At 34.4% G+C, this 57,671-nt stretch carries 56 protein-coding genes, 1 tRNA gene and 1 pseudogene (2 of these 58 running past the window's edge); 34 read left to right on the plus strand and 24 right to left on the minus strand.

Translation table 11 applies throughout. The annotated features are described in order from the left end of the window. The 8 genes from AC4FQ5_RS02010 to AC4FQ5_RS02045 form a co-directional block, all read left to right on the plus strand. On the plus strand, positions 1 to 319 hold the final stretch of the coding sequence (locus tag AC4FQ5_RS02010; RefSeq protein ID WP_491140827.1) for a TCR/Tet family MFS transporter. It extends 899 nt beyond the left edge of the window; only the last 319 of its 1,218 coding nucleotides appear in the window; its start codon lies off the left edge, out of view; its stop codon occupies positions 317 to 319. A gap of 82 nt (positions 320 to 401) precedes the next feature. Next, positions 402 to 1,160, plus strand: coding sequence for a YHYH protein (locus AC4FQ5_RS02015; protein ID WP_491140828.1), 759 nt, complete (start codon positions 402 to 404; stop codon positions 1,158 to 1,160). After that, on the plus strand, positions 1,132 to 1,704 hold the full coding sequence (locus AC4FQ5_RS02020; protein WP_491140829.1) for a toxin-antitoxin system YwqK family antitoxin: 573 nt from the start codon (positions 1,132 to 1,134) through the stop codon (positions 1,702 to 1,704). Before AC4FQ5_RS02015 ends, AC4FQ5_RS02020 begins: the two co-directional genes overlap by 29 nt. Further along, positions 1,676 to 2,314 (plus strand): SCO family protein, encoded by a 639-nt coding sequence (locus AC4FQ5_RS02025; RefSeq protein ID WP_491140830.1) that lies wholly within the window; start codon positions 1,676 to 1,678, stop codon positions 2,312 to 2,314. The genes AC4FQ5_RS02020 and AC4FQ5_RS02025 overlap by 29 nt, the downstream gene beginning before the upstream one ends. 74 nt (positions 2,315 to 2,388) lie before the next feature. Continuing rightward, the gene (locus AC4FQ5_RS02030) at positions 2,389 to 2,721 is read left to right on the plus strand and encodes a Sec-independent protein translocase subunit TatA/TatB (protein ID WP_491140831.1); all 333 of its coding nucleotides are present in this window, start codon (positions 2,389 to 2,391) and stop codon (positions 2,719 to 2,721) included. Between the two features lie 2 nt (positions 2,722 to 2,723). Next, positions 2,724 to 3,284, plus strand: a complete 561-nt coding sequence (locus tag AC4FQ5_RS02035; protein ID WP_491140832.1) for a phosphatase PAP2 family protein — start codon at positions 2,724 to 2,726, stop codon at positions 3,282 to 3,284. Between the two features lies 1 nt (position 3,285). Beyond that, positions 3,286 to 4,101: a tetratricopeptide repeat protein gene (locus tag AC4FQ5_RS02040; RefSeq protein WP_491140833.1), complete on the plus strand. Its 816-nt coding sequence runs from the start codon at positions 3,286 to 3,288 to the stop codon at positions 4,099 to 4,101. Positions 4,102 to 4,315: 214 nt separating this feature from the next. Next, entirely contained in the window at positions 4,316 to 4,777 is a 462-nt protein-coding gene (locus AC4FQ5_RS02045; RefSeq protein ID WP_491140834.1) for a tRNA (cytidine(34)-2'-O)-methyltransferase, read from the plus strand. 8 nt (positions 4,778 to 4,785) lie between these two features. On the opposite strand, the gene AC4FQ5_RS02050 is transcribed toward AC4FQ5_RS02045, so the two are convergent. After that, positions 4,786 to 5,259 carry a 23S rRNA (pseudouridine(1915)-N(3))-methyltransferase RlmH gene (locus AC4FQ5_RS02050; protein ID WP_491140835.1) on the minus strand — a complete coding sequence of 158 codons (474 nt, stop codon included), beginning with the start codon at positions 5,257 to 5,259 and terminating at the stop codon, positions 4,786 to 4,788. Positions 5,260 to 5,356: 97 nt separating this feature from the next. Here AC4FQ5_RS02050 and AC4FQ5_RS02055 point away from each other — a divergent pair, with 97 nt between their 5' ends. Then, positions 5,357 to 6,391: a DUF4421 family protein gene (locus tag AC4FQ5_RS02055; RefSeq protein WP_491140836.1), complete on the plus strand. Its 1,035-nt coding sequence runs from the start codon at positions 5,357 to 5,359 to the stop codon at positions 6,389 to 6,391. Between the two features lie 3 nt (positions 6,392 to 6,394). Beyond that, positions 6,395 to 7,423, plus strand: coding sequence for a YihY/virulence factor BrkB family protein (locus AC4FQ5_RS02060; protein ID WP_491140837.1), 1,029 nt, complete (start codon positions 6,395 to 6,397; stop codon positions 7,421 to 7,423). Between the two features lie 122 nt (positions 7,424 to 7,545). Here AC4FQ5_RS02060 and nhaA read toward each other — a convergent pair whose 3' ends face one another. The 14 genes from nhaA to AC4FQ5_RS02130 form a co-directional block, all read right to left on the minus strand. Beyond that, positions 7,546 to 8,724 carry a Na+/H+ antiporter NhaA gene (gene nhaA / locus AC4FQ5_RS02065; protein ID WP_491140838.1) on the minus strand — a complete coding sequence of 393 codons (1,179 nt, stop codon included), beginning with the start codon at positions 8,722 to 8,724 and terminating at the stop codon, positions 7,546 to 7,548. A gap of 2 nt (positions 8,725 to 8,726) precedes the next feature. Further along, positions 8,727 to 10,931, minus strand: a complete 2,205-nt coding sequence (locus AC4FQ5_RS02070; protein WP_491140839.1) for a RelA/SpoT family protein — start codon at positions 10,929 to 10,931, stop codon at positions 8,727 to 8,729. A 123-nt stretch (positions 10,932 to 11,054) separates the two neighbouring features. Further along, positions 11,055 to 11,420 carry a hypothetical protein gene (locus AC4FQ5_RS02075; RefSeq protein ID WP_491140840.1) on the minus strand — a complete coding sequence of 122 codons (366 nt, stop codon included), beginning with the start codon at positions 11,418 to 11,420 and terminating at the stop codon, positions 11,055 to 11,057. Between the two features lie 164 nt (positions 11,421 to 11,584). Next, positions 11,585 to 12,547, minus strand: coding sequence for a DUF6438 domain-containing protein (locus AC4FQ5_RS02080; protein WP_491140841.1), 963 nt, complete (start codon positions 12,545 to 12,547; stop codon positions 11,585 to 11,587). A 67-nt stretch (positions 12,548 to 12,614) separates the two neighbouring features. Next, complete coding sequence (gene acs, locus AC4FQ5_RS02085) at positions 12,615 to 14,606, minus strand: acetate--CoA ligase (RefSeq protein ID WP_491140842.1); 1,992 nt, start codon at positions 14,604 to 14,606, stop codon at positions 12,615 to 12,617. Between the two features lie 75 nt (positions 14,607 to 14,681). After that, entirely contained in the window at positions 14,682 to 15,146 is a 465-nt protein-coding gene (locus tag AC4FQ5_RS02090; RefSeq protein WP_491140843.1) for a GNAT family N-acetyltransferase, read from the minus strand. After that, the gene (locus AC4FQ5_RS02095; protein ID WP_491140844.1) at positions 15,143 to 17,032 is read right to left on the minus strand and encodes an AMP-binding protein; all 1,890 of its coding nucleotides are present in this window, start codon (positions 17,030 to 17,032) and stop codon (positions 15,143 to 15,145) included. The genes AC4FQ5_RS02090 and AC4FQ5_RS02095 overlap by 4 nt, the downstream gene beginning before the upstream one ends. Before the next feature lie 108 nt (positions 17,033 to 17,140). Then, the gene (locus tag AC4FQ5_RS02100) at positions 17,141 to 17,506 is read right to left on the minus strand and encodes a response regulator transcription factor (protein WP_491140845.1); all 366 of its coding nucleotides are present in this window, start codon (positions 17,504 to 17,506) and stop codon (positions 17,141 to 17,143) included. Between the two features lie 11 nt (positions 17,507 to 17,517). Beyond that, on the minus strand, positions 17,518 to 20,211 hold the full coding sequence (locus AC4FQ5_RS02105; protein ID WP_491140902.1) for an ATP-binding protein: 2,694 nt from the start codon (positions 20,209 to 20,211) through the stop codon (positions 17,518 to 17,520). Further along, positions 20,204 to 20,398 (minus strand): hypothetical protein, encoded by a 195-nt coding sequence (locus AC4FQ5_RS02110; protein ID WP_491140846.1) that lies wholly within the window; start codon positions 20,396 to 20,398, stop codon positions 20,204 to 20,206. The genes AC4FQ5_RS02105 and AC4FQ5_RS02110 overlap by 8 nt, the downstream gene beginning before the upstream one ends. Before the next feature lie 96 nt (positions 20,399 to 20,494). Further along, the gene (locus tag AC4FQ5_RS02115; protein ID WP_491140847.1) at positions 20,495 to 20,722 is read right to left on the minus strand and encodes a DUF6814 family protein; all 228 of its coding nucleotides are present in this window, start codon (positions 20,720 to 20,722) and stop codon (positions 20,495 to 20,497) included. 39 nt (positions 20,723 to 20,761) lie between these two features. After that, a complete protein-coding gene (locus tag AC4FQ5_RS02120) occupies positions 20,762 to 22,381 on the minus strand; it encodes an MFS transporter (RefSeq protein WP_491140848.1) in 1,620 nt (539 codons plus the stop codon). A gap of 51 nt (positions 22,382 to 22,432) precedes the next feature. After that, entirely contained in the window at positions 22,433 to 23,812 is a 1,380-nt protein-coding gene (locus AC4FQ5_RS02125; protein WP_491140849.1) for a porin, read from the minus strand. A gap of 259 nt (positions 23,813 to 24,071) precedes the next feature. Beyond that, positions 24,072 to 24,488, minus strand: a complete 417-nt coding sequence (locus AC4FQ5_RS02130; protein WP_491140850.1) for a transposase-like zinc-binding domain-containing protein — start codon at positions 24,486 to 24,488, stop codon at positions 24,072 to 24,074. A 158-nt stretch (positions 24,489 to 24,646) separates the two neighbouring features. Here AC4FQ5_RS02130 and AC4FQ5_RS02135 point away from each other — a divergent pair, with 158 nt between their 5' ends. The 8 genes from AC4FQ5_RS02135 (at position 24,647) to argH (ending at position 33,305) form a co-directional block, all read left to right on the plus strand. Continuing rightward, positions 24,647 to 25,246, plus strand: coding sequence for a GNAT family N-acetyltransferase (locus AC4FQ5_RS02135; RefSeq protein ID WP_491140851.1), 600 nt, complete (start codon positions 24,647 to 24,649; stop codon positions 25,244 to 25,246). Continuing rightward, entirely contained in the window at positions 25,218 to 26,414 is a 1,197-nt protein-coding gene (gene argG, locus AC4FQ5_RS02140; protein ID WP_491140852.1) for an argininosuccinate synthase, read from the plus strand. The genes AC4FQ5_RS02135 and argG overlap by 29 nt, the downstream gene beginning before the upstream one ends. A 66-nt stretch (positions 26,415 to 26,480) precedes the next feature. After that, entirely contained in the window at positions 26,481 to 27,467 is a 987-nt protein-coding gene (gene argC / locus AC4FQ5_RS02145) for an N-acetyl-gamma-glutamyl-phosphate reductase (RefSeq protein WP_491140853.1), read from the plus strand. Between the two features lie 234 nt (positions 27,468 to 27,701). Further along, positions 27,702 to 28,841 carry an aspartate aminotransferase family protein gene (locus AC4FQ5_RS02150; protein ID WP_491140854.1) on the plus strand — a complete coding sequence of 380 codons (1,140 nt, stop codon included), beginning with the start codon at positions 27,702 to 27,704 and terminating at the stop codon, positions 28,839 to 28,841. A gap of 59 nt (positions 28,842 to 28,900) precedes the next feature. Then, positions 28,901 to 29,878, plus strand: a complete 978-nt coding sequence (locus tag AC4FQ5_RS02155) for an N-acetylornithine carbamoyltransferase (protein ID WP_491140855.1) — start codon at positions 28,901 to 28,903, stop codon at positions 29,876 to 29,878. A 42-nt stretch (positions 29,879 to 29,920) separates the two neighbouring features. Next, positions 29,921 to 30,715: an acetylglutamate kinase gene (gene argB / locus AC4FQ5_RS02160; RefSeq protein WP_491140856.1), complete on the plus strand. Its 795-nt coding sequence runs from the start codon at positions 29,921 to 29,923 to the stop codon at positions 30,713 to 30,715. Next, entirely contained in the window at positions 30,690 to 31,772 is a 1,083-nt protein-coding gene (locus AC4FQ5_RS02165) for a M20 family metallo-hydrolase (protein WP_491140857.1), read from the plus strand. Before argB ends, AC4FQ5_RS02165 begins: the two co-directional genes overlap by 26 nt. A 228-nt stretch (positions 31,773 to 32,000) precedes the next feature. Further along, on the plus strand, positions 32,001 to 33,305 hold the full coding sequence (argH, locus tag AC4FQ5_RS02170) for an argininosuccinate lyase (RefSeq protein WP_491140858.1): 1,305 nt from the start codon (positions 32,001 to 32,003) through the stop codon (positions 33,303 to 33,305). Between the two features lie 11 nt (positions 33,306 to 33,316). On the opposite strand, the gene AC4FQ5_RS02175 is transcribed toward argH, so the two are convergent. Next, positions 33,317 to 34,762: a hypothetical protein gene (locus AC4FQ5_RS02175; protein ID WP_491140859.1), complete on the minus strand. Its 1,446-nt coding sequence runs from the start codon at positions 34,760 to 34,762 to the stop codon at positions 33,317 to 33,319. A 10-nt stretch (positions 34,763 to 34,772) separates the two neighbouring features. Further along, positions 34,773 to 35,234: an Lrp/AsnC family transcriptional regulator gene (locus tag AC4FQ5_RS02180; RefSeq protein ID WP_248392595.1), complete on the minus strand. Its 462-nt coding sequence runs from the start codon at positions 35,232 to 35,234 to the stop codon at positions 34,773 to 34,775. Positions 35,235 to 35,477: 243 nt separating this feature from the next. Here AC4FQ5_RS02180 and AC4FQ5_RS02185 point away from each other — a divergent pair, with 243 nt between their 5' ends. The 7 genes and pseudogenes from AC4FQ5_RS02185 to AC4FQ5_RS02215 all read left to right on the plus strand — a co-directional run bounded on the left by AC4FQ5_RS02185 (position 35,478) and on the right by AC4FQ5_RS02215 (position 43,134). Continuing rightward, positions 35,478 to 36,368 (plus strand): aspartate carbamoyltransferase catalytic subunit, encoded by an 891-nt coding sequence (locus AC4FQ5_RS02185; protein ID WP_491140860.1) that lies wholly within the window; start codon positions 35,478 to 35,480, stop codon positions 36,366 to 36,368. A gap of 161 nt (positions 36,369 to 36,529) precedes the next feature. Next, positions 36,530 to 37,615 carry a carbamoyl phosphate synthase small subunit gene (locus AC4FQ5_RS02190; RefSeq protein ID WP_491140861.1) on the plus strand — a complete coding sequence of 362 codons (1,086 nt, stop codon included), beginning with the start codon at positions 36,530 to 36,532 and terminating at the stop codon, positions 37,613 to 37,615. Between the two features lie 42 nt (positions 37,616 to 37,657). After that, positions 37,658 to 38,009: pseudogene (locus tag AC4FQ5_RS02195) on the plus strand (four helix bundle protein). Between the two features lie 58 nt (positions 38,010 to 38,067). After that, positions 38,068 to 41,250 carry a carbamoyl-phosphate synthase large subunit gene (gene carB, locus AC4FQ5_RS02200; protein ID WP_491140862.1) on the plus strand — a complete coding sequence of 1,061 codons (3,183 nt, stop codon included), beginning with the start codon at positions 38,068 to 38,070 and terminating at the stop codon, positions 41,248 to 41,250. A gap of 154 nt (positions 41,251 to 41,404) precedes the next feature. Continuing rightward, complete coding sequence (locus tag AC4FQ5_RS02205) at positions 41,405 to 42,010, plus strand: DUF2911 domain-containing protein (protein WP_491140863.1); 606 nt, start codon at positions 41,405 to 41,407, stop codon at positions 42,008 to 42,010. A gap of 3 nt (positions 42,011 to 42,013) precedes the next feature. Further along, a complete protein-coding gene (locus AC4FQ5_RS02210) occupies positions 42,014 to 42,535 on the plus strand; it encodes a GNAT family N-acetyltransferase (RefSeq protein WP_491140903.1) in 522 nt (173 codons plus the stop codon). Positions 42,536 to 42,765: 230 nt separating this feature from the next. Beyond that, entirely contained in the window at positions 42,766 to 43,134 is a 369-nt protein-coding gene (locus AC4FQ5_RS02215; RefSeq protein ID WP_491140864.1) for a cupin domain-containing protein, read from the plus strand. A gap of 283 nt (positions 43,135 to 43,417) precedes the next feature. Here AC4FQ5_RS02215 and AC4FQ5_RS02220 read toward each other — a convergent pair whose 3' ends face one another. Together AC4FQ5_RS02220 and AC4FQ5_RS02225 are read right to left on the minus strand one after the other, a co-directional pair. Beyond that, entirely contained in the window at positions 43,418 to 44,161 is a 744-nt protein-coding gene (locus tag AC4FQ5_RS02220; RefSeq protein WP_491140865.1) for a dienelactone hydrolase family protein, read from the minus strand. Positions 44,162 to 44,395: 234 nt separating this feature from the next. After that, on the minus strand, positions 44,396 to 44,824 hold the full coding sequence (locus tag AC4FQ5_RS02225) for a type I restriction enzyme HsdR N-terminal domain-containing protein (protein WP_491140866.1): 429 nt from the start codon (positions 44,822 to 44,824) through the stop codon (positions 44,396 to 44,398). 8 nt (positions 44,825 to 44,832) lie between these two features. Between AC4FQ5_RS02225 and holA the strand changes: the two genes are divergently transcribed. From holA to AC4FQ5_RS02255, 6 genes are all read left to right on the plus strand, one after another. After that, positions 44,833 to 45,870, plus strand: a complete 1,038-nt coding sequence (gene holA / locus AC4FQ5_RS02230) for a DNA polymerase III subunit delta (RefSeq protein ID WP_491140867.1) — start codon at positions 44,833 to 44,835, stop codon at positions 45,868 to 45,870. 21 nt (positions 45,871 to 45,891) lie between these two features. Next, complete coding sequence (locus AC4FQ5_RS02235) at positions 45,892 to 46,782, plus strand: hypothetical protein (protein ID WP_491140868.1); 891 nt, start codon at positions 45,892 to 45,894, stop codon at positions 46,780 to 46,782. 128 nt (positions 46,783 to 46,910) lie between these two features. Beyond that, positions 46,911 to 47,852 (plus strand): thioredoxin-disulfide reductase, encoded by a 942-nt coding sequence (trxB, locus tag AC4FQ5_RS02240; protein ID WP_491140869.1) that lies wholly within the window; start codon positions 46,911 to 46,913, stop codon positions 47,850 to 47,852. 163 nt (positions 47,853 to 48,015) lie between these two features. Continuing rightward, positions 48,016 to 48,387 (plus strand): fluoride efflux transporter CrcB, encoded by a 372-nt coding sequence (gene crcB / locus AC4FQ5_RS02245; protein ID WP_491140870.1) that lies wholly within the window; start codon positions 48,016 to 48,018, stop codon positions 48,385 to 48,387. Between the two features lie 139 nt (positions 48,388 to 48,526). Next, positions 48,527 to 48,611: transfer RNA gene (locus AC4FQ5_RS02250), tRNA-Ser, on the plus strand. 272 nt (positions 48,612 to 48,883) lie between these two features. Next, a complete protein-coding gene (locus AC4FQ5_RS02255; RefSeq protein ID WP_491140871.1) occupies positions 48,884 to 50,215 on the plus strand; it encodes a site-specific integrase in 1,332 nt (443 codons plus the stop codon). 115 nt (positions 50,216 to 50,330) lie between these two features. Here AC4FQ5_RS02255 and AC4FQ5_RS02260 read toward each other — a convergent pair whose 3' ends face one another. From AC4FQ5_RS02260 to AC4FQ5_RS02280, 5 genes are all read right to left on the minus strand, one after another. After that, entirely contained in the window at positions 50,331 to 50,609 is a 279-nt protein-coding gene (locus AC4FQ5_RS02260; protein WP_491140872.1) for a hypothetical protein, read from the minus strand. A 1-nt stretch (position 50,610) separates the two neighbouring features. Further along, positions 50,611 to 50,880: a DNA-binding protein gene (locus tag AC4FQ5_RS02265; protein ID WP_491140873.1), complete on the minus strand. Its 270-nt coding sequence runs from the start codon at positions 50,878 to 50,880 to the stop codon at positions 50,611 to 50,613. A gap of 126 nt (positions 50,881 to 51,006) precedes the next feature. Next, on the minus strand, positions 51,007 to 51,414 hold the full coding sequence (gene uraH, locus AC4FQ5_RS02270) for a hydroxyisourate hydrolase (protein ID WP_491140874.1): 408 nt from the start codon (positions 51,412 to 51,414) through the stop codon (positions 51,007 to 51,009). A 6-nt stretch (positions 51,415 to 51,420) separates the two neighbouring features. Further along, positions 51,421 to 51,876, minus strand: coding sequence for a heme-binding protein (locus tag AC4FQ5_RS02275; protein ID WP_491140875.1), 456 nt, complete (start codon positions 51,874 to 51,876; stop codon positions 51,421 to 51,423). Between the two features lie 54 nt (positions 51,877 to 51,930). Then, positions 51,931 to 52,446, minus strand: a complete 516-nt coding sequence (locus tag AC4FQ5_RS02280) for a Crp/Fnr family transcriptional regulator (protein WP_491140876.1) — start codon at positions 52,444 to 52,446, stop codon at positions 51,931 to 51,933. Between the two features lie 272 nt (positions 52,447 to 52,718). Here AC4FQ5_RS02280 and AC4FQ5_RS02285 point away from each other — a divergent pair, with 272 nt between their 5' ends. The 3 genes from AC4FQ5_RS02285 to ccoO all read left to right on the plus strand — a co-directional run. Further along, entirely contained in the window at positions 52,719 to 53,483 is a 765-nt protein-coding gene (locus AC4FQ5_RS02285) for a TspO-related membrane protein (RefSeq protein WP_491140877.1), read from the plus strand. A 169-nt stretch (positions 53,484 to 53,652) separates the two neighbouring features. Further along, complete coding sequence (locus AC4FQ5_RS02290; protein ID WP_491140878.1) at positions 53,653 to 54,276, plus strand: flavin reductase family protein; 624 nt, start codon at positions 53,653 to 53,655, stop codon at positions 54,274 to 54,276. 2,037 nt (positions 54,277 to 56,313) lie between these two features. Further along, on the plus strand, positions 56,314 to 57,671 hold the 5' portion of the coding sequence (gene ccoO / locus AC4FQ5_RS02295; protein WP_491140879.1) for a cytochrome-c oxidase, cbb3-type subunit II. The gene runs 904 nt beyond the window's last position; 1,358 of the gene's 2,262 nt are visible here — the first part of the coding sequence; its start codon is at positions 56,314 to 56,316; the stop codon falls past the right edge of the window.

Genomic DNA, 57,671 nt, shown 5'->3' on the forward strand with positions numbered 1-57,671 from the left:
TGCTTTTGCAACTCAAGGGTGGATGATGTTTGTTTTCCTTATTCCTTACTGTTTAGGGGGAATTTGCGGTCCTGCTCTGCAATCTGTCATCACCAAAAGCGTTCCTTCAAACGAGCAGGGTGAATTGCAAGGCGCATTGACGAGTTTGATGAGCGCAACAGCGATTATCGGACCTCCGATGATGACCAATTTATTTTACTTTTTTACTCATGAAGATGCACCGTTTAAATTTTCAGGAGCGCCGTTCTTTTTAGCATTTATATTGATGGCAATCAGTGTGATTGTTACATATTACGCTTTTCAGAAGAAAAAATCTTAAAACGTGCAGTTTTTTTTAAATTTGAAATTAATTTTGTAATGTATTGTGATATTTTTATATTTTTGATGAAAATAACATAAATATGAAAATTAAAAGAACGATACTTGCGTTGCTTGTGCCAACAATATTTCTAAACTGTAGCAGTGATGCAGAAGTAATTCAGGAGGGAAGTAATAATACGTCTGCGGTTCCCGCAATTTACAGCAAAATTTATGGTGCATCCAGCATTACTTCAGACGGAACCTACATTTATATAAAAACAACAGGTACTCCCGACCATAAAAGCGCTTACTATCCTACGAGTAACAGCCTGTACGAAAATTTTTCAGGAACAACATTCGGTGGTTATACATTTTCAAAAAATCCAAATTCGATTTCCACAAAAAGTTATACTTTCAAAATCCCTGTCAATCCTGTAGTAGCTTCTACTCATTCCGCAACACCTTTGGGACCTATTGGTGTTTCCTTAAACGGTGTTCCGTTTTTCAATCAATATGCTGGTCCTAATCAACCGCTTTCAGGTGAAATTGTTTCTTTCGACCAATATTGGGGACACCCTGCACAAGGTGGAGATTATCATTACCATGTAGAGCCGAAATACCTTACAACTGTTAAAACTTCAAAATCTGCTTTGTTAGGATTTTTATTGGATGGTTTTCCTGTTTACGGACCCGAAGAGAATGGTTCTGCGGTTGCCAATGCCTCTTTGGATGCTTATCATGGCCATACAAGTGTGACAGCAGATTATCCAAACGGAATTTATCATTATCATATTACAGATACAGATCCTTATATTAACGGAAACGGATTTTATGGCACTGCGGGTACTGTCAGCAATTAGTTTTTTATCATTACTTTTTTCTTGTCAGCCTTCTGAGCAGAAATCATTAAAATATTACAACTTCACCGAGCTTCATCTGGAAAACAGTAATGGCTTGGCTATCAATAATGGTCAGCCGTTTACAGGAATTGTATATTCATTTTATCCCGGAACTAAAGATACAGCTGAAGTAATGGGTTTTAATAAAGGAAAGGAACATTGGGAATGGAAAAGATTTTTTCCAGACGGAAAACTGATGCAGCAAAGATATTTTGATAACGGAATAAAAGTTAAAACTTTAAAAGAATGGTGGGAAAACGGAAAACCAAAATTATCTACATCGTTCCTGAAAGGTGAAAATCACGGTGAATTTAAAGAATGGAATAGCGAAGGAAGGCTCGTAAAGCAAATGCATTATAATTTGGGATATGAAGACGGAAGCCAGAAACAATTCTATGATAACGGGAAAATAAGATCAAATTATATTGTAAAAGAAGGCAAAAGGTATGGTCTGCTTGGAACTAAAAATTGTGTGAATGTTAAAGATAGTATTTTTCAGAAGTAGTTTTGCTCTATTTTTAATGTTGCTTTCCTGCGAAAAGGAAAGCTCTGTTCCGTATTACAATACTCCGGATTTCGAACCGCATTTTCTTTCGGAGAAAGAAGCGCTAAAGCAAATTCCGCATACAATTGCCCCGTTCTCTTTTAAAGATCAGGATCAAAAGACAATCACAGATAAGACGATTGATAACAAAATTCACATTGCAAGTTTTATTTTTACATCTTGTGGAAGTATCTGTCCGGTAATGATTGAAAATCTAAGTGTTGTTGACAAAAAATATCAGAAAGACAAAGATATTGTTTTACTTTCCTTTTCGGTAACTCCGTGGATCGATACCCCTCAAAAACTTAAAATTTTTAAAACGGATAAGAAAATCAGCAATCCCGAGTGGCATTTTCTAACAGGAAAAAAAAGTGAAATTTACAGCTTGGCAAGACAATCTTATTTTGCGGAGGAAGATCTCGGTTTTACAAGCGACAGCACAAAATTTCTTCATACAGAGCATATTATTTTAGCAGACCGTAACAAAAAAATAAGAGGAATATACAACGGAACTTTACAGACTGATATCAAACAGCTTATAAAAGATATTGATGTTCTTAAAAAAGAATAATCGTGTGACTTAATATTTTATTAAATCTTAAAATTAGAACATTAAGATTCATATATCTTTTGTAATTTAGCATCATGGAATTAAGCATTGGAGAAATGGCTCTTATTGCCATTGCGATTGTAGTTTTATTCGGACCGGATAAACTACCTCAGATTGCCCGTGATCTAGGATCAGGAGTGAGAAAAATGCGTGGAGCAGTAGAAGACATCAAAACCGAAATCATGAAAGAAACAGATAATCCTGTTTCTGAAATCAAACGTGAGATCGAGAAAGTAAAAGATGCTGCCAAAGATTTTGATCCTGCAAAAAATATTCAGAAAGATATTATAGGAGAACCTTTAGCTGATACAACTCCAAAATTAAAACCTTCAGATGACGATACATACGAAGGCCCAGTAAGCAGATAATAATGGAAGAGATCATTCTTGAAGATAAAAAGGTATTTCTATACCTTAATAATCTTGGAGATACTCCATTTGATCAGTTTTGGATATTGATTTCGGGAACATTTATCTGGATTCCGCTTTATATTATTTTCTGTTATTTTCTTTATAAAAATTTTAAATTAAAATCTTTACTTTATATTCTCCTTTTCGTAGCGATTGGAGTAACGGTTTCTGATCAGTTAGCCGGTGTTTTCAAATATGGCGTTGCCAGATTAAGACCATGTCATGACCCAGGTTTACAATCTTACATGAGAGCCGTAAAATGCGGCGGGAAATTTGGTTTTTACTCTGCACATGCTTCAAATACCTTTTTTTTGGCAAGTTACCTTAGTTTTTTGCTAAAAGACAAATTGAAATGGTTTCCTTATGTTATATTTGTTTGGGCATTAATTGTATCATATAGCCGAATTTATTTAGGAGTACATTTCCCGATAGATATTTTGGTGGGGGCGTTTGTTGGAATTTTATTGGGAGCGGTATTTTTTATGTTCGCAAAAAAAGTCATCAACAAACAAACTATATAAAATGAAAAAACATTTACTCATTATTACTTTAGCGTTTTCATCGCTGCCGTTTTTCTCGGCTCAGGACAAGAAAATTCCAGAAGAATGTATGCAAAAAGCAGATTATAAATGTGCCGAAGAGCAATATTCACAATTGGCAGCCAAAGAAATGATTCAGCAGTATCAGCCTGAGTATTTTAATAATTTAGGAACCGCCCAAAAACGTTTGGGAAAAATTCCTGCAGCGTTTAAATCTTACGAATCTGCTTTGAAGTCAAATCCCAAATCGGCAGCAGTTTATTCCAATTTGGGTTCTTTACATAATCAGAAAGGAAGTAAAACCAAAGCACTTGATTATCTGAATAAGGGCTTAATGATTGATGATCAAAATGCTGAAATGTACCTTACACGCTCAAAAGTTTACGAAAATTTAGGTAAAAAAGATTTAGCTGAAAAAGATCTCAATCAGATTCTGACTTTTGCTCCCGACAATATTTTTGCACGAACGGGTTTGGCAAACCTCAAAAAAAGAAACGGTGATCTTGAAGGTTCACTGAAAGATTACAATAAACTGTTGTCAGAAAAACCCGAATCTTTGTTATACAATGGTAGAGCCGATGTTTATTTAAAACTGAAAAAATATAAAGAAGCTTTGGCAGATGTCAGCAAAGCAATTTCTATTGATCCTAAATTTTCACAGTCATATGTAACCAAAGCGTTGGTTTTATTTGATATGGCAAAAGATAAAGAAGCCTGCACAAGCCTGGATAAAGCTGTTGCCACCGGATATGAAAAAGGCGCTCTTACTGAATTGTATACTAAATGTGTCAAAAAATAATATTATTTGTATTTTAAGATTAAACTCAAATATAAGTCACACTTTTAGATATTATCTTTGTCATTCTGTAGGAATCTCGACAGAGTTTTCATGTTCGTTGCTTAGATTCCTGTGGAATGACAAAAATTCTGTTTATTTTCAAATTTGAAAAAATTTAATTAAGCCCTCAAAATTAAATCTCTTTTAATTATTTTTGAACTTCTAAAAAATATTCATGCTAAACATTGTTCTTGTAGAACCGGAAATTCCCAATAACACAGGCAACATCGGAAGATTATGCGTAGGAACCGAAAGCAAATTACATCTCATCCATCCTCTTGGATTTTTGATTGATGATAAAAATCTCAAGCGTTCCGGCTTAGATTACTGGGTGCATCTCGATGTTACAGAATATGCAAATGTTGACGAATGGATAAAAGTGATTCCTGACTTATCGCGTGTCTTTCTGATGAGTTCTCACGCAGAAAAATCTTACCTCGAAATTGATTTTCAGGAGGGTGACTGGTTGGTTTTCGGAAAGGAAAGTGTGGGTTTAAGCAAAGAGGTTTTAGACCAATTTGATAATCATCTAACGATCCCGATGTCTAAGTTGATCAGAAGTTTTAATATTGCCAATTCAGTTGCATTTGTTGTTGGTGAGGCAAAAAGACAGATTAATCTTAAAAATTTAGTTTAAATATTTTTTTAATCATTATGATAAGGTTTTCCCTGCAAAATCTGATCGGCACGATACAGCTGTTCAACGATAAATAACCGGATCATCTGGTGTGTAAATGTCATTTTAGAAAGTGACATTTTTTCGTTGGCTCTGTTGTAAATTTCATCCGAAAAACCATAAGCACCACCAATCAGAATGTGGATTTTTTTTACCGAAGAATTCATCCAGTTGTCAATTTTCTGAGAAAATTCTCTGCTGGTAAACTGTTTTCCTTTTTCATCTAAAATAGCAATCCAATCATTTTTATCGATATGATTTTGAAATAATTTTGCTTCTTCTTTTTTTAGCAAATCAGGTGAGAGGTTTTTTGCATTTTTGATGTCAGGAATTTCTATAATCTCAAAATTCCAATGTTTGGGAAGTCGGGTAAGATAGTAACTGATCAGAGAAGTGATTTCTTTATCGTCTGTTTTCCCGATGCAAAGTAGGTTGATGCGCATTTTTTGGCTTTAAAAAAGAAAGTTCAAAGATAGTTATAATTAAAAAATAAGAGAATTATTTTAAAATCTGTATTTTTACGTGGCCAACACAATCAAGATGAAGTTTTCTTCTTACTCATTATTGTTTTTGATTTTTTCGGGAATGACTTTCTGTCAGAAAGTTAGCGATTCTGCGGAGATTAAGTATCTTGAAAAAGACCGGAATAAAATTTCTCTTGTAGGAGGTGTAAGTTATGTTGATAATTCTTTTGGACTGTATTACGAAGGTCAGACTTTTCTACTGAAGCCGAATGATTCTTTTTACACAGAATTTTTTCTGAGATACCGGTGGCTAGATGCAAGTGTTTCGTTTGCCCCAAAGTTTGTAAGGATCAATAACGATGATGACATTAAAGGCAGAACTAAATATTTCAATCTGGGATTTGCATTTTTCCTTGATACGAAACTCAGGCAGGCAGTCAATTATAACCAAGTGAAAGGTTTGTATTTGGAAGATACAAAGCGATTTTTTGAAGCGGTTTTGGATAATGAATTTACACAAGAGCTTAATAACGATTTTATGCAGTTTCCAGATGCAAAATATCAGTCTTTTACTGGTGAAACGAGTTATCTGTGGCTTGGAAAAAAAGACAATTACAGAACGTATACCAACATGACGCATAAGCCATTAAAAAATAATTTTGTCTTGCTTACAGGATTGGTATATCAGTATAATATAATGAGAGATACCGATCGAGTGAACTACAGAGGAATAGAAATTTCAGATTCGCCTGAAGAAAGCTCAGTGACAAAAGATATCAGATTAACGTTAAAAGCAGGCGGCGGAATACAGAGAGTCATAGGAAAAAACTGGTACGCCATTGTAGAACTCTACCCCCAGATTCATTACGGTTACTTGATTGATGAACATTATAATGAGTTTAATTTTGGACTCAATTCATACTCCAGAATAGGATTTGATAACGGAAGATGGTTTTTCGGTGGTGGAGCACAGCTAAACTGGATTAACAGTAACAATGAAAATTTCTATTCATCTACAAACTGGTTGTTGCGGTTTGGATTGGGTTTTAGAATAAATTCCCCTAAATTTGTCAATCAACAGTTTGACAAAATTGATCAAATTTTAAAATAAAAAATGGGTATTAAGATTCCGGGTTTTCTTTTGAAAGTTCAAGATTTTTTTGATGATATACATATTCCGGTTTTGGGAATATCACTTTGGCAGTTGTTTCAGATCTATTTTGCGGGTGTTTTCAAAGGAAAAATAGGCAAAAAAGCAGCAGCAATTTCCTGGAGTTTCACGTTGAGTCTATTTCCTTTTATCTTGTTTCTGCTTTCAGTATTGCCCTATATGCCGCACTATGACAAGCTTCAGTTTTATATTTTCGAAGTCCTGATGCATAATATTTTTCCTTCTAATATAGAAGGCGATGTAAGAGGGTATATTGAAGATAATATTATCCCCAATATGAAGGGAATCAGTAATTTAACGATTCTTATTGCGCTTGTTTTTGCGACCAACGGTACATTTTCTATTATCAATGGTTTTAATGAAAATTCTAAAGAAAAGCTTCCTGACGTGAAAGAGTTTATCCTTTCATTTTTTATCACGATTGGCTTTGTTACCATCGTTTTTCTGGCACTTTTCGGGGTGTATTATTCTGAGGTTGTTCTCAAGCTCTTTACACCGACCTATAATATTTCCTGGCTGGTCAATAATCTCTCAAAAATTATTGGTTTCGTCTCTTTTCCTCTGTTCTTTTTCCTGTTGCTTGCAATGTTTTACTGGCTTGGAACCGTGAAGATTATCAGATTCAGACAGGCCGTTCCAGGGGCGATTCTTACAACGGTTTTATTTATTCTTACCACTTATCTGTTTACTCTTTACGTGAAAAATGTTGCCCGATACAACGTTTTGTACGGGTCTATCGGAAGCATGATTTTACTGATGATTTGGGTAAATGTAAATGTATATCTGCTGCTTTTCGGGAATGAGCTAAATATGGCTCTTCGAAAGCTGAGAGTCGAAAAACTTTTGGCTGATGAAATAAAAAAAGAAGCATCACATTATCATGCAAAAAATGAAGAACCCAATTTGGACAGTGATGAGGAACATATCAGAAGTATTATAACTGAAATAAAAAAGAAAGAGGATGAAAAATAGGCTAATTATAATGTTTATTTAATATAGTCAGTCCTTTTTTCAAAGTACACAAACCTTGCTGAAGTCTTGACTTAAAGGTGCTGTAAATAAATAATTTTAAAGGAGCTTAGATTCTTACCAAACTAATCTTCTTCATCTTCTGTAATTTTGGACGAGCTTAAGTTTAAAATAATATAACCCGAAACTGCTGCAATAAAAGAAGCAACCAGGATCGCAAATTTTGCTTCGTCCTGAATCTGGATTTTATCTTTAAACGAAAGCAATGCGATAAAAATTGACATTGTAAAACCTATTCCTGCTAAAAGTCCGACGCCCAACATTTGTTTCCACGAGGAGTTTTGAGGAAGTGAACTGATTTTCGATTTGATAGCAATAAAAGAGAAAAGGTTGATTCCTATCAGTTTTCCTAAAACCAAACCGCAGACAATTCCTAATCCCAAACCACTGAACAGCCCATCAACCATTCCGTTGGTGAATGTAATATTGGTATTCGTCAATGCAAAAACCGGCATGATGAGAAAGCTCACCGGAAAATGGAGCTGATGTTCCAGCTTTTCTAAAGGCGAAATTTCTGTAGTAGAAATATTTGTAGGAATAGAAAATGCAAGAACTACGCCTGCAATTGTTGCATGAATTCCTGAATGATGCAGAAAATACCAAAGAAAAATACCCGGAATCAGATAAAAAATAATTTTTGTGACTTTTAAATAATTCAGAAGAAACAACAAAACTGATACTCCCAGAGAAAGAAAAATATATAACCAGTGAATTTGCTCAGTATAAAAAACAGCAATCACTAAAATTGCGCCCAAATCATCTACAATTGCCAATGCGGCTAAAAATATTTTGATAGAATTCGGAACCTTTTTCCCAAGCATAGAAACAATTGCCAGAGAAAAAGCAATATCTGTTGCCATCGGAATTCCCCAACCGTTACTGTATTTTGTTCCGTAATTAAAAGCGGTATAAATAATTGCAGGAACAATCATTCCGCCAATTGCTGCGAATATGGGAAGTGATGCATTTTTGAATGATGAAAGTTCGCCTTCAACAATTTCTCTTTTGATTTCAAGACCTACCAAAAGGAAGAAAATTGCCATCAAACCATCATTAATCCAGATGCTTACAGGATATTTCAGATGAAAAAGATTTATACCGATTTTCTGATCCAAAAAATTCTGAAAATTTTCAGCCAAAGAAGAGTTGGCAATTCCGAGTGCCATAGCTACGCAGAGAATTAGTAAAATCCCTGATGACTGACTGCTTTCAAAAAACTTTTTAAAGTAGATGCTTAATTTCATACCTAAATTCTGATGACTTTGGAAACACCGTCAATATCTTTAAGTTTTTTAAATGTCTCGTCAAGTTGACTTCTGTTTTTTACTTCTAAATTGATATTTCCTACAAAAACACCATCGTTTGATTCTATCGACATACTTTTCATATCCATTCCCATTGCGCCGCTGATTACAGTTGTAATATCGTTGATCATACCCATTCTGTCGAGTCCTTCAATCTCAATTTTAATACGGTTTTTGAAGCTTTCTTCGTTCACCCATTTTGCAGGAATGACACGATAATCATATTGTGCTCTCAGATTGATCGCATTCGGACAATTGTCACTGTGAACTTTTATACCTTCCGAAATGGTAATAAACCCAAAAATTTTATCTCCCGGAATTACTGTACAGCATTTCGCATAGCTGTAATTCAGTTTTTCTTCGTCTTTTCCAAAAACGATCATATCAAGATTGATCTCTTTCGGCTCGATATAATGCTGATTTTTAGTCGGTGATTTTCTGAATCTTGAAAGCAAATTGTTAAATACATTTTTACTTTCAATATATTTTCTTAAACTGCTCGCATCCAGCTCATTCGTCTGAAATTTTAAGAATAATTCCTGAGAAGTTTTCAGATTAAAGAATTTCTGAAGTTTATTGATTTCTTCATCATTAAAATTAATCTTGGCATGTCTCAGTTTTCTCTGCAGAATTTCTTTTCCTTCGTCTACCAAAGAGTTTTTCTCAGAATTCAGATATCCTTTGATCTTTGATTTTGCTTTTGAAGTCACCACAAAATCAAGCCAGTCAAACTTTGGCTTTTGATTTTGAGAAGATAAGATGTCTACCTGATCGCCATTTTGCAAAACATAAGAAATCGGAACCAGCTTACCGTTGATTTTTGCTCCCAGACATTTCATTCCCAGATCTGAGTGTACTGAAAATGCAAAATCCAGAGCCGTTGCATTGGTTGGTAAAATTTTTATTTCTCCTTTCGGTGTAAAGACAAAAACTTCTTTTGAATATAAATTGAGTTTAATGTTATCTAAAAGCTCTGACGTCGTAAGATTCTGCTGTTGTTCAAGTACTTCACGGATTTCCGTTACCCAGTTTTCAAAATTTCTGTCGTCGTTTGTCTGTTTGTAACCTTCTTTGTATTTGTAATGAGCGGCAACACCTTTTTCAGCAATATCGTCCATTCTTTCTGAACGGATCTGAACTTCAATCCACTTTTTATCAGGACCAAGAACCGTTAAGTGTAAACTTTCGTAGCCTGTAGAACGGGGTTGGGTAATCCAGTCGCGCATTCTTGACGGGTTACTGTGATAAACATCTGTTACGATAGAATATATTTTCCATGCCAGGAACTTTTCGTTTTTGGCATCAGATTTATAAATGATTCTTATGGCGTAATTATCAAAAACCTCTTCAAAAGAAACGCCCTGCTTCAGCATTTTTCTGTAAATTGATGAAATCGCTTTTGCACGACCTTTGATCGTCACATTCAGACCTTCATCATTCAGTCTTTCAGAAACTTCTTTTTTAAATTCCTCAATATAACGCTCTCTGCTTTCTTTGGCGAGTTCTAATTTTTGAGTGATTTCATTAAAAACTTCAGGATTGTTATATTTTAAAGAAAGATCTTCAAGCTCAGACTTAATATTGTACAAACCCAATCGGTGAGCCAATGGAGCATAAATGTATACTGTCTCGGAAGCAATTTTTTTCTGCTTATCGGGAGCCATACTTTCCAGTGTTCTCATGTTGTGAAGACGGTCGGCAATTTTAATCAAAATCACACGGAAGTCTTCAGAAAGCGTAAGAAGAAGCTTTCTGTAATTTTCAGACTGTACAGAGATATTCTGATGATTCATGATGGAGATCTTCGTCAGTCCATTCACGATAACGGCAATTCTTTCACCGAAAATTTTCTTCAGATCTTCATATGTGTAATCAGAATCTTCAATTACATCATGCAGTAAAGCGCACGCAATTGATGTTGCTCCCAAGCCGATTTCCTTGGCTACAATTTTTGCAACCGCAATCGGGTGATAGATATAAGGCTCACCAGATTTCCTTCTCTGGTCTTTGTGAGCGTCTAATGCAATATCAAAAGCCTTTCGGATGAGTTTATTGTTTTCTTCATCCAAAGTTCTGTACGTGTTAGAAATCAGGTCTTTATATCTTGCTGAGATTTCTTTATTTTCTTGCTCCAAATCGTAACTCATTTGTGTAAAAGGCTTTATTTAGACGAAAATACGAAAAATAAAGCGATTTGTCAATTCCTGCAACCAAAAAAATCCGCAGAAAAAAATTCCACGGATTTCGGTTATTAGTTTTAGTTTAATTTTTCAGAATCTTACTTCAGAATCAATTCCTGTGTGTTGAGATTTTTTCTTCACATCCGGACTGTTGTGAATTTCTGCTTTGCTTCTGGCGTCTATATATTTTTTCACATTGCTGTATGACGCTTCACTGATGCTCATGTTTTCAAATAAATACGTTTTCAGAACAGAATTCTGATGGAAAATATCACGTGCTTTCTGTGACTCTTCGTTATCTTTTATTTCTACACTCGCCAAAAACTGTGAGTGATGGTGATCTTCCGTAAGATAAACAATGTAATCTGAGTTTCCAAATCCGGAATTTTCGAGTTCGTTTTCCAATTTTTTATAATCACCGTTGCGTTCAAATAATCCTGCTAAAATTTGTGACATAATAATCTTGTTTTTTGATATTTAAAGATAAAACTATTTTTTCAAATAATTAGTAAATAATTAATAAATTTTATTAATTATTATTTTATCTATAAAAATTTAATAAAAATTAAGAAACTATCTATTTTAAATGAAATTGTTTTTATTTTGTTGAAAAGTGAATTTTAGAAGCGGTTGTTAGAACCGTTAAAATAAATACCATCAATTTTCTTCCATTTTTGATCGTTTTTGATTGTATCAATTTTTTCATAAAATTTTAGAAGACTCAATGTTCCTTTTTCTCCATAATCGTAGATTTTCTTTGATTTTCCATTATTAAAAATTATTTCTGTTTCCACAGAAGAACAATCTGAACATTCAATACTGTAATTGTCTTTCAAATCACTGAAATTAATTTCATTTAGATATTTTGATAGATTTTTAAAAATTGAACTATCAACTCCGATGTATTTTCCTTTCAAATTTTTATAGAAATCAGATTGAAGAAAAATTGAGTCTTTTTTAAATGTCAAATTGTAAATTCTTCCTGGAGTATAACCACCATTTTGAGTAAAGGTGATTTTCTCTATATGATGATTATTTGTTGAAATAGTAAATTCTGTCAGTTCGTTATTTTTAATCATTAATGTATCATATTGCAACATATCATCTCTGTTTTTTATATGTTTCTTAAAGTTTATTAATTTAATCAAATTCTGCCCTTTATAATGCATTGTTTTGGCTGATATAATATTATGAACCTTTTGTTTTCCTGGGTTTAATAGTTGATAACCATTTGTGCTGCTTAATATCACGAGAGTATTTTTATAATCGTCTTCAGCTAAAATTCTCACAACATTATCGTCATTATTTGAAACAGGGTATCTAAGATTAACTAAATAATCTTTTTTGCCATCGTAGTTAAAATCAGTTTCATAATAAGGTTTAAAATCCTCTTTATCAACGGTTTTTTTGAAGCTTTTTATTGAATCAATATAATCATAACCATAAGAAAAGTCAGTCTTTAATTCTAAATTTTTATATTCTTCATTTGAATGAATGATTTCTAAAATTTCTTTTTCATTAAGGCTTTTTTTCTCACAGGACTGCAAGGCAATATTTCCAATAAGTAGGATAATAAATTTCATCTTTGATTTTTTATACTAAAAAGAAAGCCTGTTTAATTGTAAACAGGCTCTAATTATTTAAATTAACCTAAATTCTCTCATTCTTAATCTCCTCAACAATTTCAGGATTCAAAAGGGTAGAAGTGTCTCCGAAATTGCTGAAATCTCCTTCAGCAATCTTTCTCAAAATTCTACGCATAATCTTTCCTGAACGGGTTTTAGGGAGTCCGGAAACAAACTGGATTTTATCCAATTTCGCAATCGGACCAATCTGATCAGAAATTAACTGATTAATTTCCTTTTTCAGGTTTTCTTTCTGACGACCTGCACCGCTGTCTTTTAAAATGACAAAACCATACAGCGCACTTCCTTTGATGTCGTGCGGGAAACCGACAATTGCAGATTCTGCAACCGCAGGGTGTTCATTAATGCTGTCTTCAATAGGAGCTGTCCCCAAATTGTGTCCGGAAACTATCACGACGTCATCGACACGACCGGTAATTCTATAATATCCAACCTCATCTCTTAACGCACCGTCACCAGTGAAATACTTTCCTGGAAAAGCCGTAAAATAGGTTTCTTTATATCTTTGGTGATCTCCCCAGATCGTTCTTGCAATTCCCGGCCACGGAAAACGGATACAAAGATTTCCAGTCACCTGATTTCCTGTAATTTCGTTGCGTTTGTCATCCATTAAAACAGGCTGAACTCCGGGTAAAGGTAATGTTGCATAGGTCGGTTTGGTTGGTGTTACAAAAGGAATCGGTGAAATCATAATTCCTCCGGTTTCGGTTTGCCACCAAGTATCGACAATCGGACATTTTTTTCTTCCGACATGATCGTTGAACCAATGCCAAGCTTCATCATTGATCGGTTCTCCAACAGATCCAATTACCCGTAATGAACTTAAATCATGTTTATCAACCCATTCTGCGCTTTCTTTTGCCAAAGAACGGATTGCTGTTGGTGCTGTGTAAAATTGGGTAACTTTATGTTTTTCAATAACTTCCCAGAATCTATCGGGTTCAGGATAAGTTGGAATTCCTTCGAAAATAACGGTTGTAGCTCCATTAATAAGCGGTCCGTACAAAATGTACGAATGCCCGGTAATCCAGCCAATATCTGCTGTACACCAATAAATGTCATTTTCCTGATAATTAAATACATTTTTGAAGGTGTAACCCGTGTAAACCATATAACCTGCACAAGTATGAAGCATTCCTTTTGGTTTTCCTGTAGATCCTGAAGTGTATAAAATGAATAAAGGATCTTCCGCATCCATAATAATGGTCACAAAATCTGAAGAAGCTTTTTCGTATAGATCTTCCATCCAGAAGTCTCTGCCTTCTTTCATTTTAACCTCATTTTTGGTTCGTTTTACGACCAAAACTTTTTCTACGGTAGGACATTTTTCTACGGCTTCATCAATGATACTTTTCAGGTCTAAAACTTTGCTTCCTCTGAAACTTCCATCTGAAGTGATTAGCATTTTTGCACCGCAGTCATTCACTCTTGAAACGACCGCCGAAGCAGAAAAACCTGCAAAAATTACAGAGTGCACTGCTCCTAGTTTTGCACAAGCGAGCATTGCAACCGCCAATTCAGGAATCATAGGAAGGTAGATACAAACTCTATCACCTTTCTTAATTCCCATATCTTTCAGGACGTTGGCTGTTTTGTTGACCCTTGTGTAAAGATCGTTGTAGGAAATATGTTGCGACTCTTCTTTGGGATCGTTTGGTTCCCAGATAATGGCGGTTTTCTCACCACGTACTGAAAGATGCCTGTCGAGACAGTTTTTGGTGATATTTAATTTAGCATTTTTAAACCATGTAATTTTTGCTTCATTCATGTCGTATTTTACGACTTTGCTCCATCTTTGATACCACACAAAGTTTTGATCGGCAATATTATCCCAGAATTTTTTAGGATTTTTTATAGACTTTTTGTACTGTTCGTAATAATGTGGTAAATCTTCGATCACGTAATTTCTCATACTTTTTATTTTTTTATTATTATTAAATTTTTGTTTGTATAAATTGTGTCTTCTTGTGTTTTTGATTGTACGCGAAGCGCACAAATTTTTTATGACCCTTAACTACTTTCATGGCTCATAAAACCGTTTTACTTATATAAGGATGCACTGTTAAATCAGTTATAATTTCTTTTCCATTACTGGTAAGAATCTGTTTTTTATTGATGTTTCAATTTGTCCAATCTTCACAAATCCGAAGTTTTCATAAAATTTTTGTGCATTCGGATCTGCTTCGAGAATTATTTTTTTTACTTTAGTTTCTTTAATCTTATTTAAGAAATTATTCATCAACAATTTACCATAACCTTTTCCAATTTCGCTCGGTAAAACAAAAAGATTATCAAGTTTTACACTTTCTTCATCTAAATTAAAATAAGAATAAAATGCTATTGGTATATCGTTTATTGATAAATGACAAACCTCATTAGTTTTAATATATTCTTCTGTAATAGTTAATAAATCAGACCATTCTTCCATCTGCTCTGCCGAATATCCCCAATATGCTTTAGACTTTTTTGTAATATCTGTCAAAACTTTGTGATCATCTGGTTCTGCTCTGCTTATTCTCTCATTTCCATCATTCATTTAATTCTATAATTTTGAATTTTTTCTTTCAGTTCATCAATGATCTTTTCATCATCAATCGTCGACGGAATCTGAAATTCTTTACCGTCAATAATTGTTCTGATCAATTTTCTTAAAGTTTTTCCGGAACGTGTTTTCGGTAGTCTTTTGACCACCATTACACTTTTAAGAAATGCAACTGCACCTATTTTTTCTCTTATTTTTAAGATGATTTCTTTTTCTATATCTTCTTCAGAAATTTCGGATCCATTTTTCAAAACTACACTTGCGAAAGGAACCTGCCCGCGAAGTTCATCATCAATTCCCACAACTGCACATTCTGCAACATCGGGATGTGATGACACTATTTCTTCCATTTCGGAAGTCGAAAGTCGGTGTCCTGCAACATTGATCACGTCGTCAACTCTTCCTGTGATAAAAATATATCCGTCCTCATCTTTTATAGCTCCGTCTCCGGAAAAGTAGTAACCATTATATTGTGATAAATAACTTTTTTCAAAACGATCGTAATCATTCCAAATTCCTAACATTGCTCCGGGCGGAAGCGGAAGTTTGATCACCAAATATCCTTCTTTATGCTCGTCTAGTTCGTAACCGTTTTCATCAAAAATTTTAATATCATAACCGGGAACCGGTTTTCCTGCTGAGGCTCTTTTGATGTGGTAATCATCATCAAAAGTCATCAAACCCAACATTGGCGAACCCGATTCTGTCTGCCACCAATGATCGATTGCGGGAACTCCGATATATTTTTCAAACCAGTCTAAAGTAGCGACATCACATCTTTCTCCCGCCAAAAACTGTTTTTTAAAATGTGATAAATCATATTTTTTCACCAATTCACCGTTCGGATCTTCTTTTTTGATGGCTCTTATTGCAGTTGGAGCAGTAAACATCGCAACAACTTTGTATTCTGAAATAATTCTCCAGAAAGTTCCTGCATCGGGAGTCATGATGGGTTTTCCTTCAAAAATGATGGTTTTGTTTCTGTTAATTAAAGGTGCGTAAACGCTGTAACTGTGACCGACTGCCCAACCAAAATCTGAGGCTGCCCAGAAAGTTTCTCCCGGCTCAATTCCGTAAATGTATTTCATGGAAAATTTAAGAGCCGTTGCATAACCTCCCGTATCTCTTGTGATTCCTTTTGGTTTGCCAGTCGTTCCTGAAGTGTACAATAAATACAAAGGATGATTTGATTCTACTGAAACGCAGTCTGCAGGTTCTGATTTTGCAACCAGTTCTTCATAATCGATCAATCCTTCAAACATTTCATGTTGATTATCGACCAGTTTTCTATTGAAAACAATGATGTTCTCCACTTTATCCTGAGCCAATTCGATGGCTTTTTCAACCAAAGGCAGATAAGGAATTCTTTTTGCGATTTCTATTCCTGCCGTTGCGGTAATCAGTGCTTTTGGTTTGCAGTCGTCAATTCTTACAACCAATTCATTCGGAGCAAAACCTCCGAAAACGACATTGTGAATCACACCAATTCTCGCACAGGCCAACATTGAAAAAAGTGTTTGCGGAATCATCGGCATGTAAATTACCGCTGTATCGCCTTTTTGTAACCCTAAAGACAATAATCCGCCTGCCAATTTTGAAATTTCTTCCTTCACCTGATTGAAGGTGTATTGAATCTTTTGATCTGTAACGGGGGAGTCATAAATAATGGCAGTTTCTTCCCCAAAACCATCTTCAATATGTTTGTCGATGCAGAGATAACACATATTCAGTTTTCCGTCTGAGAACCATTCGGTGTAGTTATTTCCGTCTTTTGAAATAATTTCTGTCGGAAATTCAAACCATGTAATTTGCTGAGCCTGTTCTTTCCAGAATTGCTCTTTGTGTTCTATACTTTGTTTAAATAAATCGTCTGCTTTCATGGTTATTTTTATGTTTTATTTTTTTAACACGAATGACACGAATTTTTTTTCACAAATAATCACTAAAACGAAGTGGATATTCTGCAATTGATTAGTGATATTTGTGTTTTATGAGATGAGTAATTCATCAATCTGCTGAATCAGTTTTTTAATCGAGTAGGGTTTTGTTACATAAGCATCGGCTCCCATTTCCAGACCTTTTTCAATGTCTTTCGGATTGTTTTTGGCACTCAGGAAAATAACTTTTGTCTGGTCTAATTTTCTATCTTGCTTAATGATTTCCAATGTGCTGTAACCATCCAGATTGGGCATCATGATATCGAGTAAAATCACATCGGGAACCAGTGTTTTAAGGAATTCTAAAACCTCTGTTCCGTCTCTTGCGATAAAAACCTCGTAGCCTATTTTTCTGAAACTGTATTCCAGTGACATTAATATTTTATGTTCATCATCCGCAATGAGTATCTTTTTCATGGTGTGTTCCGTTATTGTTCAACTTCATTATTATTTCTTGTTTTTTTTGGAAGAGTGACTGTAAAAGTGACACCCAATCCGCTGTTTTCTGCTTTTATATCTCCGGAATGAGCTTCTACAAGCCTTTTTGAGATGGCAAGTCCGAGTCCGCTTCCGGTAGGTTTTATGATGTTTTGGTTTTTAGACTGATAAAATTTATCAAAAATCATTTCTAAATCTTCTTCAGGAATGTTTTTTCCGGTATTAAATATTTTTATGATTAAAGAATTGTCTTTTTCTGATAATTTGGTCTGAATTGTCCCCTGTTCGTCAGTAAACTTCAAGGCATTTCCCAGGATATTCTGAAACAACTGAATCATTCTCGACTCATCATATTCAAAGATATGCTGATGAAGAAGATCAACCTCGCTTATGTAAATGTTTTTTTGCTGAATCAGATGTAAAATAGGATTTAAGGCCTTTTTATAGGTTTCGATAATGTTGTTTTGCTGAATATGTAAAGCAATTTCACCATGTTGAAGTTTATCTAAATATAAAATATCATTGATGATTTCACTTAATCTGTCAGATTCCGTGATGATATTGTTTAAAAATTCTCGTTTAATATCCAAAGGAATATCGTCATCGTCTGCTAAAATTTCTCCTGCCGAACGAATTGCCGTGATCGGGGTTCTCAATTCATGCGCAACAGAATCTAAAAAATCATCTTTCTGACGGTCTTTTACGATGAGATTTTTGTTGGCAGCAGATAATTCATCTGAAAGCTGCTTTAATTCTTCAGATTTTTCAGTCAGTTTTTTATTTAGAGTAATGTTCTCTTTTGATTCTTCTAAAATATTTAAAACTTCCTTTAAGGAGATTTTGTCTTCTTTGGTAACACCTTCGATCAAAATTTTAGCGGATGCAGTTCCGATTCTTCCTGCCAAAAGGTTTTCAGAAAATTTAATAAATCTTGAGTCTGCTGTTTCGGTTTGCGAATCGATATTGTATTTAATATTGAAAATCCGCATAGCCTGTTCGGTTTTTTTCTTGCCTAAGAAACGTTCCAGAATATTCTGAATATCAGAAACATAAGCAGTTCCTCTCCAGATGAAGGCATTTTCGTGATTTTGAATGTATTTATCGATGTCGACGTACAGTTCGGCGAAATTTCTTTCACGGTAATTTCCTTTCATACTGACTGATAAAATGGTAAACAAGCCGGTATTAATTAAAATTGACCAGAAGAAAATTTCAGGTATTCTTGTTAAATATGGAATGTTGAAAAAATCAAAAGCATCATACATTCCTCTTAAAGCACCTTTAACTTCCTGATTATAAGAAAAATAGTACTGTGGAATGATCAACCCAAAATAGCAGATCGCTAAACCTGCTAAAAGTCCGGCAACTGCACCTTTGTAGCTTCCTCTTCGCCAGAATAATGCGCCAAAAAAAGCGGGAGCCAGTTGTGCGATAATCACAAACGAAATCAATCCTACTGAATCGAGAGAGGTTTTTAAGATAAAATATTTATAAAACCCAAAAGCTAAAATTACCAGACCGAAAATTGAGAATTTTCTGATATTGGTGATATTTCTGGTGTTTCGAATTTCATTTTCAGCTTTGAATTTCCCCAATAATCCGTAAGGGATAATCAAGTTATTTGAAACCATAATTGATAAAGTGATTGCCGAAATGATAATCATTGAAATACTGGAACTTAAGCCTCCTAAAAACACCAGGACTGTAATTAAAGTATTGTTGAAATACTGAGGAATAAGGATTGAATAAAACTCAGGGTTTACATTTTGTCCTTCGAAAATCAACCTTCCGCCCCATGCAATCGGGAAGATGAAAAATGTGAAAATCAAAAGGTATAAAGGGAAGAACCAAATCGCTGTTTTGATATGTTTTTCCTGTCTGTTTTCAATAATTGCGGTGTGAAACTGTCTTGGCAAAATACAAATCGCTGTTCCTGAAATCATGCAGAGAATCATCCAGTTCATTGCACCTTCAATTCCGTTGAAGGTATTTTTTGCTTTAAAATCAGGAAATTTACTTGCCTTTTGGTAAATGTCTGAAAACCCGTCAAATGCAAAATAGATAACGAATAATCCTAAAATAATGATGAAGAATAATTTAAGAAAACTTTCCAAAGCAATCGCAGAGATAATTCCTAGGCGTTTTTCAGAGGCATCCACATATTTTGTTCCGTAATAAGATGAAAATAAGGCGATTAATATGACAACGAATGTTGCATTATCAGTCAGAATATTTTTAGACATCGGAGTTTCTGTCACCAAATGAAAAGTTTCCGAAATGGCTTTGATTTGCAAACCGATGTATGGAACAATCGCAAAAATACAAACCAGAGTGATTATTGCACTAAAACTTCTGCTGTTTCCGTATCGTAAAGAAATAAAGTCGGCTAAACTGCTGATTTTGTTGACTCTCGATATACGGACGATTCTTGTATTAATGTAAATCCAGGCTGGAATAACCATGATTGGTCCTATGTAAATCGGTAAATAATTGAGTCCGCTGGTTGCTGCAACACCGATACTTCCGTAATACGTCCAGGCTGTACAATACACAGCAAGAGACAGTGCGTAGATGTAAGGATTGTTGATCCAGATTTTGCTTTTCTTCTTCTCTGCCAAATGGGCAACTAAGAACAAAAGTGCAAGGTAAATCAACACAACAACAAATAATGCAAAACTACTCATCATATTTTTTTATGATTACAAAAGATACAATGAGGGAAATCATCCAAATTGCGAATATATAAACAAGAATCATTGGGTAACCAAAAACTTCTTTTTCACTATTGAATAATAATGAAATGGGGATACTGAAAGCGATCAGCAATCCGAAGCTCAGGATAATCAGTTTTTGCTCGTGTCTCTTTTTCATTATTAATGAATGATTATTAATAAAAGATAAATGATTATTAATAAAAGATAATTGATGAACAAAATCATTCATCAATTATCAAATATCATTTATAAATTATTGTTTGTCGTCAGAATATTCTCCTATCAAAGAATAGTATCCGAAGATTGCCATTCCACCAGAGACAATCGGTACCAATACGAAGAGTATGATAATACCGAATACCAGATCTTCCTGTTTTCCCGATGCCAGTTTTGGGATTCCCATGATGGTAATTCCGAAGTAAGCTACAGCAAGCGCAACCAAGATCCAGAGTATGCCTAATATTTTTTTTAATCCGTCCATTTTCTTTGTTTTAAAATTAATAAATTTTGAGTGAATAAGCTATAAATCGTGGATATTATTGTTCTTATTTTTCAGATAAAATAATCCTATGATCAGACAGACTGTCGCAACGACAATCGGATAATAAAGCCCATCGAGATACCATTGTGGGTTTGGAATGTCTTTATTAAGTTTTAGGGCAGCTTCATTTGCCTTTTGAGAATTTGTTACCAAGTAAGTTGCAACTGCCGGAAGCAACCCTCCAAACACCCCATTACCAATATGATACGGAAGAGACATCGATGTATAACGGATTCTCACAGGGAACATTTCAACTAAAAACGCAGCAATAGGACCATAAACCATCGTGACAAAAATCACCTGAATAAAGACAAAGAAAACCAAATACCATCTTGTATCATTGTTGATAGTAACTGATTTGGAAACTTTTGGTTCTTCGGCTTTTCCGTCTTTCATTACCGGTCCTGCTGCAGACCAATGAACAATGCTGTCTTTTTTCATCAAAGTTCCGTCTGTGTACAAAGTTTCTTTATGGAATGTTACCAAACTGTCTGTTGTAATATCTTTATGAATTTTAGCAGTTCTTTTTTCTGTAATTCCGTTGGCTGCAACGGTTTTACTTTCCAGATTGACACTTTGGAACATGGTGTCATAAATGGGTCTGTAAGCTAAAATGGCAATCAGCATTCCTGTCATCATCACTGCTTTACGACCGACTTTATCCGAAAGCCAACCAAAAAATACAAAGAACGGAGTTCCCATTAATAAAGCAGTTGCCATTAAATAATCCACCTGCGTAGAATCCACATTCATTACTTTCTGAAGGAAACTCATAGAGTAAAACTGACCGGTGTACCAAATTACACCTTGTCCCATCGCAGCTCCAAATAATGCCAGTAAGACAAACTTGAAGTTGTATTTATTTCCAAAACTTTCTTTTAAAGGATTTGTTGATGTTTTTCCTTCTTTTTTAGCTTTGGCAAACAAAGGAGATTCTTTCATGTTTTTTCTGATGACATAAGAAACTCCCACCATTAAGATTGAGATCCAGAAAGGAACTCTCCATCCCCAAGTGTCAAACTGTTCTGCAGAAAGCGAGCTTTTCGTTAATAAAATCACAATCAAAGAAATGAAAAGTCCTGCTGTTGCGGTTGTTTGAATCCATGAAGTCCAGTAACCTCTTCTGTGCGGTTGTGCATATTCCGCGACATAAGTTGCAGCTCCTCCGTATTCTCCGCCTAAAGCCAATCCCTGCAATAATCTTAAAATTAAAACTAAAACCGGAGCCAGAAATCCTATCGTTTCATATCCCGGAATACATCCTATCAAAAACGTAGAGAATCCCATGATTAATAATGTAACAAGGAAAGTGTATTTTCTACCGATAATATCTCCCAGTCTTCCGAAAAATAATGCACCAAAAGGTCTTACCACAAATCCTGCTGCAAAAGTTGCTAATGTTGACAAAAATGCAGCTGTCGGATTATCTGAAGGGAAAAATTTAGTTGCCAAAACGACCGCCAAACTTCCAAAAAGGTAGAAATCATACCATTCTATAAGTGTTCCCAAAGAGGATGCAGTAATCACTCCCCAAATGGTTTTGTTTTTCTGCTTTTCTGTCATATCCTCAAAGGAGGTTTCGACTTGCTGATTGCTCATATTATTGTTTTTTTTTAGTTATTAAATAAATGTTTTTGAATCAATTGAGACTTATAAATAAATTTGTAGCTGAACAATAAACTCTCCTTTAGAAGTCGGGTTTTCTGTCGGACTTGTATAAACGGGTCTTGTAGAATATTGTGTGGTGATTTTTGCGTGATGACCGTCTATAAACCAGTTGGCTCCCACATCAAACTGTGAGGAAGGCTTATCAAACGCTTCAAAATTTTTGTAAGTATAAGCTGCAAAAGGCTGAATTCTTATTTTCGGTTTTTCGGCCTTACTCGGTAGTAATAAACCTGCTTGAGCGTAAACTATATTTCCTGTTCCGATCACGGGTTGAAGGTTTCCGGGACCAGCCAAAGCTCGCTGTCCAACGTAGTTCGGATCATTGGATGCGATATTCATTGTTCCTAAATTTCTTACATAATTTGGTCCGAAATTATAGTTGAAATATCCTGCATAAGCCGAAACTGCCATTTTATTTTTAGCTTCTCCCAAAGGAATATCAGCAAAAGCATCTACAGAAAGTAGAGTGATGTCGTGTTTTTCTATGTTTGAATTGACTGAAGTTCTTGTTCCTTCAGCCTGATGATAAAAACCTGCGCCGAGATTGAAAACTTTTTTGGTTCCCAAGTAAGAACCTACTTTGAAAGGTAGGAGATTAGATTCTGTATCTAAGAATTGATATTCAAAATACCCTGCTTTAGACCAGTTCGGATTTCCATTGTTGTCAACGGCAACCTCATTTCCTGGGACTAAACTATTTACAGGTGCTAAATCTGTTGCGAATGGTTTGTTTAAACTCATTCTATATTCAAATTTTCCGTATTTTCCTTTTGCGAAAATTCCCATCTGTCTTGCAAACTGATCAGAATTATCAATCAAAGGCCAGCTGAAAATCGGTGAATCCAAAGTTAGAAAGTTCAATGTCGAAGCCATCGTCATACGGGAAAGTCCCATATAATAATGAAGTCCGCCACCTAAAGTTAAGCTGAATTTTCCTGCTTCACCGGGCATTACGACTGCATATTCGTTCCATGCATCATGGAAGAAAAGCTGAGGTTTTTTACCATTACCGTATCCGCCAGTTCCTGTTGTTCCGGTTGCGCCACCGTTGATGAAAGTCTGGTTATTGATCCCAAAATGGGTAAGGATCATATAACGCTTTGTGATTTGAGCGTAGGCAAGAATACGGGCTCTTCGGTTTCCTAAGTTCCAGGTGTTATCGGTTGCTTCACCTCCAACCATACTTCCCGGGTTCATTTCTGTGTTCCTGATCCAAAACTGATCCCATAAAATAAATCTAACATACTTATCTCCTTCAGGATTTAAATTTATTTTTAAACCGTTTCCATAATCAGGAGAACCTTGACCGTATATAGAACTGCTCATTAAAGCTAATCCAATAAAACTTAATATTTTCTTCATAAATTATTAATTTTTTGGCTGTTATTTTGTGAAAGCCAAATTGTAATTAATAATTTAGTTGTGAAAATTTAATATATATTAAAGGTAAGAATATAGTTATTAGCTTTTAGGTATGAATTATAAATTGGGAAACTTCTGTCATAAATTATTTTTTTTGGATAAAAATATTTATTATATATTTGATTAATAGTTATTTATGAAATTATTTCTTTTAATTTAAACTCAAAATCATCATTAATAGTTCGTGAATTTTTAAAACCTATTTTTTAAATCTTTCCCATTTGATCAACATATATTTGTCGGCAAACTGAGTAATAATCAAACCTGAATCTTTAATGTTTTCCTCCTTAGAAATGTATTCGATCAGCTCATTTTGTTTTAAAATTTTATAGACAGGATGAAAATCAGAATGGGGTGGTCTTGTAATATTGTATTTCTTTATCCATGAACTTATGGTAACATGAGAAACACCGATAATTCTTTCTATTTCACGGAAACTCAGCCCTTCAAGATATAATTGAAGAGCTTTTGTAACGTAATAATCATCGATTTTTTTACCCAATTTTTTGACGGTAAAATAGTAATTGCAGTCCTTACAATGGAATCTCTGTTTTTCGTTGATGATTCCGCTTTTAACAATTTTTTCGCTCTTACATTTCGGACAAATATTCTCCATATATAGTATTTTAGCAAATATATAATAATTTAGCAATATTAAATTTTAACAATAAGATAATTATACCTGTTAATATTAATTAAACCATAAAATTATCTTTTTAATTTGGTTTTTAAAGATAATATGCTTTAAATTTGCCAAAAAATTCAGATAAATAAATGGAAATACAAATTTCCTCATGCGAACATTTAATGTATGTGAGTGAAATACAGCAGGAAATGTATGATTCTGCACAGCGGAGAGGAACGGGGATCGCAAAGCGTTCTATAGAATATTTAAGTAAAAAGATTTCAGAAGGTAACGCTGTGGTTGCGACTGAAAATGGAGAGTGGGTGGGCTTCTGTTACATAGAAACCTGGTCGCACGGTCAGTTTGTGGCCAACTCAGGATTGATCGTTTCTCCAAAATTCAGGCATGGAGGTATTGCAACTTTGATCAAAGATAGAGTGTTTGCATTGTCAAGAGAGAAATTCCCAAATGCGAAAATATTCGGTTTAACTACAGGACTCGCTGTAATGAAAATCAACAGTGATTTGGGTTATAAACCAGTTATTTATTCTGAGTTGACTCAGGATGATGAGTTTTGGAATGGTTGTAAAAGTTGTGTGAACTATGAAATTCTAATGAAAAAAGAACGAAAAAACTGTCTTTGTACAGCAATGCTTTTCGTTCCTGAAAATAATAAAGTAAATGGAGTTGAGAATCATCAGCCCGAAAATCAATATAAAAATGAGCAAGAAAGTAATCTTAGCGTTTAGCGGAGGTCTGGATACCTCTTACTGTGCTAAATATTTGAGTGAAATACTTGGATATGAAGTATATGCAGTCACTGTAAATACCGGAGGTTTTTCTAAAGAAGAGGAAAAAGAACTGGAGAAAAAAGCCTTTAATCTTGGGGTGAAAGAATACAGGTGCGTTGATGCTCAGGAAGATTATTACAATTCTTGTGTGAAGTATTTGATCTTTGGTAATGTCTTGAAAAACAATACATATCCTTTGTCTGTAAGTGCTGAACGTACGATTCAGGCGCAGGAAATTGCAAAATATGCCATCGAAATCGGTGCTGATGCAATCGCTCACGGAAGTACAGGTGCCGGAAATGATCAGGTTCGTTTCGACTTAATATTTCAGGTAATGTGTCCGAATGTGGAAATCATTACGCCAATTCGTGATCTGTCTTTATCTCGTGAAGAAGAAATTGAATTTTTGAAAGGGCACGGTTATGAAATGGAATTCCAAAAAGCGCAATATTCTGTGAATAAAGGACTTTGGGGAACTTCAGTTGGCGGAAAAGAAACTTTGACTTCAAGAAATTATCTTCCTGAAGAAGCTTTTCCATCTCAAATTAAAGAAACTCAGCCTTCAGAACTGGAAATTGAGTTCAAAAATGGTGAAGTTGTAGCGGTAAACGGAGAAAATTTTGAACACTCGGTTTACGCCATTCAAAAAATTGAAGAATTAGCTTCTGCTTATGGGATTGGTCGCGATATTCACGTTGGAGATACAATTGTTGGAATTAAAGGAAGAGTTGGTTTCGAAGCGGCAGCGGCGTCTGTGATTATCAAAGCGCATCATTTATTGGAAAAACATACGCTTTCAAAATATCAGCAGATGATGAAATCTCAGTTATCTGATTGGTACGGAAACTGGCTTCACGAAGCACTTTTCTTAGATCCTGTGATGAGAAATATTGAGTCTTTCTTAGATGATTCTCAGAAAACGGTTAGCGGAAAAGTTTTTGTAACGCTTCATCCCTACAGATTTATTTTAAATGGAATTGAATCTAAGCATGATTTAATGTCTGATAAATTCGGAAGTTATGGCGAGACCAACAGAGCATGGACAGGTGAAGATGTAAAAGGCTACACGAAAATTGTAAGCAATTCCTTAAATATATATCATCAGATTAATCAAAATATAAATTAATGGGGAGTTCCGAAGGAATGACTTAAATCAGGATAGGATGAAAATCCTATCAAAACAAATATAAAAATGATTGAGATTAATCAAAAAGAAACAAAAACAGCAGGAATTATCGGAGCCAACGGCTACACAGGAAGCGAACTGGTTCGTCTGCTAGCTTTTCATCCCAATGTGTCTTTGAGTTTTTTATATAGTCGTTCAAATTCGGGGACAAAGATTTCAGATTTGTACCCGGATTTGGCGACGGTTTGTGAGATGGTTTTAACGGATCAGCCTGAAGATGTAGATATTTTATTTTTATGTCTTCCGCACAAAGAAAGTCAGAATTGGCTGACTCAAAATGCGGTAAAAGATGAAACGTTAGTCATCGATTTAGGAAATGATTTTCGTTTAGATGGAAATTTCGCAAACAGAAATTTTATCTACGGTTTGTCTGAAATCAACAAAAAACAACTTTCAGGAGCAAAAAGTATTGCAAATCCGGGATGTTTTGCGACAGCAATTCAAATGGCTCTACTTCCATTAGCTCAAAAAGGTTTGTTGGATGAGGTTTATACAACAGGAATTACAGGTTCAACAGGTGCGGGTCAGTCTTTACAGGCAACGACTCACTTCACTTGGAGAAACGATAATATTTCAGCATATAAAACTTTGACACATCAACATGTAGATGAGATTTTACATCAATTAGTTTCTTTTAATACGAATGAAATCAGTCTGAATTTTGTTCCATGGAGAGGAGATTTTGCGAGAGGAATTTTTACGAGTTCCACGGTGAAAACAGATTTAGAACTTTCAGCTATCAATCAATTGTTTAGGGATTTTTATGCAGATGAGCCTTTTGTAAAGGTAAGCGAAAAAGCAATTGATTTAAAACAGGTTGTCAACACGAATCGCTGTGTGATTCATATAGAAAAGAGTGGAAATGTTGCGGTAATTCACTCAGCGATTGACAATTTGTTGAAAGGAGCTTCCGGACAGGCAGTTCAAAACATGAATATTGCAATGGGTTGGGAAGAAAATTCAGGATTGAATTTAAAACCGATTGCATTTTAAAACGGACAATAATCCGACCTAGGAAAATGGAGCGTTAAGGAAAATAATTTTGTGAACGTTAAGAAAATTCTACTGTTCGAAGCGCGAGACAAATGTCGAACCGAAGAACAAATGTCAAATTCGCGCAAGTTTTAGAATTTTTAGAGAACAAAAATATTTTTTAGCGGAAGTTTCCAGTCTTGAACTTTTGTTTCTTTTGTTTTAAGACAAAAGAAATTAATTAAAACAAAAAAAATGAATTTATTCAACGTATATCCATTATTTAACATCAATCCTGTAAAAGCTCAGGGATCATTCCTTTGGGACGATAAAGGAGAACAATATCTTGATTTTTACGGAGGTCATGCGGTAATTTCTATCGGACATAACCATCCGTATTATCAAAATCAATTAAAAAAACAATTAGATAAAATATCTTTCTATTCAAACTCGGTTCAGAATGAATTACAAACTGAACTGGCTGAAAAATTAGGAAAACTTTCAGGCTTGGAAGATTACAATTTATTCTTGTGTAATTCAGGAGCTGAAGCGAATGAAAATGCTTTAAAACTGGCTTCGTTTCACAATGGGAAAAGCAAAGTGTTGTATTTCTCAGGTTCTTTCCACGGAAGAACTTCGGCAGCAGTTTCTGTGACAGATAATCCAAAAATTGTAGCTCCGGTAAATTATGACGAAAGATTCATCAAGTCTGAATGGAATAATATCGAACAGCTTGAAGCCGTTTTTGAAAAACAAGGAAGCGAAATTTCATCTGTAATTATCGAAGGAATTCAGGGAGTTGGAGGAGTTATGATTCCAACGGTTGAATTTTTAACTAAAATCAAAGAATTGTGTGAAAAATATAAAGCAGTTTTAATTTTGGATGAAGTTCAGTCAGGATACGGAAGAACCGGACATTTCTTTGCTCATCAGGAATTCGGAATTGAAGCGGATATTATCACGACAGCAAAAGGAATGGGCAACGGCTTCCCGATCGGTGGCGTTTTGATTCATCCTAAATTTCAGGCAAGCAACGGTTTGCTGGGAACAACTTTTGGTGGAAATCACTTAGCTTGTGTCGCTGCAATTGCGGTTTTGGACGTTTTGAAAGATGAAAATCTCATAGAAAATGCTCGGGAAATGGGCGAGTATATTGAAAATAAAATTAAAGATTTTCCACATATTAAAACGATTCGAAGGAAAGGCCTGATGATTGGAATTGAACTCGACAGAGATTGTTCAGAAGTGAGGAACAGCCTGTTGTATAATCATCATATTTTCACAGGAAACTCCAATGATAAGGCTGTGTTGAGGATTCTTCCGGCGCTTAACATTAAAAAAGAAGAAACCGATCTGTTCATCGGTGCTTTGAAAACTGTTTTAGAAAATCTTTAAAATCAATTCAAAATGAAATGGATATTCCATTTGTCCATTGAAAAAATAAAAATTCTCAAATGAAAAAATTTACCTCTGTAAGCGATGTTGAAAACTTACAGGAAATTATAAAAAAAGCGTTACAAATTAAAGAAAATCCTCTTTCGGAAACCGGGAAAGGTAAAGGAAAAACAATAGGACTTATATTTTTAAATTCAAGTTTAAGAACACGTTTAAGCAGTCAGATTGCTGCACAAAATTTAGGATTAAATGTTTTAACGTTAAATGCTGCTCAGGAAGCCTGGAACTTAGAATTCGCAGATGGAGCTGTAATGAATGGCGACACTGTTGAACATATTAAAGATGCCATTGAAGTATTAAATCAATATTGTGATATCATTGCAGTTCGTTGTTTTGCAGGAATGAAAAGCAAGGAAGATGATGTTAACGAAAGCATTTTAAGCCAATTCGAACAACATGCGAAAGTTCCGGTTATTTCTCTGGAATCTGCAACACGTCATCCTTTGCAAAGTTTGGCAGATTGCATAACGATTACCGAAAACTTGGGACACTTCGACAAGCTCAGTGTACAACGCAAGCCAAAAGTAGTTTTAACCTGGGCTCCTCACATCAAGCCGATTGCTCATGCGGTAGGAAATTCTTTCGCGGAATGGATGCAGGAAATGGATGTTGAATTCGTAATCGCCAATCCTGAAGGTTATGATTTAGATAAAAACTTCACGAAAGATGTAAAAGTGATTCATAATCAAGATGAAGCGTTAAAAGATGCAGATTTTATTTATGTGAAAAACTGGTCGTCTTTTGATGATTATGCAGCAATGCCTGAAGTAAAAGAAAGCTGGATGCTTACGAATGAAAAGTTAGCTGATACAAATCAGGCAAAAGTGATGCACTGCCTTCCAGTTCGTCGTAATGTAGAATTGAGTGATGAAGTAATGGATGGTGAGAATTCCATCATTTATCAGCAGGCAAAAAACCGAATTTTCTCGGCTCAGGCTGTCTTCTCTGAAATTTTAGATGAATTGAATAAGAAATGATGCGCTCAGAATTTTTTAATTTTTTAATCCTTTAATTTTTTAATGAAAAACAAATTATACATCATAAAAATAGGAGGCGCACTAATCGATAATAAAGAATTATTGAACGAATTTCTGGAGCAGTTTTCTGAAATTAAAGAACGAAAAATTTTGGTTCACGGAGGTGGAAAATTAGCAACGACATTAGCTGATAAATTAGGTGTTGAACAGAAAATGGTCAACGGACGAAGAATTACCGATAAAGATACCTTGGATATTGTAGCGATGGTGTATGCGGGAGGAATCAACAAAAATATTGTGGCAAAACTTCAGCAGAAAAAATGTAAGGCAATAGGTTTTTCGGGAGCTGATGCCAATTTAATTAAAGCTACAAAAAGAGAAGATGCAGAAATAGATTTCGGGTTTGTAGGAGATATTGAGAAGAAAAGTGTGAACAAAAAATTGATTTCAAAATTGATTAAACTTGAGTTGGTTCCGGTATTTTCAGCGATCACTCATGACAAAAAAGGAAATCTTTTCAATACCAATGCAGATACGATTGCTTCGGTAATTGCTCAGGCTCTGTCTGAAAAATATGATGTTGAATTGTTGTATTGTTTTGATAAAGAAGGGGTTTTGGAAGATGTCGAAAATCCTGAATCTGTCATAAAAAATATTTCGGAAGGAGAATTTTCTGTTTTAAAAAATGAAGGAAAACTTCACAAAGGAATTTTACCCAAGTTGGAAAACGCTCTTGGAGCCGTAAAAAATAATGTAAATAAGGTATTCTTGATAAAAGAAACCGAATTGAAAAACCATATAGAAAACCATCATGCAGGAACTGAAATCTGTTTATAGTAAAGAAGAATTACTGAATAACGCAGTGGATTTGTTGAAAAAACTGATTGAGATTCCGTCATTCAGCAAAGATGAATATAATACGTCTGTGGAAATTGAAAACTTTTTTAAAAAACATCAGATTCCGACAAAACGTTTTAAAAATAACATCTGGGCGGTGAATAAAAATTTTGATGTTTTCAAGCCGTCAATTTTGTTGAATACGCATCACGACACTGTAAAACCCAATAAAGCTTACACTTTAGATCCGTTTTTAGCGATTGAAAAGGATGGAAAGCTGTTTGGATTGGGAAGCAATGATGCCGGAGCTTCTTTGGTTTCGATGGCGCAGGTTTTTTTACATTTTTTCGATAAAGAAGATTTAAAATATAATTTAGTGATTGCTTTGACAGCGGAGGAGGAGATTTCGGGATTTGACGGAATTGAGGCTTTATTTTCGCAGCTTCCGAATATCGAACTTGCCATTGTAGGGGAGCCAACGCAGATGAATCTGGCAATTGCGGAGAAAGGATTGTTGGTTATTGATGGGGAAATGAAAGGTACTCCTTCTCACGCCGCTCATCCGAACGATGATAACTCAATTGTAAAATGTATGGAAGATTTGCAGCAGATTTTAAGTTTTAAATTTCCAAAAGTTTCAGATTATTTGGGTGAAGTTAAAATTACGTTGTCAGGAATTCATGCCGGAGTTCAGCATAACGTAGTTCCTGAGTCGTGCACTTTCACCTTGGATGTAAGGGTTACGGATGAATATTCCAACAAAGAAGCGTTTGAAATCATTCAATCACAGATGAAATCAACCTTAACAGCAAGATCTTTCAGGCTAAATTCATCAAAAATCGAAATGGATCATCCGTTTGTAAAAGCAGGTTTGGAAATCGGGAGGACAACTTATGGCTCGCCAACTTCATCCGATCAGGCAATTATTCCGTGTACATCGGTGAAGATCGGTCCTGGTGACAGCACACGCTCCCACACCGCGGATGAATACATATATATAAAGGAAATAGAAGAGGGGATTGCTATTTACATCCAAATCCTTGAAAAGGTCCTATAAATCGACCTAGGAAACGGAGGCGTTAAGAAAATTGAAATTTAATCCGTTAAAAAATTCCCACTGTTTGAAGCGCGACACTAATTTTGAACCGAATAACAGGTTTTGAATTCGCGCAAGTTTTGGGGATTTTAGGATTCAATTTCAATTTTTAGCCGGAGTTTCCAGTCTTGAACTTTTGTTTCTTTTGCTTCAAGGCAAAAGAAAATTTTAAAATAAAAAAGAAATTTTATGAAAAAAATATGGCAAAAAGACGATAATGCCACCAATATATTAGTCAACAAATTTACAGTCGGGAAGGATCTTGACTTTGATGAGCGTCTGGCAAAATACGATGTTAAAGGTTCGATTGCACATTGCATAATGCTGGCTGAAGTGGGAATTATCACAAAAGAAGAATCTGGAAAAATTCTTTTTGTTTTAGCTACGATTTTACAGGATATCGAAGATGGAATTTTTGAGATCGATAAAGAGGCGGAAGATATTCATTCGCAAATTGAATCTATTTTAATTGAAAAACTAGGAGATACAGGAAAGAAAATTCATACGGCTCGGTCAAGAAATGATCAGGTTTTGCTGGATATTAAGCTGTATTTATTAGATGAAATTCGTGAAATCACAGCTTTAACGGACGAATTTTTTCAAATTTTAATTAAATTAGCGGATCAGCATAAAAATGTTCTTCTTCCGGGTTATACCCATTTGCAGATTGCTATGCCTTCATCTTTCGGATTATGGTTTGGAGCTTATGCAGAAGCATTGTTGGATGATCTTGAAATGCTTTTCTCTGTTAAAAATATCATTAATAAAAATCCATTGGGTTCAGCAGCAGGATATGGTTCGTCTTTCCCTATTGACCGTGAAAGTACAACGTACAATTTAGGGTTTCAATCAATGAATTATAATTCTGTGTATGCTCAAATGACACGCGGAAAGTCGGAAAAAATGTTGTCAATGGCAATGGCGACTTTGGCGGGAACATTAGGGAAATTTGCCTATGATGTTTGTTTATATTTAAGTCAGAACTTTGATTTTATCAGCTTTCCTAAGGAGTTTACAACAGGAAGCAGCATTATGCCACATAAGAAAAATCCGGATATTTTCGAATTGGTTCGTGCGCGTTGCAACAGAATTCAGTCGTTACCGAATGAATTTATTTTATTGACGAATAATCTTCCGTCAGGCTACCATAGAGATATGCAGTTGACGAAAGAGATTCTTTTCCCTGCAATTGATTCTTTGAAAGAATGTCTTGAAATTTTAAGCTATACTTTACCAAATATTCAGGTTAAAGATGGAATTTTGGAAGATGAAAAATATAAGTATCTTTTCAGTGTGGAGAAAATCAATGAAGAGGTGAAAAATGGAAGTTCATTCCGTGATGCTTATGTAAAGGTAGGACAGGAGATTGAAAATAATGAGTTTGATTTTGAGATTAAAAACCTTAATCATACTCATCAGGGAAGTATTGGGAATCTTTGTTTAGATAAAATAGAATATCAGTTTAATAAGGTGAAAGGTAAGTTGTTGGGATAAATTAAATCATCTTATATTATTTTATAAAGAGGATTGGAAATTTCATCTTTTGTATTGTACTCAATTATTGCAGGGTAATTAGTTGTGTGACCTTTGTACCCAATGTATTTTAGCATTAAGCAATTTATCATAAATTTTAAATTTGCAATAATAACAAGTATTTCATGTCTTTTTAGCTGTAGTTCTTCCTCTTCAAAAGGAGAAGTTCCGTGAAGAAATTTGTTCCTATGATTTAATATATCAAGCTCTTCTTTTGATAATTTTATGTTGTAATATTGAAATGGAAAGGATAACTTTTTTGAATTTGTGGGTTTATTTAGTTCATTTATTTTTGAAGTGAAAATCTTGACTGCTTCTTCAGGTATTTCATCTTCAAAATTATTTAATGTGTTTAATAATTCAAGTCTTAATTTTTTTGCTATTAATTTATCTTGAATTGGATTAATTTTTTCTTTATTATCCTCATAAATCAAACCACTTATGGTTTCTAAAGCTATTGATAAAATTCCTGCTTTAAGAAGATTATGCTTTGTTTGATTTGCTTCAATAATTAATTGGCAACACCTATGAAAAATGCTATTTTTAAAGACAGTGGTACAAATATTATCAAAATAAATATTAGCCATTGGTTTTGCCCATATTTTATATTTTTCTTCTTGATTTATTTGTCTTAAATAATTAACAAATTTCGTATGGTCAATTACTCTATCGTTAGAATATATGCTGTCCTCTTTTTTTTCAAAAAAAATATTTTCTATTTTGTTGAATGAGATATCTTCCGACGTTTGATAATAAGATTCACTAGTAATTAGATTTCCTGTTAAAAAACCTAAAGAAATAATTATTGATTCCGTTGCTTTTTTGAAATCAGAAAAACATTCTCTCTCAACACTATCAATAATTAAAAAGTATTTTTTAGGATCATTTTTTATGTAAGTGAAAACATGATAATTTTTATGATTAACATTCACTTCAATTAATCCACTGAAAACAATTTTTTCGTCATATTTAACTGATTTTGTTGTGATATTGTATAAATCTAAATCCTTTTTAATTGGCAACAGTAACCTTTGAAATTTATTATCATAATTATCTAAAGATCCAGTGAATATTTTTTTCAGATTTAAACTAAATGTTTGTGGTATTTTAAATTGAAAATTTATAGTTGAAATTGAATTGTAATCTATGAAATAACTTTCTCCAATTGCATACATTCTCAGCGTTTCATCATCTTCTAAAATTTGATTTTTTAAATCTTTTATTCCAAATATTGGTGTTTCTAAGAAAATTTTAAGCTTAAATAACTTGTTTTCATGATCTTTTTCAAGAGTTGAAAAATAATCAAATTTCTTTGACTCGTTGATTACTTTTAAAGCTTTTTCAGACTCAAATGTTTTTATTTTACTGATTGATAAATCAACAAATTTCTCAAAATCAAAATTAGAAAATTCTTCCATTAATCTTTTTTCAATCCAGATCAATCTTAAACTTAGTCGACTTTTTCACCTCATGAAGCACTATAGAGCTATGATATTGCCCGATATTAGGAATATTTGAAATCACATTCACCGTAAAATCATTATAAGAATTAATGTCTTTTGCAATGATTTTCAGCATATAGTCATATTCGCCGGAAAGGCTGATAATTTCCTGAACTTCATCATGTTGCATAATGTTTTTTTCGAAAGTTTCCAAAACTTTCTTAGATTGTTCTTTTAAGCGAACGTTGCAATAGACAACAATATTTAAACCCAGTTTTTCACGATTCAAAAGACCTACATATTTCTCAATAATTCCCTGTTTTTCCAGCTGTTTGATGCGTTCATACGTCGGAGTAAAGGTAAGACCGATCTTTTCTGAAATTTCTTTTACAGAATAGGTAGAGTCTTCCTGAATAATACTGAGAATCATTTTGTCTTTTAAATCCATAAAACAGCCCGAGTTGAGTTGTAACAAAAATAGTATTTAAAAATGAAAGTATACAAGATTTAGTTTTTTAAAATTAAATCAATTTTGTTTTTGCCAGTTTGTAAAATTGCTGTATCTTTGCACCTAATGAATAACACAGTATTTATATCATTAGAATTACCGGGCGCAGACGCCCTTTACGATATTTATTTATTTTAAGCGAAGATGTTTCTTCGCTTTTTTTTTGTAAAAAAATTGGATAATATGTTTACAATTACAGAACTAAGCACCGAGAGAATCAACAGTATAGTAAAAGAAGCACTGGCTTTTGCAGAGGGGAAAACTGCTAAAATTGATGGAGAAGTTTTTTGCTCAAATCTTTTTTTTGAAGACAGCACGAGAACAAAAACAAGCTTTGATATTGCCGAAAGAAAATTAGGATTGCAAGTCGTTCCGTTTGATGCTTCCAACAGTTCTGTGAATAAAGGTGAAAGTTTATATGACACGGTAAAGACAATTGAAAGTTTAGGCGTAAATCTTGTCGTGATAAGAGATAAAAAAGACAGATATTTTGATGAATTAAAAAATATAAAGATTCCTGTCATCAATGGGGGAGACGGAACCGGAAACCACCCCTCTCAATGTATGCTTGATTTGATGACGATTTATCAGGAATTCGGAAAATTTGAAGGTCTGAAAGTAGGAATTGTAGGAGATGTAAAACACAGCCGGGTTGCCAATTCAAACGCAGAAGCATTGAGAAGATTAGGTGCAAAAGTATATTTCTCCGGACCGGAACAATGGTTTGACGAAGGCGCTTTGATTAACGGAACGTATTTATCTGTAGACGAATTAATTAAAGAAGTTGATGTGTTAATGTTATTAAGAATCCAGCACGAAAGACACGACGCAAAAATGAGCTTCTCAGCTTCGGAATACCACAGAAAATATGGCTTGACGAAAGAAAGGGAAAAAGCCATGAAAAAAGAAGCGATCATCATGCATCCTGCCCCGATCAACAGAGGAGTTGAGATTGATACAGACTTGGTAGAATGTGAACGTTCAAGAATTTTCAAACAAATGCAGAACGGCGTTTTCGCAAGAATGGCAATACTTAAAGAATCCCTGGAAAAAGAAGGACATACTTTTAAGTAAAAAGAGCCAAGATAAAAGTAAAAGTTGGCGAGCCCTGAAAGGGCGACCCCGTTAATAGACATGGATGAAATCCATGGAAATAAATAGAAAGAATAAGAATAAAATAACAGAATGCGGAAGTCTGACTTCTAATTTCTAAAATCTAATATCTAATTTAAAAAATGAAGAAAAAGTTAATACTGGAATCCGGTGAAGTATTTCATGGAGAAGGTTTCGGAGCAGACCTGGAAACTGCAGGTGAAGTAGTTTTCAATACCGGAATGACTGGGTATCAGGAGTTGATCTCTGACCCGTCTTATTGCGGTCAGATTGTTTGTATGACCTATCCGCTTATCGGAAACTACGGGATTAATAGAGATGATTATGAGAGTATAGAGCCGGCTATCAAAGGTCTTATTGTAAAAGAAATTTGTGATTTGCCGTCAAACTTCCGTACTCAGATTACTTTAGATGAATTGTTTAAAAAGAAAAACCTTTCAGGAATTTCGGGAATTGATACAAGAAGACTGACAAGAATTCTTCGTAACCACGGAGTAGTGAAAGGAAAAATCGTAAATGATGACACTGACGAAAACACAATCGTTTCAGAATTAAAATCGACCACGTTCCCAACAAATCAGGTAGAGCAGGTTTCTACAAAAACACCTTATGCAAATCCGGGGAGAGGTTTTAAGGTGGTATTGGTTGATTTTGGTTCGAAATTAGGGATTATCAGAGAATTATCTCAAAGAAACTGCGATATTATTGTTGTTTCACAAGATACAACAGCAGAAGAGATTTTACTGATGGATCCTGATGGAATTATGTTGTCAAACGGTCCCGGAGATCCGGAAGATAATCAGCAAGCGTTGGAAATGATCAGAGGATTATTAGGAAAAGTTCCAATCTTCGGAATCTGCCTAGGACACCAATTAATAGGTTTGGCTTGCGGAGCAAAAACGTTCAAGTTAAAATTCGGTCACAGAGGAGGAAATCACCCGGTTTTGGATTTAGAGAAAAATAAAGTAGCAATTACTTCTCAAAATCATGGTTATGCAGTTGATCAGGAAAGTTTAAAAGGAACAGATTTAATTGAAACACACATCGCATTGAATGACAGAACAAACGAAGGTCTGAAACATAAAATTCATCCTTGTTTCTCAGTTCAGTATCACCCGGAAGCGAGCCCGGGTCCTGAAGATGCAAACTATTTGTTTGATGACTTCATCCACTTGATGGAAGACTTTAAGAATAAGAAAAATCAGTAGGTTTAGATTTCAGATATTAGACATCAGATAACAGACTTTATTATGCGTAATTTTGAGAAATTACTTTTCTGGCAGAAATCAATAGAACTTGCGAAAGAGGTTTATTATTTGTGCTGATTTACCAAAAGATGAAAAATTTGGTTTAATTTCTCAGATTAAAAGATCAGTAGTTTCAATTCCGTCAAATATTACGGAAGGAGCAGGAAGAAATAACGACAGAGAATTTTATCATTTTCTTGGAATTGCAAATGCTTCCTCTTTTGAATTACAGACACAATTAATCTTAACAAGAGAATTAGGATTACTTAATGCAGAAAAAGTCAACAGTTTAATATCAAATCTAAATGAAATTCAAAAAATGATTTACTCATTTAAATCTAATCTAAAAAAGTAAACATAATACTGGAAGTCTAAAATCTGAAATCTGACATCTAGTATCTAAAAACAAAAAAATGGCAAAACGTACAGATATAAAAACAATTTTAGTAATCGGTTCAGGACCTATCATCATTGGTCAGGCGGCAGAATTCGATTACGCGGGAACGCAGGCTTGTCTGTCTTTAAGAGAAGAAGGCTACAAGGTGATTTTGATCAATTCAAACCCTGCAACGATTATGACGGATGTTGAAATCGCTGATAAAGTATATATCGAGCCGATTTCACTTCAATTTGTAAGTCACATCATCAGAAAAGAGCGTCCGGATGCACTTTTACCAACTCTTGGTGGACAAACCGGTCTGAATATGGCGGTAGAATTGGAAAAATCAGGAATTCTTGAAGAATGTAAAGTTGAGGTTCTTGGAACTACGCTTTCTGCGATCAACAGAGCGGAAGACAGAGATCTTTTCCGTGAATTGATGAGAGAATTGAACGAACCCGTTCCTGAATCAGATATCGTAACGACAGTTGAAGGAGCAATTAATTTTGCTGATGAAATCGGTTATCCAGTGATTGTTCGCCCTGCCTTTACAATGGGTGGAACAGGTGGAGGAATCGCTGCCAATGAAACAGAATTAAAAGAAATTGCAGAATTAGGTTTGAAGTATAGTCCTGTTACACAGTGTCTTATCGAAAGATCAATTGCAGGTTTCAAAGAAATTGAATACGAAGTAATGCGTGATGCAAACGACAATGCAATTGTGGTTTGTAACATGGAAAATATAGATCCGGTTGGAGTTCACACCGGTGACTCAATCGTTGTGGCGCCTTCTCAGACGCTTTCTGACAGAGAATATCAGATGTTGAGAAATGCTTCTTTAAAAATCATCCGAGCTCTAGGAATTGAAGGAGGATGTAACGTACAGTTGGCTCTGGATCCACATTCATTCGAATATTATATCATCGAAGTTAACCCGAGAGTTTCCCGTTCATCGGCTTTGGCAAGTAAAGCAACAGGATATCCGATTGCAAAAATTGCTGCAAAAATCGCGGTAGGATTAACTTTAGATGAAATCATGAATCCGGTTACAGGTAAAACGTACGCTTGTTTTGAGCCGGCTTTGGATTATGTGGTAACAAAATTTCCAAGATTCCCATTCGATAAATTCGAAACGGCAGACAGAAGATTGTCAACACAGATGAAAGCAACGGGAGAAGTAATGGCAATCGGAAGAAATTTCGAAGAATCTTTACAAAAAGCCATCCGTTCTCTTGAAACAGGAATCAGACATATCGGTTTAAAAACCAAGCAGGCTGCAGCTCTTACAGCAGAAGAAATCGAAAGAAGAATCAGAGTTTGTGACGATGAAAGATTATTCATCATCGGTGATGCTTTAAGAAGAGGTTACGACTGGGAACAGATTGTAGAATGGAGTAAGATCGATAAATTCTTCATCTGGAAAATTAAGAAATTAATTGATTTCGAAAAAGTTATCGCTGATAATAAATTCGACATTGAAACTTTAATCCAGTCTAAAAAATTAGGTTTTGCAGATATAAATATTGCGGTTCTTTGGGATGTAAAAGAACGTGAAGTTTTCAACTTCAGAAAAGAAAACGGAATAATGCCGGTTTACAAAATGGTAGACACTTGCGCCGCAGAATTTGAAAGCGAAACCCCATATTTCTACGGAACTTACGAAGAAGAAAACGAAAGTGTAGTTTCGGATAAGCAAAAAGTGATCGTTTTAGGTTCAGGACCCATCAGAATCGGGCAGGGTGTTGAGTTTGACTACGCAACAGTTCACTCGGTTTGGGCGATCAAAGAGATGGGTTACGAAGCAATTATCATTAATAACAACCCGGAAACAGTTTCTACAGATTTCTCGATTTCAGATAAATTATATTTCGAACCTCTAACGGAAGAAGATGTAATGAACATCATTGATCTTGAAAAACCAATGGGAGTTGTGGTTCAGTTCGGAGGTCAGACGGCGATCAATTTAGCTGATAAACTGGCTGCTCACGGAGTTAAGATCTTAGGAACTTCTTTGGAAGATCTTGACAGAGCTGAAAACAGAGATAAATTTGAAAAGGCACTTCAGGAGCTTGGAATTCCTCAGCCTTTAGGAAAAACTTCGACTTCAAAAGAAGAAGCGATAAAAATTGCCAACGAAATTGGTTACCCGGTATTGGTTCGTCCGAGCTACGTTTTAGGAGGAAGAGCAATGGAAATTGTATATACGGAAAGCGAATTGGCTCATTACATGGAATTTGCGGTAGAAGCAAGCCCGGATCAGCCGGTTTTGATCGACCGATATATCACAGGAAAAGAGGTTGAAGTAGATGCGATCAGTGATGGCGAAACGGTAATTATTCCTGGAATCATGGAACACATCGAAAGAGCCGGAGTTCACTCAGGAGATTCAATCGCAGTGTATCCGCCACAGAATGTTTCTCAGGCAGAAATCGACACTTTGGTAGATTATACTGAAAGACTAGCTAAAGGATTGAATGTGATTGGATTAATGAATATTCAATACGTTCTTTTCGAAGGAAATGTATTTGTGATCGAGGTAAATCCACGTTCATCAAGAACGGTTCCTTTCTTATCTAAAATCACGGAAGTTCCGATGGCAAACCTGGCTACAAAAGCGATTTTAGGTCAGAAACTGAAAGATTTAGGCTACAAAAACGGATTGGTTCCTAAGAAAGAAGGAGTCTTTGTAAAAGTTCCTGTCTTCTCATTCTCAAAACTAACGAAAGTTGATATCTCTCTGGGACCAGAAATGAAGTCTACAGGAGAAGTTATGGGGAAAGACACAACACTGGAAAAAGCACTTTACAAAGGATTAATCGCAGCAGGAAGAAAAGTTCCGATGCACGGTTCGATCTTATTCACGGTAGCTGATAAGCACAAGCAGGAAGCGGCAGATTTGGCAGCAAGATTCCATGAAGTTGGTTTCAGAATCTGGGCAACGGAAGGAACTGCAAAATTCTTCGGAGAACAGGGAATTCCTTGTAAAATTGGATATAAAATCGGAGAAGAAAGTGTCAACTTAATCGATTTGATTCAAAAAGGAAAAGTTCAGTATGTTGTCAATACCATGACGAAAGGAAAACAGTCTGAAAGAGATGGTTTCCAGATCAGAAGAATGAGCGTTGAAAATGGTGTTCCTTGTCTGACATCAATGGATACGGTTGAAGCAATTCTGAAAGTGATCGAAAGCATGAGTTTCAAAATGGAGACGATGTAGTTTTCGAATTGCATATTTTATATAAATCAAACGTCACAGGTTTTTAAATCCTGTGACGTTTTTTATTTTATTTAAATCATACTTTAACAAAATTTATCAAGTTCAGCCGATAATTTATAACTTCGATTTCGTAATTTTAGCAAAATTTTAAAAAGTGAAAAAATTATTATTCGCAGTTTGTATTTCGGCTTCGGCTTTCAGTTTTGCACAGGATTATTCGGTACCGGCAGCGAGTCCGCGTCAGAAAGTTGAGCAACAGTTTTCTATGTCTAAAATTACTATAGACTATGGAAGACCCGGAGTGAAAGGAAGAAAAATCTTCGGAGAGTTGGTTCCTTACGGACAGGTCTGGAGAGCGGGTGCAAACTCATCAACAAAAGTTACTTTCGGACAGTCTGTGAATTTTGGTGGAAAAACAGTTCCCGCAGGAACTTACGGTTTGTTTATCGTACCTACAGAAAAAGAATGGAAAGTGATTTTAAATAAAGATTTCCAGCAGTGGGGAGCGTATACATATGACCCGAAACAGGATGTTGTGGATGTTACAGTTCCGGTAAATAAATTGGCAGACAAACAAGAGTGGTTTGAAATTACTTTAAACCCAACTGATGAAAACTCTGGAAACTTAGTAATCAAATGGGATATGGCTCAGGCAGAAGTTCCTTTGAAGCCTGCAAAACCAGAAGCAGTAACAAAAATTGCCGAGAAATTGAAAGAGATCAAAAAAATAGAATCTGACGCTGCAAAAGCAAAAATCTAAATGATGAATTTTTCAATTCAGACGATATTAGAAAATCAACAATATCAATTAATCCCCTTACAGCAAGGGGATTTTGAGTTGTTATACGAAGTTGCTTCCGATCCGAAAGTTTGGGAACAGCATCCGAATAAAGACCGTTACAAACGAGAAGTTTTTGAAAACTTTTTCAAAGGCGCAATAGAAAGCAAAGGTGCTTTTAAAATTATTGAAAAATCTTCAGGCAATATTTTAGGGAGTACCCGCTTTTATGATTTTGATAAATCTAAAAACAGTATTTTCATTGGGTATACATTTTACGGAACAAACTCTTGGGGAAAAGGGATTAATCCGCAGATTAAAAAACTGATGCTAGATTATATTTTTCAATTTGTAGACAAAGTTCATTTCCATATTGGAAAAGAAAATTTCCGCTCTCAAATCGCTTTGGAAAGATTGGGCGTAAAAAAAGTTGCAGAGGAAGAAGTTGCCTATTTTGGCGAACCTACAAGAACCAATTTTGTGTATGAAATCAAAAAAAGGAAATAATCTTAATTAAACTTAAATTTCTCGCAGATTTAGCTGATTGAGCAGATTTTAAATATTGAAAAGATCAGCGTAATTCGCTAAATCTGCGAGAGAATAAATTTATCCTGTATAAAATTTGTGAGCTTTTATAAGTGAAATCGCAGATTAGACGAAGTCAAACGGCTTTGTGAAACTTAAAAGTTGAAAAAAACCTTCTGTACTCTGTGTTCATAAACAAACTTTAAATAAATATGAAAAAATATAAAATTCAAAAATTACCTTTCGTCGTTCCAACAAATGACGGAAAATTGATTGAAGAACATTGGGGAAACTCAACTCAAAACTCCAATATTTCAATTGCACACATGGTTGCCCCGCCAAACTGGAGCGAACCTCATCAAACTCCCGAATTTGATGAATTTACAATCGTTATTTCAGGGAAAAAACAATTTGAAATTGATGATGAAATTGTAGTTTTAGAAAAAGGACAAAGTATTTTGATTGAAAAAGGAGCAAGAATCCGTTACAGTAATCCGTTCTCAGAACCCTGCGAATATATTGCAATTTGTCTTCCTGCTTTTTCAATGGATCTGGTACATAGAGAAGAACAAATAATTTAAATATGGCGTTACAAATTTGTCCAAAGTGTAAAGAAAAATCTTTTACTTGGTTTATTAATGGAAAGACTCATTTAACGAGTTGGAGTTGTTTTAATTGTGATTACGAAGCAAAGGAAAATGAGAGTGATCAATGTGTCTGTGAAAATTGCAACCAGGAAACAAAAACGAAGTTGAAAGATAAAGAAAAAGAATATTGGTGGTGTTCTAATTGTAATGAAACGACCGAAATATAAAAAAATAACCTCAGATCATTGAGGTTATTTTTTGATTGTGTCAAATTGAATTATTTCAAAATTTCTTTCAAAAACATCAATGTGTGATTCCAAGCTCTTTTTGCCATTACAGGATTGTAATCTGCAGATTTAGGATCGGTAAAAGTATGTTTAGAGTTGGCGTAAGTAATGATTTGCCAGTCAGCTTTTCCGTCATTCATTTCTTTTACCAGATTATTGTAATCTTCAGGAGTTACGCCTTTATCCTCAGCAGGATTTTCTACTAAAATTTTAGTTGAAATAGCTTCATTCGGTCTTGACTGATCTTTCCCGATACTTCCGTGAATAGAAACTACACCTACAACCGGTAATTTTCCTCTTGCAGATTCCAAAGCTCCGGTTCCTCCAAAACAATAACCAATCACTGCAATTTTCTCAGGAATGGCGCCGTTTTTTTTCAATTGTTCCAATGCCAGAGAAATTCTTTTCTGATAAGCAGCATAATCTTTCTTATAAAATCCTGCCGTTTTTGCCGCTGAAGCATTGTCTGCCGGTACATTTCCTTCACCGTAAATATCGGCAATAAATGCGACATATCCTTGTTTTTCTAAATCTGCAGCTGCGGTTTTTGCCTCATCGTCAATTCCTTTCCAGGCGGGAAGAATCAAAACTCCAGGAAGTTTTTTTCCGGCATTTGATGTGATCAAACCGTTCAGTTTTTGCGAACCGTCCTGATAAGAAACTGGTTTTAAATTTTGACTGAAAACTGTTGGTGAAGTGAGCAAAGTTGCGGTGATGAAAATTGATTTTATCATATTTTGTAATTTGTTTTATTTGGATTTTTTGAACTGTTTCATTGAAATAAATCAATACTTTCTTTGTCATTCCGTAGGAATCTACGCAAAATTATTAGAAAATAGTATTAAAACATTAGTGTTTAGATTCCTACAGAATGACAAAGAGTATGCCTAATTGATAATTGAAATAAACTCTTATCTAAATTAGCAAAAATAACTTACAATGAGATGAATAAAATGGTATAAAAGGTTTTATGGTTTATAAAACTGATATTCTCCATTATCATAATAAGCATTAATGTGTTGTAAACCATTTGTTAAAATGATTTCTTTTGCTCCGATAATCGAGTTATAACGTGCAGTTTGTTCGAAAGTTTTTTCCGTCAGTTTTATTTGCGGAGCTTTGCATTCAATCAGAATAACTGGTTGTGTTTTTTCCGTAATCAAGAGGTCAATTCTTTTCGTTAAACCATTAAGAATGATCTTTTTTTCTGTAATCAAAGCTGATGCAGAGTAAGATTTTACGGTAAGATAATAATGTATCCAATGTTGCCTTACCCATTCTTCAGGAGTAAGCAAAAGGTAAGTTTTACGAACCAAATCATAGATAAAAAACTTATCTTTGTCTTTCTTGAATTTAAAATCAAAAGTTTCCTGAAAATTCAGTTTGGGAAGTTCCATTTATTAAGATGAAAGAATTAGATTTAATCCTCAAAAATATTAAAAATAAAGAAGTTTTACCGATTTATTTTTTCCACGGAGAAGAACCTTACTTTATTGACGTTGCCGTAAAAGCCCTTGAACACGACTTTCTGGAGGAAGACGAAAAAGCCTTCAACCAAACCGTAACGTATGGAAAAGACACGACCTATCAGGAAGTTCTTTCTTTGGCGAGACAGTTCCCGATGATGGGTGATAAGCAGGTAATCATCGTAAAGGAAGCGCAGGATTTAAAATTTAATGATGAAGAAAGCCGAGCTTTAGAAGCGTATGTTGAAAATCCGGTTCCATCGACCGTTTTGGTTTTTGCGCACAAACACAAGAAGTTAGACAGCCGAAAGAAGGTCACAAAAACTTTAGGTAAAATTAATGCGCTATTTCTGAGCGAGTCTTTTAAAGACCACAATCTTCCGAAATGGATTGCTGACGAATGTCTCAGACTTAAAATAAAAACAGCCCCGAATATTTCTCATCTTCTCGCAGAGTATCTAGGAAATGATCTTTCCAGAATCTCTAATGAGTTGGGAAAACTAAAAATTATCCTTAAAGACGACCAGATTTTAGACGGGACAATCATCGAAAATCACATCGGAATCAGCAAAGAATTCAATGTTTTTGAACTTCAGAAAGCTTTAGGAACAAAAAATGCGAATGCTGCATTCAAGATTGCTCATTTTATGGGTAAAAATCCAAAGAACAATCCTTTTGTCATGTTGCTTTCGAGTCTTTATAATTATTTCTCGAATGTTATTGTTTACAGTACAATGGTTGGTCAGTCGCCGCAGGTAATCGCTTCACAGATGGGGGTAAATCCTTATTTTCTGAAAGATTATGCAGAAGCAGCGAGATTGTATCCTTTAAAGCATTCGACAAGAGTGATTTCTATTCTTCGCGAATTTGATATGAAAGGAAAGGGTTTGGGCGCAGTTAATATGAGTGAGGCGGAATTGATTAAAGAACTGGTTTACAAGATTATTAATGTTGATAAGATTAAGATGAAAGTTTAATTTTTTTAATTACTAATTTTCATGGAAAGAAGCTTTTTGTTATTAATCTTTGTTTTATTTGGATTGAATGTCAATGCGCAGAAAATAAAGAATCGACAGATATATGGGAAGGATTATGAATTAAGAGTTGCAGACCAGCAGAGAGCTGTTCTTGTGTTATTTCCTTGTTTTGGGTGTGATATTGAACATACCAAAAAAGAAGCAAAATTCTTAGACAGTCTTGATAGGGATTTTATTTCTGTTTTACTTTTAAATTTCAATCAAAAACTTTTTTTAAAAGAATCAGAACAGATTGAATACGCAAGATTTTTAAATTCTGTTTTTGAAAGTAATGGAATTGAGAAAAATGAAGTGCATATCGGAGGTTTTTCCAGTGGAGGAAATTTGGCTTTATTATTATCAAACTATCTATTAGAAACAAAAAATCCTATTCAGCCTAAAGGTACGTTTGCAATAGATTCTCCCGTAGATCTTGAAAAATTATATCAAGATGCCGAAAGGGATCTGCTAAAAAATTCTAATGCTGAAGCTGTGGAAGAAGCGCAATTCCTGATCAGATTTCTTGATGATAATCTTGGGAATCCGAAGCATAATCTGAGTAAATATAAAAAATATTCACCCTATTTAATTTCTCAAAACTTTACTGAAAATATTAAATATCTAAAAGATATTAAAACATTGTTTTATTGTGAGCCAGATTTAGATTTCCAAGAAAATCGCAATAAAAGAAAATATGAAGATTTAAATGCTTATCAATTGGAAAAACTGTATGAAGCTTTGGGAAATCTAGGAAGTAATCATTCTGAATTTTATATGACAAACGGCAGAGGAATCCGCGCAAACGGGGATAAAAATCCTCATTCCTGGAGTTTGGTAGAAGCAAGAGAACTATTTTTTTGGCTACTGCATTAAAGCTGAATTATTATATTGACTATTCACATATTTAATATTGAAAACTATCATTAATTTTTCTTTAATTAAATATTAAAAATTACGAACTTTGTGTACTTAAAATTTAAATCTTTTTTGAAAAGCTAATTATGGAGCAAAATATTTTAGATTGTATCATCGTAGGATCCGGACCTTCAGGTTTCACAGCAGCAATTTATGCAGCCAGAGCAGACTTAAAACCTGAATTGTATACAGGTCTTGAGCCGGGTGGACAATTGACGACAACTACTGAAGTTGATAATTTCCCTGGCTATCCTGCAGGAATTACCGGTCCTGAAATGATGATGGATCTGCAAAAGCAGGCAGAAAGATTTGATACTAAAGTTCATTATGAAATGATCACTAAAGCTGAATTTTCTACGGAAGTAGGTGGAGTTCATAAATTATATGCAGGAAATAAAGAACTTTTTGCAAAAACAGTTATTATTTCTACAGGAGCGACTGCGAAATATTTAGGGTTGGACGACGAAAAAAAATATAACGGGGGAGGAGTTTCTGCCTGTGCAACCTGCGACGGTTTTTTCTACAGAGGAAAAGATGTTGTGGTAGTAGGAGCCGGAGATACTGCAGCAGAAGAAGCAACATATCTTGCCAAATTGGTTAATAAAGTGACGATGTTGGTAAGAAAAGATGAATTCAGAGCGTCAAAAGCAATGATTCACAGAGTTGAGAATACATCAAATATTGAAGTGAAATTTCATCATGAATTAATTGGTATTGAAGGTGAGAACAATCTCGTTGAAAGAGCTGTTGTCATTAATAATCAGACTCAGGAAAAATCTACCATTGATGTTCACGGAATTTTTATAGCAATCGGTCACAAACCGAACACCGATATTTTCGCAGGACAAATCGATTTAGATGAAAACGGATATATTCTTACTGAAAAAGGATCTACACGAACTAATCTTCCCGGGGTTTTTGCGGCGGGAGATGTACAGGATCATATTTACAGACAAGCAATTACAGCAGCGGGAAGCGGTTGTATGGCGGCAATGGACGCCGAAAAATACTTGGCTGAATTACATTAATTATCAATTTAAAATATAAAAACGCACCTCTTTTTGGTGCGTTTTCTTTTTTATCATTAAATCGCCATGATTTGAAAGCGTAAACACCGATTAGGTTTCAACGATTGCGTTTACCGATTCCAAATGGTCGGGATGACTTTTAAGAACAAATAAATATCTACATATGAAAAACATACTCTTCATTTTTATTGGTGGCGGATTTGGAAGCATTTTGCGATATATGATGTCAAATTATACCCAGAAACTATGGAATATCAATTCGTTTCCTATGGGAACATTTCTGGTAAATATAATGGGATGTCTGATGATTGGATTTCTGACTTCTTATTTTATGAAAAATGATAATTATTTAAAGTATCTTCTTATTACAGGGTTTTGTGGAGGTTTTACCACTTTCTCTACTTTTTCTGTTGAAAATTATTCATTATGGCAAAATCAACAATACACAACACTACTTTTATATGTTGTTTTGAGCATAGTTTTAGGTTTTGCTGCAGTAATAATCGGAATGAAATCTCAGGTTTTGCTGCAATGATTAATTTCCATTCAAAATAATTCGACTGATTTTTAATGGATTATTAATTTAACCTGAAATTAAATTTAAAATTGTTTTGCAGATATTGAAAAGAGTTCTATATTTGCACCACTGAAAACGACAGTACAGTCGCAGTTCAGGAGAGATGGCAGAGTGGTCGATTGCGATAGTCTTGAAAACTATTGACTGTAACAGGTCCGGGGGTTCGAATCCCTCTCTCTCCGCAGAGTAGGAAAACTAAACTTTTCAAAAACACTCAAAAATTTATTTAAAAAGCTGTAATTCAATAAATTACAGCTTTTTTTGTGTTTGTACGATGCTCAAAATTTTTATAATTACGCATAATTTTTGTGGCAGAATCGTGGCACAATGACCAGTAAAAGAAACCGTGCCACAAAACAGGTAGTAACCATTTGATTATCAAACTAGTAAATGGTGTTAACATCTTGACTAATGAGCAATTTAATTCGAAATTTATTAACTTAAAATTTGAATTATGTTAGAGAAAAGTTTTGGCATTACCTTTTTTTTAAAGTCGCCAAGTAAGAAGAAAGTAACGTATAGAACAATCTATTTAAGAGTTACAGTCGACGGAATCTCAAAAGAGATTTCAACTATGATGAGATGGGAAGTAGACCGGTGGAATCAAAAAACTGAAAGAGCTAGCGGTAGTAAGGAGGATGCGAGATCACTTAATTATTTTTTAGATTCTATTGTTTTGAGCATTACGAAATTACGAACTGAGCTGCATAACAGTGGTCAGTTTACCACTGCTCAAAGAATAATTGATCATATTAAGGGGAAAGATGTTTCCAGGGTAATGGTTTTAGAGGAATTTCAAAATCACAACGATGAAATGCAACAGTTAGTTGAGAACAAGCAATTCGCGATCGGGACTTATAAAAGATACGTTACTGCAAGATCTCATGTAGAAGAATTCATCAAGTATCGTTATCAGCGTGAAGATATAGAATTTAGGGAGCTTGATTATACTTTTGTTACAGAATATGAATTTTATTTAAAAACTGTAAGAAAATGCTCTAATAATACAACTTTAAAGTATATTGCCAATTTCAAGAAGATTGTCCTCCGAGCAATAGCAAAGGAAATCATTATAAAAGATCCTTTCAAATTATTTAAGTCCAAAAAAACAAAATTGGATAAAAAACCTTTGAGTACGCATGAATTACATGTACTGGAAAATAAAATATTTTCAACTAAGCGCTTAACATCGATCAGAGATATTTTTGTCTTCCAGTGTTACACTGGTTTGGCATACATAGATGTTAAGCAACTTTCTTATAAAGATATCAAAATGGAAATTGATGGCAGTATGTGGATTATGTCGAAACGACAAAAAACTAAATCCTCCACAAATATTCCACTGTTAAAAAATGCTATTGATATAATGAAAAAGTACAAAGATGATCCTGTTTGCAAAGAATATAATCTAGTGCTGCCTGTAAAATCAAATCAAAAGATGAATGAATATTTGAAGGAGATTGCGATTTTATGCGAAATAGAAGGTGACTTAAACACCCATAGAGCTAGAAGAACATTCGGCAGCACAGTTACCCTGAAAAACGGTGTGCCGATAAATGTTGTAAAGGAAATGATGGGGCATCATTCTGTTACTCAAACTGAGCAATATGCATTAACAACTCAGGAAATGATCAATAGTGAAATGTTGAAACTCAAGCAGAAGTTGGATAAGAATGATGAAACAATCCCGGACAAGGGAAGCATTTCTCAAAGTCTTACCGAAGAGGATCTTAGGATCATCAAAGATTTTGAATTGGTAAAAAGTAAGATTTTAAAGATGAAATGATTTTAAGTAGTAAAAATCCGTTAAATATAAAATTAACGGATTTCTTCTAATTAAATTGAAGGAGAACGCCCTGAAAAATTATTGAGTTTTGATATCATAAAATTTCCAAAAAAAATTAGTAGAATATCTCAATGTAGCTCTTGCCTTGTGGATGATAGGAAGGTGTATATTTTGTATAGCCGAAAAGCTGTAATTCTTTAAAATATTTGTGATACGTCGGAATGGTTTTGATATGTGATTTTTTCATCAGTTTACTGCGACTAATTCTAATTCTATTTTTATCATCCTGGGCAATTGCAATTTGAATAATTGCTACAATAATAGCAATATGCCATACATTCAGTCTTTTATCATCGGAAATTTTTTGCAAGAAATCAATCCATTTACTATCCATATTATTCAGATTCAAATAGTTTATATAGATCCTTTTTGTTGTAATAGTAGGAACCCATCACTTTTTTATACCTTATTTTCTCACTAATACGCAGCTTTTGTAAAGTTGCTGGGGCAATATTCATAATTTTCCTGATTGACTTACTTCGTAGCCATTCGAATTCATTTTCAGCGGAAGAATGCTTAAAAATTTCTTCAGCGACAATTCTTTTAAACTCATTGATAATCTCGATTTTTAAATCATTTAGATCTGCGCTCGTAATATTTTCCATATCTTCAATATTAGAAGATAAATTTATTTTTTGTAATTACTAGATTACTGCATTATGTATTATGAAGCTTAAGTTGGCATTCAATTGTAATCTTGTGTATTGATAGGTGAGACAATAATTCAGTAATTAACTCCCTCTGTACGTAGAGTAACCATAAGCAGACAGTGTAATCGGAACGTGGTAATGATTTTTATCCTTGATTTTAAACACAACCTCAATAAAAGGATAAAAACTTTCTATATTATTTTTTTTGAAATAATCACTGGTGTAGTAAGTCAATTTGAAAATCCCGAGATTATCTTTTTCTGACGGTAGAAAATCAGAAATCCTGCCGTTTGTATCGGTACTTTTTTCGTCTACAAAAGTCCATATTTTCGATTGATTATTATACTTTTCCAATTTTATTTTTACGCCTGCAGCTGGCAGTCCCTTAGACACATCCAAGATATGACTTGACAGCTGAAAAGTATTTTTCTGAGCAAAAGTCCCTATGGACAAAAGTGTGAAAAGGATGGTAAAGATGAATGATTTCATTTCTTATTATTTAAATAAAAACTTTTTTGTTGTGGTGATTTCAATTTCAGGGATGGAAGCAGACTGAGCAATCCAATCATCATTTCCAGGAAGTGAATTCAGATCTTTTGTGTCAGGATTCTTTTCCGAATTTCTCAATAATAAAAGGGTGGGTGTTTTTGTAGATAATGTGGTGCAAGCTTTTCTCCGCGATGCTTCTGTATTGTGAGGTCCTACACCGTTGCCTCGCAGGAGCAGGACGGTTATTCCGGAAGCATCCAATAATGCAATAGAAACGTTTTTATTTTTTGTAGATGCAGCTTTTGAAATGCGGCTTGCCAATTCCAATGCAGCTTCGGTACTTAAATTATTAACAGACTTTACATATTCATTAGTGGGGTAGTGTGGTATCGTTTTTTCAGTCTTGTTTTGTCCAAAGCATAAGTATGAACTCAGCAGGACAAACAAAAATTGTACTTTCATATCCTTTTTTGCTGCAAAGTTAAAGACCAGAAAAATCAAAAACGTTGTCCTATGTCAACGTTTTAAGAGTTTAGAGTTGATTCTGCTTAGGGTGGAAGGGGAGATTCCAAGATACGAAGCGACCATCCTGTTGGATACCCTATGTAAAAGATGTGGTTGATATTCGATGAGCCATTTTACTTTATCTAATGCGTCAAACCCCTGAAATCCATAGATCCTTTTTTGAGCGATGATGAATCCAAGCTCCAAAATTTCAGTATATATTTTTGCAAATTCAGGCATTGTTTCAACCAAATGATAAAAGTCTTTCCTTGAAATACAAAGCAATTCTGATTTTTCAATTGTTTGTAGATATTCTCTCGCGGGCTTTTGATCAATAAAACTAGGCAAAGCCGTTGCAAAATTTCCTTCAAAAGCGAAGTACCTTGAGCTGTCTAGACCCTCTTTTGTGGTTGTGAATAAACGAATACAGCGTTTGTTAATAAAGTAATACCATTTGCATACCTGATCATATTGGACAAGTATTTCATTTCTGTTGGTTTTAAGGGGCTTAAAGAAGGAGTTTATCATCTCTAGTTTTTCTAACGAGATATCACTTCTACTCCGGATAAATTTTTCAAGAATTGAATACATAGTTGAGCAATGCTGATATAATTGAGTGATTCTTAAAATTACATTTTTTTATTTGTTCTGAGACAAAAAAGTGGATACATAAGTATGTTCTCTAAACATTCATCGAGTTTAATATAATAAACTTTGTATGTAGAGTTTCTTAGCTTGATGAAATTTGATTAATTTAACTGAAAAATAAAATCATAAGGTACCTTTCTAAATAATAAACGATGACAAGACGATTTCAAATTTTAAATATGGTTGCTCTGGTGGCAACAATTGGCATCAACTATCTTTCTAACACCGGAATTTTTAATAATGAAACGATGGCAACCATTTCAGCCAAGTACCAGAATCTGTTTACTCCTGCGGGATACGCTTTTTCTATTTGGGGTCTTATTTATCTTGGGCTTCTCGGTTTTGTAATTTATTTCGGTCCTTTTACAAAAAATACCGATGCTAAAGAAAAGACTATTTTAAATGTTGGGTGGTGGTTTGTTATTTCCTGCATTGCGAATAGTTTATGGGTATTGACCTGGTTATACGAATATACTTTTCTAACCATTCCTATTATGATTCTTTTATTTATTTCCTTGCTGAAAATTATAGAAAATAACCGGTTGATAATAGAATCTAAAGACTTCAAAACAGCAATTTTCTTTCGCCTGCCATTTTATATCTACTCAGGTTGGATCTCTGTCGCTTTAATAGCAGATGTAGCAGCCTATTTTAAAAAAATACAATGGTCTGGATTTGGAATTTCGGAGACTATTTGGACTGTTGTGATGTTTGTCGTTGCAGCCATTATTCATTTGTATATGGTTTGGAAACTGAATATGACCGCATTTGCTTTGGTTGCTGTGTGGGCATTAATTGCTATTGCCGTAGCGAATCAGAATTCCAACCAGACAGTTTATATTGCGGCTATCATCACGGCAATATTCATTTTTGTGAATGCTTGTTTTCAGATGTTAAAGAAAAGAACAGCGTTCTGAAAGCTGATGATTCCTATTTTGTCTATGTGAGATCTCTTTCTTAAAATATCATTTTCTACGGAAGTGAAACAATGAACAAAATACGGTGATAAATTGGAAACAACTTTAAAACACAAATCAGGAAACCCTATTTAAATACATTTTAATCAAAAATAAATCAAAATAATTGATGTTAACTCACTTAACCAATCAACAAATAGCCGATTTAGAGGAAAGGAAAAGAATTGCAATGATCAATTCCCTGAGCGGCTTTAAAAGTCTTAATTTAATCGGAACCGCCAACAAAGAAGGACAAACCAATCTTGCTATCTTTAATTCTGTGATGCACATTGGTGCAAATCCTACCTTGGTAGGATTCATTTCTCGCCCCGATTCCGTTGAAAGACATACCTTGGAAAATATTAAGCAAACAAGCTATTATACAATTAACCACGTTAATGAAAATATTTTTGAAAAAGCACACCAAACATCAGCACGGTACAAGCGGGAACAGTCAGAATTTGATGCTGCCGGACTGAATATCGATTACAAAAATAATTTTGCAGCGCCTTTTGTTCAAGAGTCGAATATTCAAATGGGTTTAATATTGAAAGAAATTGTTTCTATCAAAAGCAATGGTACACAATTGATTGTTGGGGAAATTGTGGATTTGTATTTCCCCGACGAAATTTGGGAAGAAACTGGTATTATTGATATTGAAAAGGCAGGAACCATTGCCGGCTCTTCTCTTGATGGTTATCATACCACCAAATTGATTAAAAGAATGAAATATGCGAAGCCACAGCAATCTTAATAATAGATCTGATTTTCGTAAATTATTGTGTGAAATCTTAGTCGTTATTTTGACAAAATCGAATTTTGGTGAAGTGCATCACTTATCAATAAATATTATATTTCTGAGTTTTCGGTCTAGTACCCATAACTGAATAAATAGCGAAATATTTGGTGCAAGATTTACAGAGAATTTCTACGATTGCACAAACAATAATCCTGTTTAGGGACCTTGACGAGCATATCTTCAAACACTTTTATAGATGATCTGGTTCGATTAAGTCAAATGAAAAAAGAATTACAAAACTCATTTTTACGAAATAAGTTCTTTTAATTATGTTTAACGCAAATTAATTTTAGAAAATTAATAAGAATCAGTATAGTAATGATAAGTACATAACTGGCTGCGCTTGTCCTACCCCTAAATGAATAAAAATCGACATTTATAGGAAGAATAAAAAGGAAGAAGTCAAGTAAATTTATATCTGCAACCAATATACTCAATAACTGTTTTTTTTTTAGCCATTTTAACTACACCTGATTTTTGTAGTTCTTCAAGAATTGCATTAGTACAATCTTGTGCTATAATAAATCAAAATCAATTGCCAACAATATGCTTAAAATCATATTTAACAATACTATTAAATCTTGATAAAAAACTAGAAGGATCTAACCTAATCATAATCTGCAGAATTACCAATGTATATAATCAAAGCCACAAAACTTTGACCCGCACATAAAAAATGGACAATTTAACTTTCTCTACCTCCTAATAATTCTTCAATGATCAACTGCCTAATATTTATTGATTTCTTATGATGTTGCTACAACAGCAAAGCTGACATGGCAAAAATATACTATAATTTATGAAATGTTTGTTGATATGATCATTGTCATAAGATTAGTTTGCTCTGGTTAATAAATTTGAATTACCAAAACAAATCTAGTATATGAAAACAATAAATTCGTCAGCTCCTAGCGGGCTTCCTAAACTAGGTAGCAAAAAGATAGTTCAGCCAATGTGTCTGTTTGAAATATGCTCTCTCTTAAACATAGCCGCTAATGCTGATCAGCAAGCTGGCAACCACAAAGCGTTAGTATAACTAGTTTAACGTCAGACCAAATTGCGACAAGTCCTTTATATTAACAACGATGTCAACTTTGACTGGTAGTTTTATAAACCAATAAAATAGATTTACGTTGTGTGACTTTCTAGTGTCTACAAATTAATATATAATATGAGATCTCTTTCTTTAATTTCACTCTGTTGTTTGTTGCAGTAATGCTCAGATTTTAGATGCTATCCAACTCAATCAAATTGGACAAAATGAATTTGATAACTTAGATGATCTTATTTCTAAGCATAAGTTTACGCGTGTAAAAGATATTGAAGATGAAAATCAAAAAGTTTACACAAATGACAGTGGCTATTTGGATCAATTAATAGTAGTTACTGTATTTAGAAAATCCTAAGGGTTGTTCTAATGTTTTGAGTATTGTTGACAAATCTGCGGCAAATGTCTATCATTTAAAAAATGATCTTCCACAAGAAGGTTTATGTATTTAGGTAAGAAAAAGATGTCAGAAGAATTAATAGTTTCTCAGTTTAGTAAAGGAAAAGTATAGGTTCTAATCTTTGATACCATAACAGCAACTGGCGCTTATCAGATATTATTTATGTGTAGATAATTAAAATACTTTTAATAGATATAAAACTTAAAGTTATGGAATTATTGGCTTGGATCTTTGTCGGAACTGTCGTCGGAATATTAGCTAAATTGATTTTAAGGGACTTTTCAAAAGTCTCTTGGATGTTAACCATTATACTCAGTATTACCGGAGCCGTAGTTGCTGGACTCCTATCAGCAACAATTAGATTAACGACTGCTGGCGCCTGTGAAATTGGCTCTGTTGGTACTATGATCTCGGGATCAGTAAGTGTACTTCTAGTTCATCAGATATTTGAAAAGTACTGACGTTAGCAGTTCAGTAAATCCACACTTTATTGAAATTACACTCATTTTTATCATTTACAACTGTAATAAAATATATTATTCTTATGGAGCCACAAAAATTTAGTTATGATAACTCTATCGTGAAAGCATTTTTATATGCTACCGTTGTATTTTCACTCTTCGGATTTGTCTTTGGATTGACGGCCGCATTATTGTTGTTCTATCCTGAACTTCCGGAATATTTATTCGGAACAGACGATTCTACGATTAAATCCTTTTCTGCACAAAATATTCAGGGGTTGATGAATACTCAAGGAGCTTTTGGATTTGGCCGGATCAGAATGCTGCATACGACGAGTGTTATTTTTGCCTTTGTCTGCAATAATGTATTTGTAGGAGTGTATTATTCCCTACAAAGATTACTGAAGACCAGAATGTACAGTGATATTCTTTCCTGGCTTCATTTCTGGTCTTGGCAATTAATGATCGTAGCGACATACATCACTTTCTTCATCGGGATTAATACTTCAAAAGAGTATGCAGAGCACGAATGGCCGATTGATATTTTGATTGGATTTTCATGGATTGTTTTTGGACTCAATATGTTTCTGACGATTGCTCAACGCAGAGTGAGACATTTGTACGTTGCCATCTGGTTTTATGTTGGAACATGGATTGCCTTTGTCATGCTTCATATTTTTAACAATCTTGAAGTTCCGTTAAGTTTTTCAGGCTGGAAGTCTTATTCAATGTATGCAGGAGTAAAAGATGCGGTAGTGCAATGGTGGTATGGGCATAATGCTGTTGCATTTATTCTGACAACACCAGTACTCGGATTAATGTATTATTTTTTGCCAAAGGCAGCAGACCGTCCTGTATTTTCTTATAAACTTTCCATCATTCATTTCTGGTCCTTAATATTTGTTTATATCTGGGCGGGTCCACATCATTTACAATATACTTCGATACCGGCATGGGCTCAGGCGGTTGGTACTGGATTTTCGATTATGCTAATCGCACCTTCCTGGGGCGGTATGCTGAATGGTCTCTTAACTCTGCGTGGTTCATGGGATAAAGTAAGAGTAAATCCTATTTTAAAATTTTTCGTAGTTGCTGTAACATGTTATGGAATGGCAACATTTGAAGGACCTCTTTTGGCTACCAAAAACATCAATAAAATAGGACATTTTACAGATTGGGTCATTGGTCACGTTCATGTTGGTGCATTAGGATGGAATGGTTTTATGGCCTTCGGAGTTATCTATTATTTGATTCCGATCTTGTGGCGTACTCAGCTTTGGTCTGTAAAATTGGCGAACTGGCATTTTTGGCTCGGTACATTAGGAATTATTTTTTATGTAATTCCTATGTATATTTCTGGTTTTACACAAGGACTGATGTGGAAACAGTTTAATCCGGATGGGACATTACTTTGGAAAAACTGGTTGGATACTGTAACCGC

It is taken from the genome of Chryseobacterium sp. DT-167, from assembly GCF_058310155.1.

What these genes read in the sequence shown, in the direction of transcription:
- AC4FQ5_RS02015 (WP_491140828.1), top strand. Translation starts at nt 402, where the DNA reads ATGAAAATTAAAAGAACGATACTTGCGTTGCTTGTGCCAACAATATTT.
- AC4FQ5_RS02020 (WP_491140829.1), top strand. Translation starts at nt 1,132, where the DNA reads ATGGCACTGCGGGTACTGTCAGCAATTAGTTTTTTATCATTACTTTTT.
- AC4FQ5_RS02025 (WP_491140830.1), top strand. Translation starts at nt 1,676, where the DNA reads ATGTTAAAGATAGTATTTTTCAGAAGTAGTTTTGCTCTATTTTTAATG.
- AC4FQ5_RS02030 (WP_491140831.1), top strand. Translation starts at nt 2,389, where the DNA reads ATGGAATTAAGCATTGGAGAAATGGCTCTTATTGCCATTGCGATTGTA.
- AC4FQ5_RS02035 (WP_491140832.1), top strand. Translation starts at nt 2,724, where the DNA reads ATGGAAGAGATCATTCTTGAAGATAAAAAGGTATTTCTATACCTTAAT.
- AC4FQ5_RS02040 (WP_491140833.1), top strand. Translation starts at nt 3,286, where the DNA reads ATGAAAAAACATTTACTCATTATTACTTTAGCGTTTTCATCGCTGCCG.
- AC4FQ5_RS02045 (WP_491140834.1), top strand. Translation starts at nt 4,316, where the DNA reads ATGCTAAACATTGTTCTTGTAGAACCGGAAATTCCCAATAACACAGGC.
- AC4FQ5_RS02050 (WP_491140835.1), bottom strand. Translation starts at nt 5,259, where the DNA reads ATGCGCATCAACCTACTTTGCATCGGGAAAACAGACGATAAAGAAATC.
- AC4FQ5_RS02055 (WP_491140836.1), top strand. Translation starts at nt 5,357, where the DNA reads ATGAAGTTTTCTTCTTACTCATTATTGTTTTTGATTTTTTCGGGAATG.
- AC4FQ5_RS02060 (WP_491140837.1), top strand. Translation starts at nt 6,395, where the DNA reads ATGGGTATTAAGATTCCGGGTTTTCTTTTGAAAGTTCAAGATTTTTTT.
- nhaA (WP_491140838.1), bottom strand. Translation starts at nt 8,724, where the DNA reads ATGAAATTAAGCATCTACTTTAAAAAGTTTTTTGAAAGCAGTCAGTCA.
- AC4FQ5_RS02070 (WP_491140839.1), bottom strand. Translation starts at nt 10,931, where the DNA reads ATGAGTTACGATTTGGAGCAAGAAAATAAAGAAATCTCAGCAAGATAT.
- AC4FQ5_RS02075 (WP_491140840.1), bottom strand. Translation starts at nt 11,420, where the DNA reads ATGTCACAAATTTTAGCAGGATTATTTGAACGCAACGGTGATTATAAA.
- AC4FQ5_RS02080 (WP_491140841.1), bottom strand. Translation starts at nt 12,547, where the DNA reads ATGAAATTTATTATCCTACTTATTGGAAATATTGCCTTGCAGTCCTGT.
- AC4FQ5_RS02090 (WP_491140843.1), bottom strand. Translation starts at nt 15,146, where the DNA reads ATGAATGATGGAAATGAGAGAATAAGCAGAGCAGAACCAGATGATCAC.
- AC4FQ5_RS02095 (WP_491140844.1), bottom strand. Translation starts at nt 17,032, where the DNA reads ATGAAAGCAGACGATTTATTTAAACAAAGTATAGAACACAAAGAGCAA.
- AC4FQ5_RS02100 (WP_491140845.1), bottom strand. Translation starts at nt 17,506, where the DNA reads ATGAAAAAGATACTCATTGCGGATGATGAACATAAAATATTAATGTCA.
- AC4FQ5_RS02105 (WP_491140902.1), bottom strand. Translation starts at nt 20,211, where the DNA reads ATGAGTAGTTTTGCATTATTTGTTGTTGTGTTGATTTACCTTGCACTT.
- AC4FQ5_RS02110 (WP_491140846.1), bottom strand. Translation starts at nt 20,398, where the DNA reads ATGAAAAAGAGACACGAGCAAAAACTGATTATCCTGAGCTTCGGATTG.
- AC4FQ5_RS02115 (WP_491140847.1), bottom strand. Translation starts at nt 20,722, where the DNA reads ATGGACGGATTAAAAAAAATATTAGGCATACTCTGGATCTTGGTTGCG.
- AC4FQ5_RS02120 (WP_491140848.1), bottom strand. Translation starts at nt 22,381, where the DNA reads ATGAGCAATCAGCAAGTCGAAACCTCCTTTGAGGATATGACAGAAAAG.
- AC4FQ5_RS02125 (WP_491140849.1), bottom strand. Translation starts at nt 23,812, where the DNA reads ATGAAGAAAATATTAAGTTTTATTGGATTAGCTTTAATGAGCAGTTCT.
- AC4FQ5_RS02130 (WP_491140850.1), bottom strand. Translation starts at nt 24,488, where the DNA reads ATGGAGAATATTTGTCCGAAATGTAAGAGCGAAAAAATTGTTAAAAGC.
- AC4FQ5_RS02135 (WP_491140851.1), top strand. Translation starts at nt 24,647, where the DNA reads ATGGAAATACAAATTTCCTCATGCGAACATTTAATGTATGTGAGTGAA.
- argG (WP_491140852.1), top strand. Translation starts at nt 25,218, where the DNA reads ATGAGCAAGAAAGTAATCTTAGCGTTTAGCGGAGGTCTGGATACCTCT.
- argC (WP_491140853.1), top strand. Translation starts at nt 26,481, where the DNA reads ATGATTGAGATTAATCAAAAAGAAACAAAAACAGCAGGAATTATCGGA.
- AC4FQ5_RS02150 (WP_491140854.1), top strand. Translation starts at nt 27,702, where the DNA reads ATGAATTTATTCAACGTATATCCATTATTTAACATCAATCCTGTAAAA.
- AC4FQ5_RS02155 (WP_491140855.1), top strand. Translation starts at nt 28,901, where the DNA reads ATGAAAAAATTTACCTCTGTAAGCGATGTTGAAAACTTACAGGAAATT.
- argB (WP_491140856.1), top strand. Translation starts at nt 29,921, where the DNA reads ATGAAAAACAAATTATACATCATAAAAATAGGAGGCGCACTAATCGAT.
- AC4FQ5_RS02165 (WP_491140857.1), top strand. Translation starts at nt 30,690, where the DNA reads ATGCAGGAACTGAAATCTGTTTATAGTAAAGAAGAATTACTGAATAAC.
- argH (WP_491140858.1), top strand. Translation starts at nt 32,001, where the DNA reads ATGAAAAAAATATGGCAAAAAGACGATAATGCCACCAATATATTAGTC.
- AC4FQ5_RS02175 (WP_491140859.1), bottom strand. Translation starts at nt 34,762, where the DNA reads ATGGAAGAATTTTCTAATTTTGATTTTGAGAAATTTGTTGATTTATCA.
- AC4FQ5_RS02180 (WP_248392595.1), bottom strand. Translation starts at nt 35,234, where the DNA reads ATGGATTTAAAAGACAAAATGATTCTCAGTATTATTCAGGAAGACTCT.
- AC4FQ5_RS02185 (WP_491140860.1), top strand. Translation starts at nt 35,478, where the DNA reads ATGTTTACAATTACAGAACTAAGCACCGAGAGAATCAACAGTATAGTA.
- AC4FQ5_RS02190 (WP_491140861.1), top strand. Translation starts at nt 36,530, where the DNA reads ATGAAGAAAAAGTTAATACTGGAATCCGGTGAAGTATTTCATGGAGAA.
- carB (WP_491140862.1), top strand. Translation starts at nt 38,068, where the DNA reads ATGGCAAAACGTACAGATATAAAAACAATTTTAGTAATCGGTTCAGGA.
- AC4FQ5_RS02210 (WP_491140903.1), top strand. Translation starts at nt 42,014, where the DNA reads ATGAATTTTTCAATTCAGACGATATTAGAAAATCAACAATATCAATTA.
- AC4FQ5_RS02215 (WP_491140864.1), top strand. Translation starts at nt 42,766, where the DNA reads ATGAAAAAATATAAAATTCAAAAATTACCTTTCGTCGTTCCAACAAAT.
- AC4FQ5_RS02220 (WP_491140865.1), bottom strand. Translation starts at nt 44,161, where the DNA reads ATGATAAAATCAATTTTCATCACCGCAACTTTGCTCACTTCACCAACA.
- AC4FQ5_RS02225 (WP_491140866.1), bottom strand. Translation starts at nt 44,824, where the DNA reads ATGGAACTTCCCAAACTGAATTTTCAGGAAACTTTTGATTTTAAATTC.
- holA (WP_491140867.1), top strand. Translation starts at nt 44,833, where the DNA reads ATGAAAGAATTAGATTTAATCCTCAAAAATATTAAAAATAAAGAAGTT.
- AC4FQ5_RS02235 (WP_491140868.1), top strand. Translation starts at nt 45,892, where the DNA reads ATGGAAAGAAGCTTTTTGTTATTAATCTTTGTTTTATTTGGATTGAAT.
- trxB (WP_491140869.1), top strand. Translation starts at nt 46,911, where the DNA reads ATGGAGCAAAATATTTTAGATTGTATCATCGTAGGATCCGGACCTTCA.
- crcB (WP_491140870.1), top strand. Translation starts at nt 48,016, where the DNA reads ATGAAAAACATACTCTTCATTTTTATTGGTGGCGGATTTGGAAGCATT.
- AC4FQ5_RS02255 (WP_491140871.1), top strand. Translation starts at nt 48,884, where the DNA reads ATGTTAGAGAAAAGTTTTGGCATTACCTTTTTTTTAAAGTCGCCAAGT.
- AC4FQ5_RS02260 (WP_491140872.1), bottom strand. Translation starts at nt 50,609, where the DNA reads ATGGATAGTAAATGGATTGATTTCTTGCAAAAAATTTCCGATGATAAA.
- AC4FQ5_RS02265 (WP_491140873.1), bottom strand. Translation starts at nt 50,880, where the DNA reads ATGGAAAATATTACGAGCGCAGATCTAAATGATTTAAAAATCGAGATT.
- uraH (WP_491140874.1), bottom strand. Translation starts at nt 51,414, where the DNA reads ATGAAATCATTCATCTTTACCATCCTTTTCACACTTTTGTCCATAGGG.
- AC4FQ5_RS02275 (WP_491140875.1), bottom strand. Translation starts at nt 51,876, where the DNA reads ATGAAAGTACAATTTTTGTTTGTCCTGCTGAGTTCATACTTATGCTTT.
- AC4FQ5_RS02280 (WP_491140876.1), bottom strand. Translation starts at nt 52,446, where the DNA reads ATGATAAACTCCTTCTTTAAGCCCCTTAAAACCAACAGAAATGAAATA.
- AC4FQ5_RS02285 (WP_491140877.1), top strand. Translation starts at nt 52,719, where the DNA reads ATGACAAGACGATTTCAAATTTTAAATATGGTTGCTCTGGTGGCAACA.
- AC4FQ5_RS02290 (WP_491140878.1), top strand. Translation starts at nt 53,653, where the DNA reads ATGTTAACTCACTTAACCAATCAACAAATAGCCGATTTAGAGGAAAGG.